This window comes from Streptomyces sp. NPDC002573, assembly GCF_042889625.1.
Lineage (GTDB): Bacteria > Actinomycetota > Actinomycetes > Streptomycetales > Streptomycetaceae > Streptomyces > Streptomyces gibsoniae.
Genome location: NZ_JBIARC010000016.1, coordinates 1 through 57671, shown reverse-complemented (window position 1 = coordinate 57671; position 57671 = coordinate 1). Strand labels below are relative to the sequence as shown.

44 protein-coding genes and 1 pseudogene (1 of these 45 running past the window's edge) are annotated in these 57671 nt (G+C 71.2%); 9 read left to right on the top strand and 36 right to left on the bottom strand.

Annotation, left to right across the window (positions count from 1 at the left end; all coding sequences use genetic code 11):
• Positions 1 to 450 carry the start of an acyl-CoA carboxylase subunit beta gene (locus ACFYX0_RS17435; RefSeq protein WP_388971128.1) on the bottom strand. It extends 1143 nt beyond the left edge of the window, so only the first 450 of its 1593 coding nucleotides appear in the window; the start codon lies at positions 448 to 450; its stop codon lies beyond the left edge, outside the window.
• Positions 451 to 825: 375 nt separating this feature from the next.
• On the opposite strand from ACFYX0_RS17435, the gene ACFYX0_RS17430 reads away from it, so the two are divergent.
• Positions 826 to 1425: a YceI family protein gene (locus ACFYX0_RS17430; RefSeq protein ID WP_311695023.1), complete on the top strand. Its 600-nt coding sequence runs from the start codon at positions 826 to 828 to the stop codon at positions 1423 to 1425.
• A 95-nt stretch (positions 1426 to 1520) separates the two neighbouring features.
• On the opposite strand, the gene ACFYX0_RS17425 is transcribed toward ACFYX0_RS17430, so the two are convergent.
• Entirely contained in the window at positions 1521 to 2408 is an 888-nt protein-coding gene (locus ACFYX0_RS17425) for an FUSC family protein (RefSeq protein WP_388971127.1), read from the bottom strand.
• A gap of 270 nt (positions 2409 to 2678) precedes the next feature.
• Here ACFYX0_RS17425 and ACFYX0_RS17420 point away from each other — a divergent pair, with 270 nt between their 5' ends.
• Complete coding sequence (locus ACFYX0_RS17420) at positions 2679 to 3119, top strand: MarR family transcriptional regulator (RefSeq protein WP_355904814.1); 441 nt, start codon at positions 2679 to 2681, stop codon at positions 3117 to 3119.
• A gap of 21 nt (positions 3120 to 3140) precedes the next feature.
• Here the strand turns inward: ACFYX0_RS17420 and ACFYX0_RS17415 are convergent, their stop codons facing one another.
• Both ACFYX0_RS17415 and ACFYX0_RS17410 read right to left on the bottom strand, forming a co-directional pair.
• Positions 3141 to 4493 carry a hypothetical protein gene (locus ACFYX0_RS17415; protein ID WP_388971125.1) on the bottom strand — a complete coding sequence of 451 codons (1353 nt, stop codon included), beginning with the start codon at positions 4491 to 4493 and terminating at the stop codon, positions 3141 to 3143.
• A 97-nt stretch (positions 4494 to 4590) separates the two neighbouring features.
• A complete protein-coding gene (locus ACFYX0_RS17410; RefSeq protein WP_388971123.1) occupies positions 4591 to 7614 on the bottom strand; it encodes a glycoside hydrolase family 3 N-terminal domain-containing protein in 3024 nt (1007 codons plus the stop codon).
• Positions 7615 to 7861: 247 nt separating this feature from the next.
• On the opposite strand from ACFYX0_RS17410, the gene ACFYX0_RS17405 reads away from it, so the two are divergent.
• Together ACFYX0_RS17405 and ACFYX0_RS17400 are read left to right on the top strand one after the other, a co-directional pair.
• A complete protein-coding gene (locus ACFYX0_RS17405; RefSeq protein WP_388971122.1) occupies positions 7862 to 9730 on the top strand; it encodes a ricin-type beta-trefoil lectin domain protein in 1869 nt (622 codons plus the stop codon).
• Positions 9731 to 9781: 51 nt separating this feature from the next.
• Positions 9782 to 10267 carry a hypothetical protein gene (locus ACFYX0_RS17400; protein ID WP_388971120.1) on the top strand — a complete coding sequence of 162 codons (486 nt, stop codon included), beginning with the start codon at positions 9782 to 9784 and terminating at the stop codon, positions 10265 to 10267.
• A 19-nt stretch (positions 10268 to 10286) separates the two neighbouring features.
• Here the strand turns inward: ACFYX0_RS17400 and cimA are convergent, their stop codons facing one another.
• The 11 genes and pseudogenes from cimA to ACFYX0_RS17345 all read right to left on the bottom strand — a co-directional run bounded on the left by cimA (position 10287) and on the right by ACFYX0_RS17345 (position 21728).
• The gene (cimA, locus tag ACFYX0_RS17395) at positions 10287 to 11891 is read right to left on the bottom strand and encodes a citramalate synthase (protein ID WP_388971118.1); all 1605 of its coding nucleotides are present in this window, start codon (positions 11889 to 11891) and stop codon (positions 10287 to 10289) included.
• 282 nt (positions 11892 to 12173) lie between these two features.
• Positions 12174 to 13223: pseudogene (locus tag ACFYX0_RS17390) on the bottom strand (MFS transporter); the annotation flags it as partial.
• Positions 13214 to 13744 carry a hypothetical protein gene (locus tag ACFYX0_RS17385; RefSeq protein ID WP_388971116.1) on the bottom strand — a complete coding sequence of 177 codons (531 nt, stop codon included), beginning with the start codon at positions 13742 to 13744 and terminating at the stop codon, positions 13214 to 13216. The pseudogene ACFYX0_RS17390 and the gene ACFYX0_RS17385, both read right to left, overlap by 10 nt.
• Before the next feature lie 119 nt (positions 13745 to 13863).
• Positions 13864 to 14412, bottom strand: coding sequence for a TetR/AcrR family transcriptional regulator (locus tag ACFYX0_RS17380; protein WP_388971220.1), 549 nt, complete (start codon positions 14410 to 14412; stop codon positions 13864 to 13866).
• A 125-nt stretch (positions 14413 to 14537) separates the two neighbouring features.
• Positions 14538 to 15596 (bottom strand): agmatine/peptidylarginine deiminase, encoded by a 1059-nt coding sequence (locus ACFYX0_RS17375; RefSeq protein WP_388971115.1) that lies wholly within the window; start codon positions 15594 to 15596, stop codon positions 14538 to 14540.
• A 20-nt stretch (positions 15597 to 15616) separates the two neighbouring features.
• On the bottom strand, positions 15617 to 17299 hold the full coding sequence (locus ACFYX0_RS17370) for an urease subunit alpha (protein WP_388971113.1): 1683 nt from the start codon (positions 17297 to 17299) through the stop codon (positions 15617 to 15619).
• A complete protein-coding gene (ureA, locus tag ACFYX0_RS17365; RefSeq protein WP_388971111.1) occupies positions 17296 to 18000 on the bottom strand; it encodes an urease subunit gamma in 705 nt (234 codons plus the stop codon). The genes ACFYX0_RS17370 and ureA overlap by 4 nt, the downstream gene beginning before the upstream one ends.
• Positions 18001 to 18183: 183 nt before the next feature.
• Positions 18184 to 19272: a branched-chain amino acid aminotransferase gene (locus tag ACFYX0_RS17360; protein ID WP_355904782.1), complete on the bottom strand. Its 1089-nt coding sequence runs from the start codon at positions 19270 to 19272 to the stop codon at positions 18184 to 18186.
• A gap of 300 nt (positions 19273 to 19572) precedes the next feature.
• Positions 19573 to 20616 carry a 3-isopropylmalate dehydrogenase gene (locus ACFYX0_RS17355; RefSeq protein WP_355904780.1) on the bottom strand — a complete coding sequence of 348 codons (1044 nt, stop codon included), beginning with the start codon at positions 20614 to 20616 and terminating at the stop codon, positions 19573 to 19575.
• Between the two features lie 183 nt (positions 20617 to 20799).
• Positions 20800 to 20931, bottom strand: coding sequence for a hypothetical protein (locus ACFYX0_RS17350; RefSeq protein ID WP_103838047.1), 132 nt, complete (start codon positions 20929 to 20931; stop codon positions 20800 to 20802).
• A 257-nt stretch (positions 20932 to 21188) separates the two neighbouring features.
• Positions 21189 to 21728, bottom strand: coding sequence for a GNAT family N-acetyltransferase (locus ACFYX0_RS17345; RefSeq protein WP_388971109.1), 540 nt, complete (start codon positions 21726 to 21728; stop codon positions 21189 to 21191).
• 157 nt (positions 21729 to 21885) lie between these two features.
• On the opposite strand from ACFYX0_RS17345, the gene ACFYX0_RS17340 reads away from it, so the two are divergent.
• Positions 21886 to 23805 (top strand): glycoside hydrolase family 97 catalytic domain-containing protein, encoded by a 1920-nt coding sequence (locus ACFYX0_RS17340; protein WP_388971107.1) that lies wholly within the window; start codon positions 21886 to 21888, stop codon positions 23803 to 23805.
• Between the two features lie 59 nt (positions 23806 to 23864).
• On the opposite strand, the gene pruA is transcribed toward ACFYX0_RS17340, so the two are convergent.
• Positions 23865 to 25496, bottom strand: coding sequence for an L-glutamate gamma-semialdehyde dehydrogenase (pruA, locus tag ACFYX0_RS17335; RefSeq protein WP_355904771.1), 1632 nt, complete (start codon positions 25494 to 25496; stop codon positions 23865 to 23867).
• Positions 25497 to 25530: 34 nt separating this feature from the next.
• Positions 25531 to 26457 (bottom strand): proline dehydrogenase family protein, encoded by a 927-nt coding sequence (locus ACFYX0_RS17330; protein WP_311695048.1) that lies wholly within the window; start codon positions 26455 to 26457, stop codon positions 25531 to 25533.
• Between the two features lie 161 nt (positions 26458 to 26618).
• Here ACFYX0_RS17330 and ACFYX0_RS17325 point away from each other — a divergent pair, with 161 nt between their 5' ends.
• Positions 26619 to 27833, top strand: coding sequence for a PucR family transcriptional regulator (locus ACFYX0_RS17325; RefSeq protein ID WP_388971105.1), 1215 nt, complete (start codon positions 26619 to 26621; stop codon positions 27831 to 27833).
• On the opposite strand, the gene ACFYX0_RS17320 is transcribed toward ACFYX0_RS17325, so the two are convergent.
• Positions 27830 to 28420 carry a TetR/AcrR family transcriptional regulator gene (locus ACFYX0_RS17320; protein ID WP_388971103.1) on the bottom strand — a complete coding sequence of 197 codons (591 nt, stop codon included), beginning with the start codon at positions 28418 to 28420 and terminating at the stop codon, positions 27830 to 27832. The two genes, ACFYX0_RS17325 and ACFYX0_RS17320, sit on opposite strands and share 4 nt — an antisense overlap.
• A 97-nt stretch (positions 28421 to 28517) precedes the next feature.
• Here ACFYX0_RS17320 and ACFYX0_RS17315 point away from each other — a divergent pair, with 97 nt between their 5' ends.
• A complete protein-coding gene (locus tag ACFYX0_RS17315; RefSeq protein WP_388971101.1) occupies positions 28518 to 30050 on the top strand; it encodes an MFS transporter in 1533 nt (510 codons plus the stop codon).
• Between the two features lie 119 nt (positions 30051 to 30169).
• Here ACFYX0_RS17315 and serA read toward each other — a convergent pair whose 3' ends face one another.
• From serA to ACFYX0_RS17285, 6 genes are all read right to left on the bottom strand, one after another.
• Positions 30170 to 31771, bottom strand: a complete 1602-nt coding sequence (serA, locus tag ACFYX0_RS17310) for a phosphoglycerate dehydrogenase (RefSeq protein WP_388971099.1) — start codon at positions 31769 to 31771, stop codon at positions 30170 to 30172.
• Between the two features lie 276 nt (positions 31772 to 32047).
• A complete protein-coding gene (ilvC, locus tag ACFYX0_RS17305) occupies positions 32048 to 33046 on the bottom strand; it encodes a ketol-acid reductoisomerase (RefSeq protein WP_388971097.1) in 999 nt (332 codons plus the stop codon).
• Positions 33047 to 33188: 142 nt separating this feature from the next.
• The gene (gene ilvN, locus ACFYX0_RS17300) at positions 33189 to 33713 is read right to left on the bottom strand and encodes an acetolactate synthase small subunit (protein ID WP_311695055.1); all 525 of its coding nucleotides are present in this window, start codon (positions 33711 to 33713) and stop codon (positions 33189 to 33191) included.
• 20 nt (positions 33714 to 33733) lie between these two features.
• Positions 33734 to 35590 (bottom strand): acetolactate synthase large subunit, encoded by a 1857-nt coding sequence (locus ACFYX0_RS17295; RefSeq protein ID WP_355904752.1) that lies wholly within the window; start codon positions 35588 to 35590, stop codon positions 33734 to 33736.
• Positions 35591 to 35815: 225 nt separating this feature from the next.
• Entirely contained in the window at positions 35816 to 38797 is a 2982-nt protein-coding gene (locus ACFYX0_RS17290; protein ID WP_388971095.1) for a putative bifunctional diguanylate cyclase/phosphodiesterase, read from the bottom strand.
• A gap of 609 nt (positions 38798 to 39406) precedes the next feature.
• Positions 39407 to 40369: a 2-hydroxyacid dehydrogenase gene (locus tag ACFYX0_RS17285; protein WP_388971093.1), complete on the bottom strand. Its 963-nt coding sequence runs from the start codon at positions 40367 to 40369 to the stop codon at positions 39407 to 39409.
• 74 nt (positions 40370 to 40443) lie between these two features.
• Here ACFYX0_RS17285 and ACFYX0_RS17280 point away from each other — a divergent pair, with 74 nt between their 5' ends.
• Both ACFYX0_RS17280 and ACFYX0_RS17275 read left to right on the top strand, forming a co-directional pair.
• The gene (locus tag ACFYX0_RS17280) at positions 40444 to 41442 is read left to right on the top strand and encodes an aldo/keto reductase (protein WP_388971091.1); all 999 of its coding nucleotides are present in this window, start codon (positions 40444 to 40446) and stop codon (positions 41440 to 41442) included.
• 178 nt (positions 41443 to 41620) lie between these two features.
• Positions 41621 to 42754: a PQQ-dependent sugar dehydrogenase gene (locus ACFYX0_RS17275; protein WP_388971218.1), complete on the top strand. Its 1134-nt coding sequence runs from the start codon at positions 41621 to 41623 to the stop codon at positions 42752 to 42754.
• A gap of 21 nt (positions 42755 to 42775) precedes the next feature.
• Here the strand turns inward: ACFYX0_RS17275 and ACFYX0_RS17270 are convergent, their stop codons facing one another.
• The 12 genes from ACFYX0_RS17270 to ACFYX0_RS17215 all read right to left on the bottom strand — a co-directional run bounded on the left by ACFYX0_RS17270 (position 42776) and on the right by ACFYX0_RS17215 (position 57553).
• Positions 42776 to 42964, bottom strand: coding sequence for a DUF6191 domain-containing protein (locus ACFYX0_RS17270; protein ID WP_355905183.1), 189 nt, complete (start codon positions 42962 to 42964; stop codon positions 42776 to 42778).
• Between the two features lie 179 nt (positions 42965 to 43143).
• On the bottom strand, positions 43144 to 43701 hold the full coding sequence (locus ACFYX0_RS17265; protein WP_388971089.1) for a hypothetical protein: 558 nt from the start codon (positions 43699 to 43701) through the stop codon (positions 43144 to 43146).
• 35 nt (positions 43702 to 43736) lie between these two features.
• Positions 43737 to 44303, bottom strand: a complete 567-nt coding sequence (locus tag ACFYX0_RS17260) for a GNAT family N-acetyltransferase (protein WP_388971087.1) — start codon at positions 44301 to 44303, stop codon at positions 43737 to 43739.
• Positions 44281 to 46524, bottom strand: a complete 2244-nt coding sequence (locus ACFYX0_RS17255; RefSeq protein ID WP_388971085.1) for an MMPL family transporter — start codon at positions 46522 to 46524, stop codon at positions 44281 to 44283. Before ACFYX0_RS17255 ends, ACFYX0_RS17260 begins: the two co-directional genes overlap by 23 nt.
• Positions 46525 to 46809: 285 nt before the next feature.
• Positions 46810 to 48324, bottom strand: a complete 1515-nt coding sequence (gene gatB, locus ACFYX0_RS17250) for an Asp-tRNA(Asn)/Glu-tRNA(Gln) amidotransferase subunit GatB (RefSeq protein ID WP_388971083.1) — start codon at positions 48322 to 48324, stop codon at positions 46810 to 46812.
• Between the two features lie 15 nt (positions 48325 to 48339).
• Positions 48340 to 48582: a hypothetical protein gene (locus ACFYX0_RS17245; protein WP_311695072.1), complete on the bottom strand. Its 243-nt coding sequence runs from the start codon at positions 48580 to 48582 to the stop codon at positions 48340 to 48342.
• The gene (gatA, locus tag ACFYX0_RS17240) at positions 48579 to 50081 is read right to left on the bottom strand and encodes an Asp-tRNA(Asn)/Glu-tRNA(Gln) amidotransferase subunit GatA (RefSeq protein ID WP_355904726.1); all 1503 of its coding nucleotides are present in this window, start codon (positions 50079 to 50081) and stop codon (positions 48579 to 48581) included. The genes ACFYX0_RS17245 and gatA overlap by 4 nt, the downstream gene beginning before the upstream one ends.
• Before the next feature lie 6 nt (positions 50082 to 50087).
• Positions 50088 to 50384 (bottom strand): Asp-tRNA(Asn)/Glu-tRNA(Gln) amidotransferase subunit GatC, encoded by a 297-nt coding sequence (gene gatC / locus ACFYX0_RS17235; RefSeq protein ID WP_006130840.1) that lies wholly within the window; start codon positions 50382 to 50384, stop codon positions 50088 to 50090.
• A gap of 626 nt (positions 50385 to 51010) precedes the next feature.
• A complete protein-coding gene (locus tag ACFYX0_RS17230) occupies positions 51011 to 53320 on the bottom strand; it encodes an EAL domain-containing protein (RefSeq protein WP_388971081.1) in 2310 nt (769 codons plus the stop codon).
• Between the two features lie 225 nt (positions 53321 to 53545).
• Positions 53546 to 55741, bottom strand: coding sequence for an NAD-dependent DNA ligase LigA (ligA, locus tag ACFYX0_RS17225; protein WP_355904720.1), 2196 nt, complete (start codon positions 55739 to 55741; stop codon positions 53546 to 53548).
• Positions 55742 to 55756: 15 nt separating this feature from the next.
• Positions 55757 to 56764, bottom strand: coding sequence for a methionine synthase (locus ACFYX0_RS17220; RefSeq protein ID WP_388971079.1), 1008 nt, complete (start codon positions 56762 to 56764; stop codon positions 55757 to 55759).
• A gap of 90 nt (positions 56765 to 56854) precedes the next feature.
• On the bottom strand, positions 56855 to 57553 hold the full coding sequence (locus ACFYX0_RS17215; protein ID WP_355904714.1) for an SDR family oxidoreductase: 699 nt from the start codon (positions 57551 to 57553) through the stop codon (positions 56855 to 56857).
• Positions 57554 to 57671: the final 118 nt, after the last annotated feature.

The following is a 57671-nucleotide window of genomic DNA, read 5'->3' as shown; positions in this document are numbered from 1 at the left end:
CTGGATACGGGCACCGGCACCGTCGTTCAGGGAGACCAGCGGCGCGCCGGCCGCGATGGCCATGTCCATGATCTTGTGGATCTTGGTGGCGTGGGCCTCGCCGAGGGCGCCACCGAAGATCCGGAAGTCATGGGCGTAGACGAAGACCGTACGGCCCTCCACCGTGCCCCATCCGGTGATCACACCGTCGGTGTACGGCTTCTTGGCCTCCAGGCCGAACCCGGTCGCCCGGTGCCGGCGCAGCTGCTCGACCTCCTGGAAGGACCCCGGGTCCAGGAGCAGCTCGATGCGCTCCCGGGCGGTCAGCTTGCCCTTGGCGTGCTGCGCCTCGGTCGCCTTCTCGCTGGGACCGGCGAGGGCCCGCGCACGAATCTCGTGCAGTTCGGCGACGCGCCCGCGCGCGTCGGTGGGCTCGCTCCCGGAATCTACAGCCTCGTCCAAAACGGTCATGTAGCGACCTTACGAAGTCCACCAAGCAAAGCGGCCCGTTGACTCCGTACAGTCTCCGGCCCGTTTTCCTGGTACCCCTGAACAGAACCATGCCCCGATGCAGCCGATCCGACTGCTCCAGGGGGCCGAGCATTGTAGGGCCCGGACAAAGCCGTCACCCGGATGGCGCGGCGGATTCGGCGCCGCACATGCCCTCCCCGGAGTGACAGGGAACCTCGATTGGCGGTGCCCCACCGTACCCGCTCTCCGCAAGGTTGAAAGTTGAACGGAATGGAGTTACCGTCGTCTCCATCCACACTCGTTGAACATTCAACCGTTTCTGAGCCCCGGCCTTCCGCCCGGAAGCCGGGAACCGTCCCCCAGAGGAGCAAGATCATGGGCATCTTCGGCCGCAAGAACACCCCCGCCACCGCCGACGCCGCGGTGAACCCCGACCTCGCCGCGCTGACCGGCGACTACGTCGTGGACCCCGCTCACACCACGATCGGTTTCGTGGCCCGCCACGCCATGGTGACGAACGTCAAGGGCGGCTTCCAGGACTTCGAGGGCACGCTGCACCTCGACGGCTCGGACCCCGCCAGGTCCCGCGCGACGATCGACGTGAAGATGGACAGCATCGACACGGGTTCGGCCGACCGCGACGGCCACCTCAAGAGCGCCGACTTCTTCAAGACCGACGAGCACCCGATGATGACGTTCCGCTCCACCGGGGCGCAGGCACTGGGCGGCGACGACTACCGGATCACCGGCGACCTCACGATCCTCGGCACCACCAAGCCGATCACCATCGACCTGGAGTTCAACGGCGCGGCCAAGGACCCGTTCGGCAACGAGCGCGTCGGTTTCGAGGGCAAGACGGAGCTCCTGCGCTCGGAGTGGGGCCTGACCTGGAACGCGGCCCTGGAGACGGGCGGTGTGCTGGTCTCCGACAAGATCAAGCTGGTCTTCGACATCTCGGCGATCAAGCAGGCCTGACCCTTCCCACCGCGAACACCGCGGGGACACCGCGCCACGCGGCCCGTCCGAGAGAGCCCGCCCTCCGATTCCCTATGGAGAGCGGGCTCTCGGCGTCAGCGGCCGGTGTCCCCGGTGACGGCCGCCGGAAGGCCCTCGGAACGGCGCCACGGCCTGCCGGAACGCGCCGTGGGCCGCCCCCGCCCCGGCAGCAGCCACCAGGCCGCCGCCACCGACAGGACCGCGCCGCCTGCGATGGCCGCCAGGCGGGTCGGCAGCAGGTCCTGGGCGTTCTCGCCGAAGTAGCCGAGCAGCAGGGACAGCGTCGTGGTCATGCCGGCCGCCCAGTACGCGTCGCTGAGCGGGCGCAGCCACAGGGCCACCGCCAGCACGGCGAACATCACGGCCACCGCGGTGCGGCCGGAGATCCCGGCCGCGGCCACGCCGGTGGCGAGCAGCGTGCCCGCCAGCGCGCCGGCGAACCGCTCCAGCCCTTTGCGCAGGACGTCCGTCCGGCCCCGGTTGCCGTTCGCGGTCAGGTAGGCGGTGAGCACCGCCCAGGGCCAGTGGTGGTCGAAGAGGAGCCGGCCGAGGAGGAAGGCGACGGCCACGGCGGCCGCCATCTGCACGGCCATACGGGTGCTGGGGCGGGGGCGAAGCCGGGAGACTCTGCGCGGCACCGCAGGTTCCGGATCCGGGCGCCAGGGGCCGTAACGGTCGCCCAGTTCCTGCACCAGCCAGACACAGCCGCACGCCGACACGGCGATCAGCGCCGACCAGGCCCAGTTCACCAGCCCGCCCTGAGCCCGCGGTGGCAGCGCGGGGCCGGGCACCACCAGCAGCGCCACGAGCGGCAGGGTGATGAGCGTGCCCGCCTTGGCCGCCGCCGGGCCGTAGCGGCGGCGCCAGATGGCCGACCAGATCGCCGCCGTGTAGACGGCGGCGCCCACGGCGTAGTGCTGCGCAAGCAGCCGGCCGAGCAGTTGTGCCGCTCCCGCCGCCACCGGCAGCACCACGAGTGCCGTGAGGCGGCGGCGCGTGTCCGCGGTGCGCTGGGCGGAGGCGAGGGGTGAGGGTCAGCGCGACCGCGAGGACGACGACGTCCGTGTGCAGCCCGGCGGCTCCCTCCAGCCACAGGGCGGCGGCCCAGCAGAGCCGCACGGCGGTCATCGTCAGCCCGGCTTCGTACGCGTTGCGTATGATGTTCGCTGGCATGCTCCCAATATTAAGGAGTCGAGCAGCGACTAACAGTACGCATTGCTTACGATAGAGGCATGGAGCATCTCTCTGAGGCCGCCGCGCTCCGGCGCGGTGTGGTCCGGCTCGGCCGTCGGCTGCGGCAGGAGCGCGGTGAAGGAAGCCTGAGCCCCAATCAGCTGGGGGTGCTCGGTCATCTGCACCGGCACGGCCCCGCGACGCCGGGCGAGATCGCGGCGGCCGAGCGGCAGCGGCCGCAGTCGCTCACCCGGGTCTTCGCCGAGCTGGAGGCGGAGGGGCTGATCGCGCGGGAGCCGGACCCCGTGGACCGGCGTCAGTCCGTGCTGCGGCTCACCGAGGACGGGCGCCGGACGCTGGCGCGGGACATGGCCGAGCGGGACGCCTGGCTGGCCGCCGGGCTCGCCTCGCTCGGGGAGACGGAACGCGGGGTGCTGGCGCTGGCGGCCGCGTTGATGGAGCGGCTCGCGACCACCGGCACGCCCCCCGAGGACGTCTGACGCAAGGGGCGTCGGCCGGCGTCAGAACCCTCCGCCGAAGTCCCCTCCGCCGCCCCCGCCGAAGTCCCCTCCCCCGCCGTCGCCGAAGCCGCCGCCGAAGTCCCCGGGGTCGAAGTCCGCGCCGGACGTGTCGCCGCCGTCGTAGCCGCCGAAGTCGCCGTAGCCCGCGCCGTAGTCCGCCGCGTACGAGGGGGTGGACATCATGCTGCCGAGCAGGGTGCCGACCAGCAGGCCGGGCAGGATGCCACCGCCGAAGTAGCCGCCCGCCCAGGGGCCGTAGGCCGGGCCCGCGTCCCAGTAGGGGCGGCGGCCGTAGTCCGTGTCGACCTCGCGGACCGCGGGGTCGAGGCCGTCGGCCAGCCGGGCCCGGTCCGCCGCGCAGACGGGCACCTCGCGCGGGGCGCCGCCGGCGGGCGTCCAGACCGCGTCGGCGACGGACGGTCCGTGGCGCGGGTCGAAGAAGCACGGCGGCCGGCGCTCGGGCAGGGGGCGGCCCTCCCGGCGGGCGGCGAGCACCGCCAGCGAGAAGCGCCCGTCCTCCAGGGCCTGGGTGACGGCCTTCACGTCCTCCGGGCGCTGCGCCGCGGCCATGGCCGACTTCGCCTGGTCGTAGGCGTTCAGGGCCCGTTCGTAGTCCGCGCGCATCGCGTCGTCCGCGCCCGCCTCCCCGGGGTGGAAGTCGAGGCGGTCCAGTTCCTCGCCGAAGGCGGTGATGTCCTCGTCGACCACGACCCGCAGCTTCTGCAGCGCGGCCTGCTGCTCCTCCTCCCGCCGGCGCCGCCCGCGCCGGACGAGCGCGTAGGCGCCCGCGCCGCCGACCACCAGCACCGCGGCGACCGCGATCAGCGCGGTGGAGGAGACCCCGCCGTTGCCGCCCGTGCCGCCCCAGGTCGACGGGGCGTGGCCCCGGACGCTGCCGAGCGCACGGTCGGTGAAGTCGTTGAGCTGGGTCCTGGCGGACTCGCCCTGCACGCTGGTGACCAGGTTCCGCACGGCCGCGCGGGGCAGCACCGAGGAGTCGGCCCGGGCGTCGAAGCGGTCGCCGAGGCGGATCGCGTACACACCGGTGATGCCGGTGGCCGTGCGGAGGTCGGAGAACAGGTTCTGGGTGGGGTAGCCGGCGGGCAAGACGGCCACGAAGACCGGTTTGCCGGCGTCCTCGATCTTCTTCGCCAGGGCTTTCGCGTCCGGGGCGGGCAGTTGCCCGGAGGCCGCCGGATCGACGTAGACGGGGCTCTTGCGCAGCGCCGCGGCGACGGCCGAGACGTCCGTCGCGGCCTGGGCGCGCGGAGCGCCCGCGTACAGCACCGTCAGGGCCGCCATGAGCAGCGCGACCAGCGGTACGGCGAATCCTCTGACCAGTACGGCCTTCATACCTCGACGCTACCCGAAGGCGATCGGAACGGGGCGGCCTGAAGGGGGTGCGGAAGGGGGCGGTGCCCGGTGGGCACCGCCCCCTGTCCGGCAGCTGTCAGGCCACCGCCCGGTAGGCCTCCGTCAGCTCGGCCACCGCCGCCGCGTACCTGCCCGTCAGCAGCAGATGGTCCGCGTCCGCGAACGGTCCCGCGATCGCCGCCGTGAGCGCGGAGCCCGCCTTCTGCTGGACGAGCAGCCGGGCCCTGGTGACGATCTCACGGCCCGCGCTCGCGGAGCCCGACCCCTCGGCCGCCGCGGCCGCGATCGACAGCGCCTTCAGGGTCGCCGCACCCCCTGCCGGGACCTTGGTGAGCGTGGTCAGTCCCCAGCCGTACGGGAACTGCGGGTCGTACGACGCGTCACCGACGTTGATCGGCAGCTGGGCCTCCGACTTCGGCCAGGTCACCGGGAGCTGTCCGGTGAACGGGCGCCTGCCGTAGAGCACGTCCGCCACGCCGTCGCCCTCAGTGCCCGGCAGCCAGGAGGCCACCAGGGCGTCGATCTTGCCGAGCCGGTCGCCGATCAGCTGCGGACGTCCGGAGACGATCAGCACCGCGCACTTCATGGCGCCGCACACCTTGTCCACGGCGGCCTGGTCGGCGGCGGACAGCTGGAGGCTGTGGCCGTTGCCGACGTCGCCGACGCCCTCGGCGTAGGGGGTCTCGCCGACGACGACCACCCCGACGTCGTAGCCGCTCAGCGGTGCCGAGGCGTCCTTGGAGTAGGTAACGTCTCCCCCGGCCTTGCGCATCGCCTGAAGGATGGTCGTGCCCTGGGTGTGGGTGCCGGAGGCGCCCTGCCAGGTGAGGGTCCAGCCGCCGGTCTGGTTGCCGAGGTCGTCGGCGTTGGATCCGGCGACGTAGACCTTCTGGCTCTTGTTCAGCGGCAGCACGCTGCCCGCGTTCTTCAGCAGCACCTGGGACTCGGCGGCCGCCTGCCGGGCCACGGCCCGGTGCGCGGCGGAGCCGATGTCGGCGGCGCCGCTCGTGTCGGCGTACGGGTGCTCGAAGAGCCCCAGCCGGAACTTCTGCGTGAGGATGCGCGAGACGGCGTCGTCGATCCGCTTCTCGGTGACGCGGCCCGCCTTCACGTCGTCGATCAGCGTCGTACGGAAGTCCTTGTACGTGTACGGCACCATCATCATGTCGACGCCGGCGTCGACCGACGTGCGGATGTGGGAGGCGTAGTCGCCCGGGAGCTGGTCGATGGCGTTCCAGTCGCTGATGACGAACCCGTCGAAGCCCATCCGGCCCTTCAGCACGCCGTTGATCATGTCGGCGCGGGCGTGCATCTTCACCGGGCCCCGGCCGTCGCCGATGATGTCGAGCGAGGAGTACGACGGCATGACCGAGCCGATGCCGCGGTCGACGGCCGTCTGGAACGGAGCCAGATGGACGGCCTCCAGCTCCTGCCGGGTGACCTTGGTGACGCCCTGGTCGATCTTGTACGAGCCCGTGGTCGACGAGCCGTACTCGGTGCCGCCGTCGCCGACGAAGTGCTTGGCGGTGGCGAGGACCTTGTCGTTCCGGCTCAGGTCCCGGCCGTCCGCGCGTCCCTGGAGACCCTGGATGATCGTCTCCATGGACTTCACCAGCGCCGGGTCCTCACCGAAGGACTCGTAGGAGCGGCCCCAGCGCTCGTCGCGCGAGACGCACAGACAGGGCGCGAAGTCCCAGGGGATGCCGGTGGCCCGCACCTCACTGGCCGTCACCGCGCCGGTCCTCTCGGCGAGTCGGGGATCGCGGGTGGCCCCGATGCCGATGTTGTGCGGCATCACCGTGGCACCGGCGAGGTTGTTGTGGCCGTGGACGGCGTCGACCCCGTAGATCAGGGGGATCTGGAACCGGGTCGCCTGCGCCCGCAGCTGGAAGGAGTCGATCATCTGCGCCCACGCCGCGGGGGTGTTGGGCGTCGGGGTCGAGCCGCCGCCGGACAGCAGCGAACCCAGGTCGTAGGACGCGATGTCGCCCTGAGAGGTGAGGCCGGCGCGCTCGGCCTGGGTCATCTGGCCGGCCTTCTCCTCCAGGGACATCCGGGAGAGCAGGTCCGCGACCCGCTTGCGCACCGGCAGCCTGCTGTCCAGGTACGGCAGTCCATGGGCGTCGATGACCACCTGCGGGGTCTCGGCGGGGGCCTTGGCGCCGGTGACGGCCAGCTTGAGCGGGATGGTCTCGGCGGGCTCGGCGGACTTGTCCTTGAGGGTGCGCACCTCGATGGTCCGTGTGCTGCCGGAGGCGGTCCCGGCCGGGAAGGTGAGGGTGCCGCTGACCGGGGTGTAGTCGGTGCCGGAGCCGGCGGTGCCGCCTGTCGTGTCGTAGGCGACGGTGACGGGCTCCTCCAGGGGCGCGGAGCCGGTGGTGGCGACGGTGACCTTCACCCGCGCCGTGCCGCCCTCCCTGACCGGGTAGACGGCGGAGTCCGTGGTGACGGAGGCCCGGCGGGACTGGTCGGCCTTGCCGTACAGCTCGACGTCGTCCATGGCGAAGCGGCCCTTGACGCCGGGCGGGAGCGTGACCGCGTACCCCCACATCTCGGTGAGGCCGAGGACGTGGTCGATGCCGCCGACGGGCTGGTAGTCCGTGCGATAGGTGAAGGCGTCGAACGGGATCTGGATCTGCTTCCAGCCGGTGAAGTCATCGGTGAACGAGGTCGTCCACAGCTCGGAGGCCTCGCCGTTCGCGCCGCCGTCCTTGATCTCGAAGGCGATCTTCCTGCCGTTGTCCTGGCCGTCCCACCAGAAGCGGATGCCCTGGTGGGCGGACCAGTCGTGGGCCGGCCGGCCCGCGGCGAAGTCATGGGTGAAGCCGCCGTAGCCGCTGATGTCGTAAGTGCCGCTGAGGACCTTGGCGCCCTCGGGGGCGTCCGTGCGGTCGGTGAGCTGCAGCGTGGGCGGGTCGTCGGCGTCGCCGCCCCAGGTGAAGATGCCCTCGGCGGGCTGGCTCGCGAAGGGCACCTCGCCCTCGAAGCGGTCCACCGGGACGGGGGCGGGGTCGTCGGCGCCGGACGCGGTGCCGGCGGCGCTGAGCGGGATCAGGCCGGTGAGCAGGGCGGCGGAGGCGATCAGGGCGGTTCTTCGCATGGACCTTCCCTTGGGCTCTCGTAGTCCCCATAGTGGGCTTACGACTTAGATCACGGCGTGAGTTAACTGGCGCACCGCGCCACCGTCAAGACTTCACGTCAGAACAGGTACGGACCCAAGTCCCTGTGGAAGAAGGTGTGTTGTTCCTTCGGGAACTGAACGCGCACCCCCTTGACGCAGCTCCGGCGTCGTCATTTACTCACGCCTCGCACGCCTCCCATCCCCCACTCCAGAAGGGCGGCGCTCCATGAGAAGACCTCTGCGCGCGGCGCGCGTGCTCCTCGCCGGGCTGCTGACCTGTGCCGGGCTGACCGCGGCGGGCACCCTGCCCGCGCACGCGGCCGGCGAGCAGGTCACGGCCTGGCTGACCACGACCGACGACAGCGGCGGACGGCATGTGGTCCGCGGGCTCCAGCCACAGACGCCGTTCGCGTTCCAGCCGGGCACCGGCGGCGCCGGCGAGAACATCACCGTCGACGAGAACACCCGCTACCAGACCTTCACCGGCGGCGGCGCGTCGTTCACGGACACCGCGGCCTGGCTGATGAACAGCAGCGGGGCGCTGTCGCAGGCGACACGGGACGCGACCATGCGGAAGCTGTTCTCGCCGACCGACGGGATCGGGCTGTCGTTCCTGCGCAACCCGATGGGCGCCTCGGACCTGGCCCGCTACGGCTACACGTACGACGACGTGCCGGCCGGGCAGACGGACCCGAGCCTGACGAAGTTCTCGATCGCGCACGACCTGGCCGACGTGGTGCCGCTGACACGGCAGGCGCTCCAGCTCAACCCCTCGCTGACCGTGATGGCCACCCCGTGGACGGCACCCGCCTGGATGAAGGACAGCGGGCAGCTCAACGGCGGCTGGCTGAAGGCGGAGGACTACGGGGCCTACGCGTCGTACTTCGTGAAGTACCTCCAGGCCTACAAGGACCAGGGCGTCCCCGTCTCCTACGTCACCGCCCAGAACGAGCCGACGTGCTGCTCCGGCTATCCGTCGATGAGCTGGAACGCGTCCGGGCTCGCGTACTTCACCAAGTCCGAGCTGCTGCCGAAGCTCCAGGCGGCGGGCCTTGCGGCCAAGGTGCTGGCGCACGACTGGAACTGGGACACCTACGACAACTACGCCGCCCAGACGGTGGACGACGCGGCGGTCCGTTCCCACCCCAACTTCGGCGGGATCGCCTGGCACGGGTACGGCGGCGACGTGACCGAGCAGACCAGCGTCCACAACCAGTACCCGCAGCTGGACGCGTTCGGCACGGAGCACTCGGGCGGCACCTGGATCGCCAACCAGCAGCGCGAGGACATGCTCAACATCGTCGACTACACCCGGAACTGGGCGAAGTCGGTGACGAAGTGGTCGCTCGCGGTCGACCAGAACATGGGCCCGCACAACGGCGGCTGCGGCACCTGCACCGGCCTGATCACGGTCCACAACGGGGACGGGGCGAGCGGGACCGTCGACTACACGATCGAGTACTACACGATGGGCCATCTGACGAAGTTCGTACGGCCGGGGGCGCAGCGCATCGCGTCGACGGCCGACTCGGCGGTGCCGAACGTCGCCTGGCGGAACCCGGACGGCTCCAAGGCCCTGATCGCGTACAACGACGCGTCGTCGGCGAGGACCGTGACCATCGACTGGGGCGGTCAGCACGCGACCTACTCGCTGCCCGGCAAGACGTCGGCGACCTTCACCTGGTCGGGGACCCAGTCGGGCGGCGGCGACCGGTCGGGGGCGTTCGTGGGTCTCGCGGGCAAGTGCCTGGACGTGGCGGGGGCGTCGAACGCCAACGGCACCGCGGTGCAGCTCTACGACTGCAACGGGTCGAGTGCCCAGCAGTGGACGGTGCAGGGCGACGGTTCCGTTCAGGCGCTCGGCAAGTGCCTTGATGTGTCGGGTGGTTCGACCGCGGACGGGGCCAAGGTCCAGTTGTACGACTGCAACGGAACCGGCGCCCAACAGTGGTCGTACAACTCTTCGACGGGTGATGTGGTCAACCTTGCGGCGAACAAGTGCCTCGACGTGACGGACAACTCGTCGGCGAACGGGGCACGGGCGCAGATCTGGTCGTGCACGGGTGCCGCGAACCAGAAGTGGCGACTTCAGTAGCGCAAGAGGTGACGGCAGGCGCCGCCCCCTCGACGGGAGGGGGCGGCGCCCATGCGTCGGACGGTCCGGGCGGTGGCGGGCACGATCGGGGCGGCTGCCCTGCTGAGCGGCTGCGCGGCGGTCGATCTGCCGCTGGCGGCCGTGGGGCCGGGCGCGGACGGCGCGCCGGACGCGCTCATCCGGCCGTGCGGTGACGACGCCTACCGGGGCCCGGCCCTCGACGGCCGCGCCGGCTCCGACGCCGGGGGCCTGGTCACCACCGGCTGGGACACACACGGCGAGCACACCGGAGACGCCGCGTTCCCGCTGTTCACGCCCCCGGCCCGCTGGCACGCCCGCCACCGGGGGGCTCGGCGGCTGCTGCCGGACCACACCTACACGCTGTCCTTCGGCCACTACGTCACCGGCGACTCCTACAACGGCGTCGTGACCTTCTCGGCCGAGGACTTCGCGACGCTGCGCCCCGGCCAGGTCTGGGCCGACGGCCGGGCCATGAGCCGCGGCGAGTTCGAGAAGCTCGCCGCGGACTCCTGCTGAGGCCCGCCGGCCCGGGGCACTACTCCGCGGGCTCCACCCCGGCCCGCAGCAGGCCGTAGGTGTAGGCGTCCTCCAGCGCCTGCCAGGACGCCGCGATCACGTTCTCCGCCACACCGACCGTGGACCACTCGCCCCGGCCGTCGGAGGTGGAGATGAGCACACGGGTCGTGGACTGTGTGCCGTGCTTGCCCTCCAGGATGCGGACCTTGTAGTCGACCAGGTCGAGGGCGGCCAGCTCGGGGTAGATCTTCTCCAGCGCGACCCGCAGCGCCCGGTCCAGGGCGTTGACCGGGCCGTTGCCCTCCGCCGTCGCGACGATGCGTTCGCTCTTCGCCCAGAGCTTCACCGTCGCCTCGTTGGCGTGGGTGCCGTCGGGGCGGTCCTCGACGATGGCCCGCCAGGACTCGGTGCGGAAGTAGCGCAGCGGTTTGCCCGCCACCTCCTCGCGCAGCAGGAGTTCGAAGCTCGCGTCCGCGGCCTCGTAGGTGTAGCCCCTGAGCTCGCGCTCCTTGACCCGGTCCACGACCCGGCCGATCAGCTCCCGGTCGCCGCCCAGGTCGACGCCCAGCTCCTTGCCCTTGAGCTCCACCGAGGCCCGGCCCGCCATGTCGGAGACCAGCATCCGCATGGTGTTGCCCACCAGCTCGGGATCGATGTGCTGGTACAGGTCCGGGTCCACCTTGATCGCGGACGCGTGCAGGCCCGCCTTGTGCGCGAAGGCCGAGACACCCACGTACGGCTGATGGGTGGAGGGCGTCAGATTGACGACCTCGGCGATCGCGTGCGAGATACGGGTCGTCTCGCGGAGCCTGCCCTCGGGCAGCACCTTCTTGCCGTACTTCAGTTCCAGGGCCGCCACGACCGGGAAGAGGTTGGCGTTGCCCACCCGCTCGCCGTAGCCGTTCGCCGTGCACTGCACATGCGTGGCGCCCGCGTCCACCGCCGCGAGGGTGTTCGCGACGGCGCACCCCGTGTCGTCCTGGGCGTGGATGCCGAGCCGGGCGCCCGTGTCCGCGAGGACCGTGGAGACCACCGCGTTGACCTGCGCGGGCAGCATGCCGCCGTTGGTGTCGCAGAGGATGACGACGTCCGCGCCCGCCTCCCACGCCGCGCTGACCACCGCCTTGGCGTACTGCGGGTTCGCCCGGTAGCCGTCGAAGAAGTGCTCGCAGTCGACGAAGACCCGGCGGCCCTCGGCCCGCAGATGCGAGACGGTGTCCCGGATCATCTCCAGGTTCTCGTCGAGCGTGGTGCGCAGGGCCAGCTCGACATGGCGGTCATGGGACTTCGCGACCAGGGTGATCACCGGCGCGCCCGACTCCAGCAGCGCCCTGACCTGCGGGTCCTCGGCCGCCTTGCCGCCCGCCCGGCGGGTGGCGCCGAACGCGACGAGCTGGGCGTGCCGGAAGTCGATCTCCTGCTGGGCGCGGGCGAAGAACTCGGTGTCCCGCGGGTTGGCACCGGGCCAGCCGCCCTCGATGAAGCCCACGCCGAAGTCGTCCAGGTGCCGTGCGATGGCCAGCTTGTCCGCGACGGTGAGGTTGATGCCCTCGCGCTGCGCGCCGTCGCGCAGCGTGGTGTCGAAGACGTGGAACGAATCGTCGAGTTCGCTGGTTGCCGTCATGGTCTCAGGGCTCCTGTATGGGATCTCGGTCTACCGGAATGACCGGCTCCACCGTCCTTCCATGGTCCCGCGCACCTCCGCTCCCGGCTGATGGTGGGCCAGGAAAACGAAAGACCTCTCGCGGGTGCGAGAGGTCTGCGCGCGGGTCGAGGACGACGATGGCCGCCCGTACCTGGTCGTACGAGGCGGTCACTGCGGACCGGCGCGCCTGCTGCCAATAATCATGGCGAACGTAAGCACGGGGGCAGTCTGGCACATTCCGCCCCCGCGCTCACCGCCGTCTCAGGATGCGGTCGTCAGCGTGGACGGCTCGGTGGCGTCCATCCGTGCCAGATCCAGATCCCGGGTCTCCCGCATGGTGAGGTACACCACCAGCGACACGGCGGCGCAGCCCGCCACGTACCAGAAGAAACCGGACTCGATGCCCGCGTTCTTGAACCACAGGGCGACATACTCCGCCGTGCCCCCGAACAGCGCGTTGGCCAGGGCGTACGGGAGGGCGACGCCGAGGGCGCGGATTCCCGTCGGGAACAGCTCCGCCTTCACACACGCGTTGATCGACGTGTATCCGGTGACCACGACCAGGGCCAGGAGCGACAGCCCGAGGGCCGGCCAGAAGCTCCCCGCGTGCTTCAGCAGGGTCATGATCGGCACGGTCAGGAACGTGGAGCCGACCGCGAAGGTGATCAGCAGCGGACGGCGCCCGATCCGGTCGGAGAGCCGGCCGGCGAGCGGCTGGAGGCAGGCGAACACGATCAGCGCGGTGAAGGAGACGAGGGTCGCGGTCTGCTTGGACAGGCCCGCCGAGTTCGACAGGTACTTGGTCAGGTAGGTGGTGTACGTGTAGTACGCGACCGTGCCGCCCATGGTCAGGGCCATCACCAGGAGCGCCTCACGCTTGTGCCGCCACAGCGCGCGCAGCGTGCCACGCTCCTCGCCGCCGGTCTCGTCGGCCTCGTAGACCTCCGTCTCCAGCATGCTGCGCCGCAGATAGAAGATCACCGCCGCGCCGAGGGCGCCCACCACGAACGGGATGCGCCAGCCGTAGCTGTGCAGCGCGTCGTCGGACATCGTGCGCTGCAGGACGATCTGAAGGCCGAGGCCCACGATCTGGCCCGCGGTCATCGACACGTACTGGAAGCTGGAGGCGAAGCCGCGCCGCTTGGGGTCGGACGCCTCGGTGAGATAGGTCGCGCTGGCCGCGTACTCGCCGCCCACCGAGAGGCCCTGCAACAGGCGGGCGACCAGCAGGACGAGCGCGCCGCCGTACCCGGCGACGGCGTAGGTCGGCGCGATCGCGATGAGGATCGCGGAGGCGGACATCAGCGTGACCGGCGGAACCCGCCCGGTTGCCGAGCACATACGCGATGTGGGTGCCGTGCCGGCTGACCGACCACACCTCGCCCAGTTCGGCGTCCGAGGGCGGGGGGCCGGCCAGATCCGCTGGGAGTGCCCGGTCCGGCGGTCGTAGAGGTAGGGGGCGGGCAGGCGGCAGCCGGCCGAGTAGCGGACGGATCTGCCGTCCCGCTGATCGAGGGCGGCCCCCACCAGAAGCCGCCGCCCTCCGTCACGGCGGTCACCGCCCCGGTGGCCAGGTCCTTCACCAGCATGCACGGGAAGGCCTCGGCGCAGCCGAGGTTCTCCGCCCGCGACAGGACGGCCGCGTACCGCCCGTCGTCGCTGATCACGGCGTCGGCCGAGGCGCCGTTCGGCTGTGTCCCGTCGACCGTCGTGCTGATCCGCTCGACGGACGAGGTGCGCGGCGCCGCGGGGGACGCCGGGACGGCTGCCGGGGTGAGCGCGAGCAGCAGCGCCGCAGGCAGGGAGACGCCGGCGGACACCCGTGCGGCCATGGACATGGTTCCCCCCCGAAACCCGCCGCCCCCGGTCCCGCGCCGAGGACTCCCGGGGATGCAGACGCATCACCCGCCCCGGTTCAATGCGCCCGATGACGTACAACCAGGACGGCTGATCAGGCGTCCGCGAGCGTGAGCGACTCGTCCAGGAACTCCCGTACATGGCCGAGCACCTGCTCCCGGCCGGTGCCCCGCAGGCCGATCGCCACGTGGATGGAGAAGCCGTCGAGGAGGGCGCGCAGCCGGGTGGCGAAGCGGTCCGGGTCGACCGGCCGGAACTCGCCCCGCGACACGCCCTCGGCGAGCAGCGCCACCAGGTCGCGGTGCCAGGCGCCCTCGATGGCGGCCTGCCGGTCGCGGGCGTCGTCGTCGGCGTTCTGCGAGCGGTTCCAGACCTCCAGCCACAGGGTCCAGTGCGGATCGCGGTGGCCGTCGGGGACATACAGGTCGACATACGCGTCCAGCCGTTCCCGGGCCGGGGCCCGCCGGCTGAGCAGCCGCGCGCGCTCGGCGCCGAGCCGGCCCTCGCTCCACTCCAGGGCCTGGAGCAGCAGCTCGTCCTTGGAGCGGAAGTAGTAGAGCAGATGGCCGCTGCTCATCCCGACCTCCCGGCCGAGCGCCGCCATGGTGAGCTGCTCCAGACCGCGCTCGGCGATCATGCCCATGGCGGCGGCGAGGACGTCCTCACGCGGCGGGGCGACATTGCGTCTGCGGGTCACTCTCCGGCCTCCGCGGGTTCGGTCGGACGGTGGCCGCACACGGCGCAGGGCACTACATCCACCGGTACGTTCTACCTGACCGTCCCGGTCGCCGGGACCTTCGGCTGCTGCTGGGTGATGCAGTGGATGCCGCCCCCGCCCGCGAAGATCGTCCGGGCGTCCACGAGCGTCACCGTCCGCTCCGGGAACAGCCGGCGGAAGATACCGGCGGCCGTCTCGTCGCGGGGGTCGTCGAAGGCGCACAGCACGACGCCGCCGTTGCACAGGTAGTGGTTGATGTACGAGTAGTCGGCCCAGTGGCCGTCGGTCTCCAGGACGGTCGGCGCGGGCACCTCGACGACCTCCAGCGCGCGGCCCCGGGCGTCGGTGGCGGACCTCAGGATCCCGATGACCTCCTTCGTGACCTCGTGGTCGGGGTGCGCGGGGTCCGGCTGGTGGTGCGCGACGACCACGCCCGGGCGGGCGAAGGCGGCGACGATGTCGACATGGCCGAGGGTGCCGAAGCCGTGCGGGGGGTAGTCGGCGGTCAGACCGCGCGGCAGCCAGATCGCCTTGCGGGTGCCGAGGTGGGCGTGGATCTCCGCCTCGACCTGCTCCCTCGTCCAGTGCGGGTTGCGTTCGGGGCCGAGCTGCACGGTCTCCGTGAGCAGGACGGTCCCCTCGCCGTCGACATGGATCGCGCCGCCCTCGTTGACCAGCTTCGAGGCGTACGTCCGCGCGTCCGCGAGGTCCGCGACATACGCGGCGATCTTCGCGTCGTGCTCCCAGCGGGCCCAGCCCTGGGCGCCCCAGCCGTTGAACGTCCAGTCCACGGCGGCAAGTTCACGCCCGTCGGTGAGGAAGGTGGGGCCGATGTCGCGCATCCAGGCGTCGTCGAGATCGCGCTCGACGGTGTCGATGCCCTCGCCCAGCAGGGCGCGCGCATCGGCGGCCTGGCCGGGGCCGCAGACCACGGTGACCGGTTCGAATCGGCGGACGGCGCGGGCCACCGAGGCCCAGGCCGCGCGGGCGGCGGCCAGGTCACCGGGGTCGTCGAAGGTCGGGTTGGGGCCGGGCCAGGCCATCCAGGTGCGCTCGTGCGGGGCCCACTCGGCGGGCATGCGGAAGCCGTCGGCGGCGGGGGTGCTCATGGCGGGGGTCCTCACGGGGGTCACAGGAAGTACAGGCGGTTGAGGGAGACCGAGTCGGCGGGTTCGGAGCGGACCGGTGCGCCGTCGAGGGTGACCAGGCCGGTGCGCTGGTCGACGTCGACCGCTCCGGTACGGGAGTTGAGGCGCAGATCGGCGGGGCCGATGCCGCGGGTGCCGCGGACCGCGACCCTTCGGCGCCGGGTGGGCATCCGGTCGGAGCCCAGGTCCAGGGCCGCCCGGGCGACGAAGGCGACGGAGAGGTCGGCGGCGGTCGCGCCGTGCGCGCCGAACTGCGGGCCGAGCACGAGGGGTTCACAGGTGTCGGTGGCCGCGTTGGGGTCGCCGACCACACCGTACGCCGGGAAGCCGGACTTGAGCACGAGCTGCGGCTTGGCGCCGAAGTACTCCGGCCGCCACAGCACGATGTCGGCCAGCTTGCCGACCTCCAGGGAGCCCACCTCGTGCGCGAGTCCGTGGGCGATGGCCGGGTTGACGGTCAGCTTGGCGATGTAGCGCAGGACGCGGGCGTTGTCGTCGTCCGGGCCGTCGCCCGCCAGCGGCCCCAGCTCCGCCTTCATCTTCCCGGCCATGGCGAAGGTACGGCGCACGGTCTCCCCCGCGCGCCCCATCCCCTGCGCGTCCGAGGAGGTGATGCCGATGGCGCCCAGATCGTGCAGCACGTCCTCGGCGCCCATGGTCCCGGCGCGGATGCGGTCGCGGGCCATGGCGGCGTCGCCGGGCAGGTCCGGCTTCAGGTCGTGGACCGAGACGATCATGCCGTAGTGCTCGGCGACGGCGTCCCGGCCGAAGGGCAGCGTCGGGTTGGTGGAGGAGCCGATGACGTTCGGCACGCCCGCCATCTTCAGGACGTTCGGCACATGCCCGCCGCCGCAGCCCTCGATGTGGAAGGCATGGATGGTACGGCCGTCGAGGACCCGCAGGGTGTCCTCGACGGACAGGCACTCGTTCAGACCGTCGCTGTGCAGGGCGACCTGGACGTCGTGTTCCTCGGCGACGCGCAGGGCGGTGTCGAGGGCGCGGGTGTGGGCGCCCATGTCCTCGTGCACCTTGAAGCCGGAGGCGCCGCCCTCGGCCAGCGCCTCGATCAGGGGCGCGGGGTCGGACGACGAACCGCGGCCCAGGAAGCCGATGTTGACGGGCCAGGAGTCGAACGCGTTGAACGCGTGGCGCAGCGCCCAGGGCGAGTTGACGCCGACGCCCCACACCGGGCCGAACTCCTGCCCGATGATCGTGGTGACACCGGAGGCCAGCGAGGCCTCCATGATGCGCGGCGACAGCAGATGGACATGGGTGTCGACGGCCCCGGCGGTGGCGATCAGGCCCTCACCGGAGACGATGGAGGTCCCCGTGCCGACCACGACGTCGACGCCGTCGAGCGTGTCGGGATTGCCGGCGCGCCCGATCGCGCAGATCCGTCCCTCGCGGATGCCGATCGACACCTTGCGGATGCCGAGGGCCGCGTCGATGACGACCACGTTGCTGATGACGACGTCGCAGGTCTCGCGCACGGCCGCGGCCTTGAGGTGCAGACCGTCGCGGGCGGTCTTGCCGAAGCCCGCGAGGAACTCGTCGCCGTACTGCTGCGCGTCGGACTCGACGCGGATCACCAGGCCCGAGTCGCCGAGGCGGACGCGGTCGCCCGCGCGGGGGCCGTGGGTGGCGGCGTACTCGTACGGATTCATCGTGCGCCTCCTTCGCGCCCGGCCCCCGAAGCTCCCAGATATCCGCAGGCGGCGGCCCGGCGCAGGGCCTCCTCCTTCGCCCCAGGCGCGTCCAGCGGCCCGTCGACGAGCCCCGCGAAACCGATCGCGATCCGTTCGCCGCCGATCGGCACGAGTCCGACCTCGGCGTGCTCACCGGGCCCGAACCGCACCGACGACCCGGCGGGCACGGCGAGCCGCATGCCGTAGGACCTCTCGCGGTCGAAGTCGAGCCGGGGGTTGGCCTCGAAGAAGTGGAAGTGGGAGGTGACGGAGACGGGCACGGTCGCGGTGTTGGTGACCGCGAGCCGGACGACCGCCTTCGGCTCGGCGTGCTCCGGGCCCGGCAGCAGGGCGCCCGGGGCCTTGTCGCCCAGCCCGCCGCCGATCGGGTCGGAGACCACGGCGAGGCGTGACCCGTCGTCGAAGACGGCCTCGACATGCACCTCGGTGACGACGTCCGCGACGCCCGGCAGCACGTCGTCCGGGCCGAGCACGGACCGGGCCGCCTCGATGGCCTCGGCGAGCCGCCGGCCGTCGCGGGCGGCCTCGCAGACGGTGTCCGCGATCAGCGCGGTCGCCTCCGGCACGTTCAGCCTCAGTCCCCGGGCCCGGCGGGCGCGTGCCAGTTCGGCGGCCCCGAAGAGCAGCAACCGGTCGCGTTCCGTGGGGGTGAGTCTCACGAGGCGGCACCTCCTTGCATCCGAACTTTAGAGCAGCACTCTAAACGCCGGATCCGAGGATGGGAACCATGTACCAGGGGACAACGGTCATGTCACATCGAGCGCCGCTCCAACCTCTCGGCGGGCACAGGAAAGGGCCGCCTCGGACGCGGGGTCCGGGGCGGCCCTGATGGTGCCTGAGGTCTAGCCGAGGGGGTGCATCCAGCCGTGGGTGTCCTCGCGGGTGCCGCGCTGGAGGTCCAGCAGGGCCTCGCGGAGCTTCACGGTGACCTCGCCCGGCTCGCCGCCCGACTGCTTCCACTCGGCGCCCGCGCGCTTGACCGTGCCGACGGGGGTGATGACCGCCGCGGTGCCGCAGGCGAAGACCTCGGTCAGGGTGCCGTTCTCGGAGTCGGCCTGCCACTCGTCGATGGAGACGCGGCGCTCCTCCGCCTCATAGCCGAGGTCGCGGGCGACGGTCAGCAGGGAGTCACGGGTGACGCCCTCCAGGATCGAGCCGGTCAGCGTCGGGGTGACGATCTTGTTGCCGTACACGAAGTACAGGTTCATGCCACCCAGCTCCTCGACCCACTTGTGGTCCACGGCGTCGAGGTAGCAGACCTGGTCGCAGCCCTTGGCCGCCGCCTCGGCCTGCGCGAGCAGGGAGGCCGCGTAGTTGCCGCCGGTCTTGGCGTCGCCCATGCCACCGGGGACGGCACGGACCCGGTCCTCCGAGACCCAGATGGAGACCGGCTTGACGCCGCCCGCGAAGTAGGCGCCGGCCGGGGAGGCGATGACGAGGAACAGGTACTCGTTGGCGGGCTTGACGCCCAGACCGACCTCGGTGGCGATCATGAACGGGCGCAGGTAGAGGGACTCCTCGCCGCCGTGCGCGGGCACCCACGCCTTGTCCTGCTGGACAAGCACGTCACAGGCCTCGATGAAGGTCTCGACCGGCAGCTCGGGCATGGCCAGGCGCCGGGCCGAGCGCTGGAAGCGCTGGGCGTTCATCTCGGGGCGGAAGGTGGCCACCGAGCCGTCGGGCCGGCGGTACGCCTTGAGGCCCTCGAAGATCTCCTGCGCGTAGTGCAGAACGTTGGTGGCGGGGTCGAGAGAGATCGGGGCGTACGGGACGAGCTGGCCGTCGTGCCAGCCACGGCCCTCGGTCCACCGGATGGTCACCATGTGATCGGTGAAGTGGCGGCCGAACCCGGGGCTGGTCAGGATGGCCTCCCGCTCCGCGTCGGAGAGCGGGTTGGCGGAGGGCTTCAACTCGATCGTGGGCGTCGTCATGTGTGGTTGTCCTTCACCGGTTGTGTTGACGGGCCGCGCTCACGCCCGTGCCTCCAGCGGCAGGTGTGAGGACGTCCGAGCATTCCCTCATACCGCGGCTCCTCGTCCGATTATCGCAAGCGGGGGCCCAAAGGGAGTCCCCCCTGCTGGAGCGGAGCTGAAGCCGCGGGTGGAACGGGGTGAATGCGGCCCCGGAAGTGGCCCGGAGTGGGTCGATGGTGACACCCGGCGACGGCATGGCAAAGCCGCCGGGCGCGTCGCGACCCGGCGGCCTTTCTCAGGATGTGAGCGGCGGGCGGGTCAGCCGGCTACTCGTACGGCGAGCGCGTCGCCGATCTCGTCGGTGGTGCGGGCGGGCTTGCCCACGCGCTCGGCGAGGTCGGCGGAGACGGCGTCCTCGATACGGGCGGCCTCGGTCTCGTAGCCGAGGTGGCGCAGCAGGAGGGCGACCGACAGGACGGTGGCCGACGGGTCGGCCTTGCCCTGGCCCGCGATGTCGGGTGCCGAGCCGTGCACGGGCTCGAACATCGACGGGAACGCGCCGGACGGGTTGATGTTGCCGGAGGCGGCGACCCCGATACCGCCGGAGATGGCGGCGGCGAGGTCGGTGATGATGTCGCCGAAGAGGTTGTCGGTGACGATCACGTCGAAGCGCTCGGGCTGGGTGACCAGGTAGATCGTCGCCGCGTCGACGTGCATGTACTCGGTGGTGACCTCGGGGAACTCCTCACCCACCTTGTTGAAGATGTCCGTCCACAGGTGACCGGCGTGCACGAGCACGTTGTTCTTGTGGACGAGGGCCAGCTTCTTGCGGGGGCGGGCCTGTGCGCGGGCGTACGCGTCGCGCACGACGCGCTCGATGCCGAACGCGGTGTTCAGGGAGACCTCGGTGGCGACCGCGTGCGGGGTGCCGGTGCGGATGGTGCCGCCGTTGCCCGTGTACGGGCCCTCGGTGCCCTCGCGGACCACGACGAAGTCGATCTCGGGCTGGCCCGCGAGCGGGGTCTCGACGCCCGGGAGCAGCTTGGAGGGCCGCAGGTTGACGTGGTGGTCGAAGGCGAAGCGGAGCTTGAGCAGGAAGCCGCGCTCCAGGACGCCGGACGGGACCGACGGGTCGCCGATCGCGCCGAGCAGGATCGCGTCGTGCTGCTTGAGCTGCTCCAGGTCGGCGTCGGTGAGGGTCTCGCCGGTGGCGTGGTAGCGCCGGGCGCCGAAGTCGTACTCCTTGGTCTCCAGCTTCACATCCTGCGGGAGGACGGCGGAGAGGATCTTCAGCCCCTGGGCCACGACCTCCTGGCCGATGCCGTCACCGGGAATCACTGCGAGATTGATGCTGCGAGACATGACGGCACCGTACTCCTTGTCCCATGGGATGACACGGGCTGTCCGCGATACGGACATGGTCGCGTCGCCGTGTCCTCCCCGGTCCACCCGTACGGCTCGGTTCGGGGTGCGGCGCGGTGCGTGCGACCGCGCCGCACCCCACGGGCGCGGCTCCCGGCTCGGAACGTGCCGCTCTACGGCGGCTCAGTGGCCCGTCGCGCCGCCGTTGTCCCGGCGGTCGAGGGCGCGCTGGAGCGCGGCGGCGGCGTTCTTGCGGTCGGACTCACTCGTACGGGAAACGTGACGGACTCGGCGGCGGGCGGTCGTCTCGGCCATGGGAAATCGACTCCTTCGAAATCCGGGAGCGCGGAAAGGGGATACGAGACGCCGGAGGGCGGGGAGCGGTGCCGCAGGGGTGACCTGCATCGGGCCCGGCTCACGACCGCCATTCGCTTGATCGAGCGAGACGTTCGGCTCCTACAAAGCTAAGCGAGGACCGGGCGTCTGTCTCCACAATTACTCGGACTTCCTACTATCTGAGACGGCGGACCGGCTCACCCGGCCGTGACCTGCCCTCATGGCACCGCGGGCCGTCAGAGCACGTCACCGTCCCGCCAGTCGAAGACCAGCTTGTGCTTGGGGTCGAGCGGGCCCGCGGCCGCCGGACGCACAAAGGTGCAGTCCTCCTCGTCGCGCAGCCGGACCACACCGCGGGGACCGAGGGCGCCCAGCCGGCCGGACCACAACTGCCACCCCCGGGCGTGGTACAGCGCGGCGCCCTGGTCGCTCGCGGAGAGCGCGCCGAAGTCGTAGGCGCCCTCGATGATCCGCTCGATCTCGGCCATGACCCGTCCGCCGAACCCCTGGCGCTTGACGTCCGGACGCACCCCCACGCCCTCGACGTACCCGACGCGCAGCCAGTGCTTGCGATAGCGGGCGCGCCGCATGATGACGGACCCATGGGCGGCGAGCCCCCGGTCGTCGCTCACCAGGACGTGCAGCCCGCCGAGCCCGTGCTCCCACTCCTCGTCGTCGTAGTCACCGCCGAACGCCTCGTCCAACAGGGTCCGGGCGGCGCGCAGTTCGGCGGGGTCGAGGTCGGCGGTGTGCACGGTGCGCAGACTGATGGCCACCGGACCAGTATGACCTTCCGGGGAGTTCTCCTACGTGACCGAACCTCACGTGTCTGACTGCTAATCCGATGTATGACGCCGTTCGGCGCCTTGACATGCACATATAGCGCCAGCACTCTCACAGTCATCGGATGACTGCGACAGGGAGAGGTTTCCTATGACCGCCCGACCACGGCTCCGCACCATCACCCTGACCCTCTGCTCCGCACTGCTCGTCACCACCGCGTCGGTGCTGCCGGCCCGGGCGGGCACCCCGGCACCGGTCCCGACCTGGGAGGTGAGAGGCCCGGGCGACGCCCCGACCGCCGTCGTCGCGCTCGATCCCGCCGACGGCCACCCCACGCTCGCCGTACGACGCGGCGGCCGCACGGTCCTGGAGCCCTCACCGGTCGGCCTGGTCACCGAACGGGCCGATCTGTCGAAGGGACTCAGCCTGATCGGCCGGAGCGAGCGGCCGGTCCGGGAGCGGTACACGAGCACCACGGGCAAGTCCCGGGTGCGTGTCGTGCGGATGACCGAGGCCCGCTTCCGCTTCCGTACAGCGACGGGCGCCCGCCTCGACCTGGTCGCCCGCGTCGCCCCGGACGGCGTCGCGTACCGCTATGTGCTGCCGCGCAGCCAGGGTGACGTCCTGCGCGAGACCTCCGCCTTCACGCTCCCGGCGGACGCGAGCGCCCTCCTGGGCGCCTATCGCTCCGACAACGAGCTGCCCTTCCGCCGCTACGAGTCGGCCGCGGCGGTGCCGTCGGGCGCGTACATGATGCAGTCCCTCTTTTACACGGACGGCGGCTGGGCGCTGATCGCGGAGTCCGATGTCACCGGCACCTACGCGGGCGCGCATCTGACGCACACGGCGGGCTCGGCGACCTACGGGGTGAGCCTCGCCGACGACGCCCCGGTGCACACCGCGGGAGCCCTGACCACCCCCTGGCGGGCGGTCGTCACCGGCGATCTGGCGACCGTCACCGAGTCGACCCTCGTGGACGACCTCGCCCCCGCCTCCCGCGTCCATGACACCTCCTGGATCAGCCCGGGCCCGGCGCTGTGGACCTGGCTGGCCGGGGGCAAGGCGGCCGGACGGAGTCTCACCGCGCAGGAGAAGTACGTGGACTGCGCGGCCGAACGGGGCTGGCCGTACGAGGTCGTGGACGCCGGCTGGTACTTCGAGCCCGACGCCTGGGACGTCGTCGACCCCGACTGGCGGACGGACAGCTGGATGCCCGAACTGGTGCGGTACGCCGCGGCGAAGGGCGTCGGCATCCATGTGTGGCTGCACTACACCCTGCTCACCGACCCGGCCGAGCGGGAGAAGTGGCTCGGCACGCTGGAGCGCTGGGACGTCAGGGGAGTGAAGATCGACTTCATGAACTCCGAGTCGCAGGAGCGGATGCGCTGGTACGACGACGTCCTGCGGTCGACGGCCCGCCACCACCTCATGGTGAACTTCCACGGCTCGACGATCCCGAAGGGCATCCAGCGCACCTGGCCGCAGGTCATGTCGATGGAGGGCGTCGGCGGCGAGGAGAAGCGCACCAACACCGCCGAGCAGCTGGCCTCCCTGCCGTTCACCCGGAACGTCATCGGCTCCATGGACTTCACCCCGGGCGCCTTCCAGCGCGCCGAGCGGCCGGACGCCGGCTCGGACGCGGGCGAGCTGGGGCTCACGGTCCTGTACGAGTCGGGCGTCCAGAACCTGTCCGGGACCCCGGAGTCCTACGACGCCCGGCCCGAGGCACGCCGCTTCCTGGAGCAGCTCCCGGCGCGCTGGGAGGAGACCCGGCTGCTGACCGGGGACCCGGGCCGTTCGGCCGTGCTCGCGCGGCGCTCCCCCGACCACCGCTGGTTCATCGGCGGCACCTTCGCGGGCGCGGCGCGCACGGCGGACGTGCCGATACGGCTGGACGCGGGCCGCTGGCTGGTGGAGACCCTGACGGACGGTCCGGCCGGTCTGGTGCGCACGGCGCACACGGTGCGCGGCGGTGACACGCTCCAGGTGCCCGTCCGCGCGGACGGCGGCTTCGCGGCGCTCGCCTGCCGCTGGTACGAGGGCCGTACGAGCTGCGAGGGCCGCGCATGACGACCGCCCCCCGCCTCGGATGTCCAGGACCCGGGGCGGGGGGCGGTGTTCAGGGGGCGTCAGCCCATGTGCGGGTAGGCGTAGTCGGTCGGAGCCACCAGCGCCTCCTTGATGGCGCGGGTCAGCGTCCAGCGCAGCAGGTTCTGCGGGGCGCCCGCCTTGTCGTTGGTGCCGGAGGAGCGACCGCCGCCGAAGGGCTGCTGGCCGACCACGGCGCCGGTCGACTTGTCGTTGATGTAGAAGTTGCCGGCCGCGTAGCGCAGCCGCTCGGAGGTGTACGCCGCCGCGGCGCGGTCGTTGGCGATGACCGAGCCCGTGAGGGCGTAGTCGGAGACCGACTCCATCTGGGTCAGCATCTCGTCGTACTTCTCGTCCTCGTAGACGTGCACCGCGAGGATCGGGCCGAAGTACTCGGTCGTGAAGACCTCGTTCTCCGGGTCGGTGCACTCGATGACGGTCGGGCGGACGAAGTAGCCGACCGAGTCGTCGTAGGAGCCGCCCGCGACGATCGTGCAGGTCGGGTCCTCCTTGGCGCGGTCGATGGCGGCCTTGTTCTTCGCGAAGGCACGCTCGTCGATCACGGCGCCGATGAAGTTCGACAGGTCGGTGACGTCACCCATGGTCAGGTAGTCGACCTCGGCCGCGAACTCCTCCTTGAAGCCGGAGTTCCAGATGGAGGCCGGGAGGTACGCGCGCGAGGTCGCCGAGCATTTCTGGCCCTGGTACTCGAAGGCACCGCGGGTGAGCGCCGTCTTGAGGACCGCGCGGTCGGCGCTCGGGTGCGCGACCACGAAGTCCTTGCCGCCGGTCTCGCCGACCAGACGCGGGTAGGAGCGGTACTTCTCGATGTTGGTGCCGACCGTCTTCCACAGGTACTGGAAGGTCTTGGTCGAACCGGTGAAGTGGATGCCCGCGAGGTCGCGGTGCTCCAGGGCGACCTTGGAGACCTCGATGCCGTCGCCGGTGACGAGGTTGATGACGCCCTTGGGCAGACCCGCCTCCTCCAGCAGCTGCATCAGCAGCACGGCGGCGTGCGTCTGGGTCGGGGACGGCTTCCAGACCACCACGTTGCCCATGAGGGCGGGGGCGGTGGGCAGGTTGGCCGCGATCGCCGAGAAGTTGAACGGCGTGATCGCGTAGACGAAGCCCTCCAGCGGGCGGTGGTCGAGGCGGTTCCAGACACCCGGGGAGTTGGCCGGGGGCTGCTCGGCCAGGATCTGGCGGGCGTAGTGGACGTTGAAGCGCCAGAAGTCGACCAGCTCGCAGGGGCTGTCGATCTCCGCCTGCTGGGCCGTCTTCGACTGGCCGAGCATGGTGGAGGCCGCGATGGTCTCGCGCCAGGGGCCGGCCAGCAGCTCGGCGGCACGCAGGATGATCGCGGCGCGGTCGTCGAAGGACAGCGCGCGCCAGGCGGGGGCGGCGGCGAGGGCCGCGTCGATGGCGTCCTGCGCGTCCTGCTGGGTGGCGTGGTGCAGGGTGCCGAGGACCGCCTGGTGGTTGTGCGGCTGCACGACCTGGAACGGCTCGCCGCCGCCCATGCGCTTCTCGCCGCCGATGGTGCACGGCAGGTCGATCGGGTTGTCGGCCAGCTCCTTGAGCTTGGCCTCCAGCCGGGCGCGCTCGGGCGAACCGGGGGCGTAGCCGTGCACCGGCTCGTTGACGGGGGTGGGGACCTGGGTCACAGCGTCCATGGGTTCCGTAACTCCTTTTGCGAGCGGGTGGGGGTCAGCTCTTGGTGAGGATCGAGCGGGCGAAGAAGCGGAGGTTCGCCGGCTTCTCCGCCAGACGGCGCATGAAGTAGCCGTACCAGTCGGTGCCGTAGGCCGTGTAGACGCGCATACGGTGGCCCTCGGCGGCCAGCCGGACATGCTCCTCGCTGCGGATGCCGTACAGCATCTGGAACTCGTACTCGTCGAGCTTGCGCCCGGCGCGCCGGGCGATGTCCTGCGCGATGGCGATGATCCTCGGGTCGTGCGAGCCGATCATCGGGTATCCCTCGCCCTCCATGAGGGTCTTCAGGATGCGGACGTACGCCTTGTCGATCTCGTGCTTGTTCTGGTACGCGACCGACGCGGGCTCCTTGTACGCCCCCTTCACGATACGCACCCGGCTGCCGCTCGCGGCGAGCCGGCGAGCGTCGGCCTCGGTGCGGAAGAGATAGGCCTGGATCACGCAGCCGGTGCCCGGGAAGTCCTTCCGCAGCTCCTCGTGGATGGCGAACATCGAGTCGAGGGTGGTGTGGTCCTCGGCGTCCAGGGTGACCGTGGTGCCGATCGCGGCGGCGGCCTCGACGACCGGGCGCACATTGGCGAGGGCCAGCTCGTGGCCGCCCTCCAGCGCTTGGCCGAACATCGAGAGCTTGACGGACATCTCGGCCTTGGTGCCGAGCCCCAGCTCCTCGAGGTGGCCGATCAGCGCCAGATAGGCGTCGCGTGCGGCCGCAGCCTGCTCGGGGGTCGTGATGTCCTCGCCGACGACGTCCATGGTGACCTCGAGGCCCTTGGCGGCGAGGTCCTCGATGATCGGGACGATCTCGTCGACGGTCTCGCCGGGGATGAAGCGGTCGACGACGGGCTTCGTCACCGGGGCGGCCGAGATCAGCCGGCGCATCCGGTCGCTGCGCGACGCGGCGAGAATCACGGGACCCAGCACAGGGCACCTCCAGAAGGGCAACAGGAGGCCGAATCCCGACCATTCGGGTACGGCACGGAGAACCACCGTGAAACCTATGGATTGCTCAGATCGTCGGCCATCGACAGCTGTCACGCATCCGTGCCCTGGATCTCAGACATCTGTATGAGCAGGGTGGGAAAATGCGGGAGAATGCCCGTGTGGCGGACGTTTTCAAGCCAGGCCGGGGCGACTACCAGGAACTCGTCGACGAGATCTCGGCGCTGCTCGGCGCCCCCGCGACCCTGGAGAACCGGGACTTCGAGCTGATCGCCTTCGCCGCCTACGACAGCGGCGACGGCGAGTTCGACGAGGCGACCCTCGACCCGGTCCGCACCCGCTCGATCCTCACGCGCCGCTCCACGGCGGCGGTGCGCACCTGGTTCGAGGGCTTCGGGATCGCCCGCGCCACCGGCCCCGTGCGCATTCCGCCGACGCCCGAGGCGGGTGTCTACACCGGACGGATCTGTCTGCCGGTACGCCATCGGGGTGTCGTGCTCGGCTATGTGTGGCTGCTCGTGGACGAGCCGGGCCCCTCCGAGGCCCAACTGTCCGCCGCGATGCAGGTCGCCGCCCGCATCGGCGCGCTGCTCGCCGACGAGGCGCAGGCGGGCGCGGATCTGACCCGCGAGCTGCGCGCGGTGCTGACCGCCGAGCCCGGCTGGCACCAGGAGGCGGCGGTGGCCGAACTGCGGACGGCGCTGGGCGCGCGCGGGGAGGGCCTGCACACGGTGGTCTGTGTCGCCCCCTGGCCCTCGGCCGATCCGGACGACGCCCCCTCGGTGCGTACGATCCCGGCCGCGACCGCGCTGTGCACGGTGCCGTGGGGCACCAACGGCCAGAGCCTGGCCCTGCTGTTGCGGCTGCGCTCGGCGGACGTGCCGGCCCCGGCGCTCACGGCGGCCACGCGGCTGCTGCGGGAGGCCGAGGGGCCCCGGGGCGGCGGACGGACGGCGGCCGGGGTGGCCGGCGCCCGGCATGGCCTGGCCGAGCTGGGCACGGCCTGGCAGGAGGCGTCGGCGTCGGCCCGCGCGGCTCTGGCGGAACCCCGGCTCGGCTCGGTCGCGCAGTGGTCGGCGATCGGGCCGTACCGCCTGCTGACGTCCCTCCCGCCCGAGGCGGCCCACGACCCCGCCGTGCGGGTCCTGCTCTCCCCCAGCCACCGCGAACTGGCCCGTACGGCGGAGGTGTTCCTGGACTGCGCGGGCCAGGCGGGCCGCACGGCGGCGGAGCTGGGCATCCACCGCCAGACCCTCTACTACCGCCTCTCCCGCGTCGAACAGCTCACCGGCCTGGACCTGGACGACGGCGAGGACCGGCTGCTGCTCCATATGGCGCTGAAGGGGGCGCGGCTCTAGGAGACCTGGCTGCCGGCTGCTTTCAGCACGCGGCGAAGCCCCTCGGTGAGCTGGTCCGCGCCGGTCGCCGAGTCCGGATCGAAGAGCCACTGCACCATGAGGCCGTTGAGCAGCGTCTGGTAGAAGCGGCCTTCGCTGTCGACGGTCTCCTTGTCGATGTCGGCCTCAAGGACACCACTGAACATGGACACGAGACCCGACCGGCCCTCCTCCTGCGCCTCGGCCAGCAGCTTGCGCACCTCTGGGAGCCGGTCTCCCTGGAAGATGAGCTCGAGGCTCAGCATCCAGATCGCCCGCGACCCGGGCACGGAGCGGATGACGTTCGCCCACACCTCCTGGAAGCGCTCCAGCGATCCCGGAGGCTCCGTGACTTCACCGCCCACACCGGGGTCGAAGCTCGCCCCCACGCCCTCGATCAGTGAGACGTAGGCCTGCACCAGCAGCGCGTCCTTGGAGCCGTAGTGGTATCCGATCGACGCGAGGTTGGTCCCCGACTCCTTGACGATGTCGCGCGCGGTGGTGCGCAGGAAGCCCTTGTCCAGCAGACAGCGCTTCGCGCCTTCGAGCAGATCCTCACGGTGTCCCATGCGGTCCACCCTAGCGCCGAGCCATACACGCGTCCTAGACGCGTGACTTATACAAACGTTCTAGACAAGCGTTTAAGACGTCCGTACATTCACTGTCATGACGAACTCGACGAGCGACACCGCGACTTCGGCCACCCGGGCCGGCCGCCGTGAATGGACCGCCCTCGGCGTCCTGATGCTTCCGCTGCTGCTGGTCTCGATGGACGTCTCGGTCCTCTACTTCGCGATCCCGGCGATCAGCGCGGACCTGGAGCCGAGCGGCACACAGCAGCTGTGGATCTTCGACATCTACGCCTTCGTCCTCGCCGGGCTGCTGATGACGATGGGCTCACTGGGCGACCGCATCGGCCGCCGCAAACTGCTGCTGATCGGCGCCGCCGCCTTCGGGGTCGCCTCGCTGGCGGCGGCCTACGCCGACAGCGCCGAGACCCTGATCGCGGCCCGCGCGGTCCTCGGCATCGGCGGCGCCACCCTCATGCCGTCCACGATGGCGCTGATCCGCACGATGTTCACCGACCCGGCCCAGCGGGCGAAGGCGATCGGGATGTGGTCCGGAGTGATGACGGCCGGCATCGCGCTCGGCTCGGTGCTGAGCGGCGTCCTCGTCCAGTACTTCTGGTGGGGCTCGGTCTTCCTGGTCAACCTGCCGGCGATGGCCCTGCTCCTGGTCCTCGGCCCCTTCCTGCTCCCGGAGTCGAAGGACCCCGCGCCCGGCCGCTTCGACCTGCTCGGCGTCCCGCTGTCGATGGCGGCGGTGCTCCCGGTGATCTACGGCCTGAAGGAGATCCCGTCGGAGGGCTGGCACGTCCGGTACGTCGTCTCGATCACCGTGGGCCTGCTCTTCGCGGCCCTCTTCGTCCACCGCCAGCGCACGGCCGCCTCACCGATGATCTCGCCCACCCTGTTCCGCGGACGGGGCTTCGCCCCCGCCGTGGTGCTGAACCTCGTGTCCTCGTTCGCGATGATGGGCTCGGCGTTCTTCACCACCCAGTACCTCCAGTCGGTGCTCGACAAGAGCGCGATGGAGGCGGCCCTGTGGGCGCTGCTGCCCTGCGTCCCGATCGGCATGGCGGCCCCGATCGCCACCCAGCTGGTCCAGAAGGGCGTCAACCGCGCCTATGTCGTCTGCGCGGGCTTCGCGATCGCCGCGGTCGGCTACGGCATGCTCGCCCTCGCCGGCACGGACTCGCTCTGGCTGGTCCTGGCCGCGTGCGGCGTCCTCGCCTCCGGGATCGTCGTCGCCATCTCCCAGATGACGGACCTGGCGCTGAGCGCGGCCCCGGTCGAACGGGCGGGCTCCGCCTCCTCCCTCCTGGAGACCGGTGCGGAGTTCGGCGGCGCCCTCGGTATGGCGGTCCTCGGCTCGATCGGCACGGCGGTCTACCGCCATGAGATCCCGTCCACGGCGCCGGACCCGGCCCACGAGACGCTGGGCGGCGCGCTGGCCGTCGCCGGCCGGCTTCCGGGCCACGCTGGCGAGGTCCTGGCGGCGGCCGCGCGGGAGGCGTTCACCAGCGGGATGCACGGGGCCGGGATCGCGGGGGCACTGATCCTCGCGGGGGCCTCGGTCTGCGCGGCCGTGACACTGCGCCGCATCCACGTGCGGGAGACGGAGAAGGCCTCCGTCTGAGGACACGCGCAGTGACGAGAACGCCGGACGGGCTGGTCGACCAGCCCGTCCGGCGTTCTCGGACGAGTCCGTTCAGGGCGAACGGGGATCCGGGGGCGAAACCCCGGGGTACGGCGACCTCAGACCAGGTTCACCGAGCGGGCGGAGGTCGCGCCGATCTCCTCGGCCACCTCCGTCAGCACGTTCTGCGGCACCGTGTCGTCGACCGTGAGGACCGCGAGGGCCTCGCCGCCCGCGATGTCACGGGCGACCTGCATACCGGCGATGTTGATGCCGGCCTCGCCGAGGATGCGGCCCAGCGTGCCGACCACACCCGGGCGGTCGGTGTAGCGCAGCACCACCATGTGTTCCGCGAGCGCCAGGTCCACGTCGTAGTCGCCCACCGCCACGATCTTCTGATGGTGCTTCGGGCCGGCCAGCGTGCCGGACACCGACACCTCCTCGCCGCCCGCGAGCGTGCCGCGCACGGTGACCACGTTGCGGTGGTCGGTGGCCTCCGAGCTGGTGGTCAGGCGTACCTCGACACCGCGCTCCTGGGCGAACAGCGGCGCGTTGACGTACGAGACCGTCTCGGCGACGACGTCCTCGAACACGCCCTTGAGCGCGGACAGTTCGAGCACCTTCACATCGTGCTGGGTGATCTCGCCGTAGACCTCGACGTCGAGCCGCACCGCGACCTCGCCCGCGAGCGCGGTGAAGATACGGCCGAGCTTCTCGGCGAGCGGCAGACCCGGCTTGACGTCCTCGGCGATGACACCGCCCTGCACGTTCACCGCGTCCGGGACCAGCTCGCCGGCGAGCGCGAGGCGCACCGACTTGGCGACCGCGATGCCCGCCTTCTCCTGCGCCTCGTCCGTCGAGGCGCCCAGGTGCGGGGTGCACACGACCTGGTCCAGCTCGAACAGCGGCGAGTCCGTGCACGGTTCCTTCGTGTACACGTCCAGGCCGGCACCCGCGACGCGGCCCTCCTTGAGCGCCGAGTACAGCGCCTCCTCGTCGACGATCCCGCCGCGCGCGGCGTTGACGATACGGACGCTCGGCTTCACCTTGTGCAGCGCCTCGTCGCCGATCAGACCGAGGGTCTCGGGGGTCTTCGGCAGGTGGACGGTGATGAAGTCGGAGACCTCCAGCAGCTCGTCCAGCGACAGCACCTTGACGCCCATCTGCGCGGCGCGGGCGGGCTGGACGTAGGGGTCGTAGGCGACGACCTTCATCCCGAAGGCGGACATGCGCTGCGCGACCAGCGCGCCGATCCGGCCGAGGCCGACCACACCGAGGGTCTTCTCGGCCAGCTCGACGCCCGTGTACTTGCTGCGCTTCCACTCGCCGTTCTTCAGCGCGGCGTTGGCCTGCGGGATGTTGCGGGCGGTGGAGATGATCAGACCGCAGGCCAGCTCGGCGGCGGTCACGATGTTCGAGGTGGGGGCGTTGACGACCATCACGCCGGCCTTGGTGGCGGCGGAGACGTCCACGTTGTCCAGGCCGACGCCGGCTCGCGCGACGACCTTCAGCTTCGGCGCGGCGGCGACGGCCTCGGCGTCGACCTTCGTCGCGGAGCGGATCAGGATCGCGTCGACGTCGGTGATCGCCGACAGCAGCTCCGCGCGGTCCGCACCGTTGCAGTGGCGGATCTCGAAGTCGGGGCCGAGTGCGTCGACGGTCGCGGGCGACAGCTCTTCAGCGATGAGTACCGTGGCTTTGCGACTGGAGTACGAGCTCACGTGAGTCCTCACATGTCCAATGCGGACGGCCGTCCCGACGGCCGCAGGCGGTGGAGGGGTGCTATCCGCGTGGAAGACGCACGACGCTGTGGGCCTGAACGCGATTGTTGTGCAGCAGTGTAGTGGCGAAGCATGCGTCTTTTTGCGCCACTGCGGAAGGATCACCCGTCCGTGGCTGGACGGGATGGACAGGGCGGGCGGGGTCTCTTCCCGACGTTACCCCTGGTTCGCCGAAGGGGCCGGAGCAGAGTGCTCCGGCCCCTTCGGCCGTGAGGCTTACGCCTCCTCGTTCACCCAGCTCATGAGCTTGCGCAGCTCCTTGCCGGTGGTCTCCAGCAGGTGCTCGGAGTCCTGCTTCTTGTACTCGTTGTACTTCTTCAGACCGCCGTGGTACTCGTCCATCCAGTTGCGGGCGAACGTGCCGTCCTGGATCTCGGCGAGGACCTTCTTCATCTCGGCCTTGGTGGCGTCCGTGATGATGCGGGGGCCGGTGACGTAGTCGCCCCACTCGGCGGTCTCGGAGACCGACCAGCGCATCTTCTCCAGGCCGCCCTCGTACATCAGGTCGACGATCAGCTTCAGCTCGTGCAGGCACTCGAAGTAGGCGATCTCCGGCTGGTAGCCCGCCTCGACCAGGGTCTCGAAGCCGGCCTTCACCAGGGCGGAGGTGCCACCGCACAGGACGGCCTGCTCGCCGAAGAGGTCGGTCTCGGTCTCCTCGGTGAAGGTCGTCTTGATGACGCCGGCGCGGGTGCCGCCGATGCCCTTGGAGTAGGACAGGGCCAGCGCGAACGCGTCGCCCGAGGCGTCCTGCTCGACGGCCACGATGCAGGGAACGCCGCGGCCCTCCTCGTACTGGCGGCGCACCAGGTGGCCCGGGCCCTTCGGAGCGACCATGCAGACGTCCACGCCGGCCGGGGGCTTGATGAAGCCGAAGCGGATGTTGAAGCCGTGGCCGAAGAACAGCGCGTCGCCGTCCTTCAGGTTCGGGGCGATGGACTCCTCGTAGACCTGGGCCTGGATCGGGTCCGGGACCAGGATCATGATCACGTCGGCCTCGGTGGCGGCCTCGGCCGGGGTCACCACGCGCAGGCCCTGCTCCTCGGCCTTCTGCTTGGACTTGGAGCCCTCGTGCAGACCGACCCGCACGTCGACACCCGAGTCGCGCAGCGACAGCGCGTGGGCGTGCCCCTGGCTGCCGTAGCCGATGACCGCGACCTTGCGGCCCTGGATGATGGACAGGTCGGCGTCAGCGTCGTAGAACAGCTCGGCCACTTTGGGTTCTCTCCTTGGGTACGGGTGGTGCGTCCCACCGTATGACGGCGGGGAGAAGGGAAGTTTCTGGGTCTCGGTATACGGGCGGCCGCCGGGCGGCCGGCCGCCCGTGTCCGGTCGTACGGGAATGATCCCGGAGGTCCTAGGCGGACCGGTCCAGGGCGCGCAGCGACCGGTCGGTGATCGAACGGGCGCCGCGGCCGATCGCGATCGTGCCGGACTGGACCAGTTCCTTGATGCCGTACGGTTCCAGCATCTTCAGCATGGCCGAAAGCTTGTCGGTGCTGCCGGTGGCCTCGATGGTGACGGCCTCCGGGGAGACGTCCACCGTCTTGGCGCGGAACAGCTGCACGATCTCGACGATCTGGGAGCGCGTCTCGTTGTCGGCGCGCACCTTCACCAGAACGAGTTCACGCTGAACGGCCTGGGACGGCTCCAGTTCGACGATCTTCAGGACGTTGACGAGCTTGTTGAGCTGCTTGGTGACCTGTTCGAGCGGCAGGTCCTCGACATTCACCACGATGGTGATGCGGGAGATGTCGGGGTGCTCAGTGACACCGACCGCGAGCGAGTCGATGTTGAAGCCGCGGCGGGAGAACAGGGCGGCGATCCGGGCGAGGATGCCGGGCGTGTTCTCGACGAGGACCGAGAGGGTGTGCTTGGACATGGTTCTCACTCAGCTCTCTCTCAGTCGTCTTCGTTGTCGCCGAAGTCCGGGCGCACGTCCCGGGCGGCCATGATCTCGTCGTTGGAGGTGCCGGCGGCGACCATCGGCCACACCATGGCGTCCTCGTGGACGATGAAGTCGACGACCACGGGGCGGTCGTTGACGGAGTTCGCCTCTTCGATGACCTTGTCCAGGTCCTCCGGGGACTCGCAGCGGATCGCGTAGCAGCCCATGGCCTCCGACAGCTTCACGAAGTCGGGGACGCGGGTGCCGGCGCTCGGCTGCTTGCCGTCCGCCTCGGGGCCGGAGTGCAGCACGGTGTTGGAGTAACGCTGGTTGTAGAAGAGGGTCTGCCACTGGCGGACCATTCCGAGGGCGCCGTTGTTGATGATGGCGACCTTGATCGGGATGTTGTTCAGGGCGCAGGTGGTCAGTTCCTGGTTGGTCATCTGGAAGCAGCCGTCGCCGTCGATCGCCCAGACCGTACGGTCCGGGGCGCCGGCCTTCGCGCCCATCGCGGCCGGGACCGCATAGCCCATCGTCCCGGCGCCGCCGGAGTTCAGCCAGGTGGCGGGGGTGTCGTACTGGACGAAGTGCGCGGCCCACATCTGGTGCTGGCCGACGCCCGCCGCGAAGATCGTGCCCTCGGGCGCGAGCTGCCCGATGCGCTCGATGACCTGCTGCGGGGACAGCGAGCCGTCCTCCGGCAGGTCGTAGCCGAGCGGGTAGGTCTCGCGCCAGCGGTTGAGGTCCTTCCACCAGGCGGTGTAGTCGCCCTTGTGGCCCTCGCTGTGCTCCTTCTGGACGGCCTGGACGAGGTCGGCGATGACCTCCCGGGCGTCACCGACGATCGGCACGTCGGCGGCGCGGTTCTTGCCGATCTCCGCCGGGTCGATGTCGGCGTGGACGATCTTGGCGTACGGGGCGAAGCTGTCCAGCTTGCCGGTCACGCGGTCGTCGAAGCGGGCTCCGAGGGCGACGATCAGGTCGGCCTTCTGCAGCGCGGTGACGGCGGTGACCGCACCGTGCATGCCCGGCATGCCCACGTGCAGCGGGTGGCTGTCAGGGAATGCGCCGAGCGCCATCAGGGTGGTGGTGACGGGCGCTCCGGTGAGTTCCGCGAGGACCTTCAGCTCGGCGGTGGCCTTGGCCTTCAGCACGCCGCCGCCGACATAGAGGACGGGCCGCTTGGCGGCGGTGATCAGCTTGGCGGCCTCGCGGATCTGCTTGGCGTGCGGCTTGGTCACCGGGCGGTAGCCGGGCAGGTCCGTGACGGGCGGCCAGCTGAAGGTGGTCCGCGCCTGGAGGGCGTCCTTGGCGATGTCGACGAGGACCGGGCCCGGGCGGCCGGTGGAGGCGATGTGGAAGGCCTCCGCGATCGTCCGGGGGATCTCCTCGGCCTTGGTCACGAGGAAGTTGTGCTTGGTGATCGGCATCGTGATGCCGACGATGTCCGCCTCCTGGAAGGCGTCGGTGCCGATCGACTTGGAGGCGACCTGGCCGGTGATCGCGACCAGCGGCACGGAGTCCATATGGGCGTCCGCGATGGGGGTGACCAGGTTGGTGGCGCCGGGTCCCGAGGTCGCCATGCAGACGCCGACCTTGCCGGTGGCCTGGGCGTAGCCGGTGGCCGCGTGGCCCGCGCCCTGCTCGTGACGCACCAGCACGTGCCGCACCCGCTGGGAGTCCATCAGCGGGTCGTAGGCGGGAAGGATCGCACCACCGGGAATGCCGAATACCGTGTCGGCGCCGACCTCCTCGAGAGAGCGGATGAGGGACTGCGCACCCGTGACGTGCTCGGGCGCGGACTGGTGTCCTCCGGATCGGGGCCGCGGCTGCGGGTGATGGGCCCCGGTGGCCTGCTCGGTCATCGGCATTCTCTTCTCGATGCTGAGGGTTTTTGCGAGGTTCGGGCGTTGTTCGACTGGTGCGTGTGCAACAAAAAACCCCTCGTGCCGGTAGGCAAGCGAGGGGAGCGCGCCGGGAGTGGTCGCTGGGGTTCCGGTTCATTTCCGGTGGGTCCCAGCTCAGCCGACGCGCTGTCCAAGTACGAGAATTCGGGTGCGCATGGCACTGACCCTCCCCCCGGCACGCCATCACTGTCAAGTGGGTGGGACGGGAGTCTCATTATGTGAGCGTAGGGCGCTTCCACCGCCCAAAACCGCAGGCACACCGCTGGTGAACAGCGCGGCTCCACCGACCGCGAACGCCGGGGTCGGCTGCACCGTGCCGTGCGGCACGGCGCAGTGGCCGGACGTGAGCGCCCGGCGCAGCCGGTACTCGTCCAGCGGTCCCGAGAATGCCATGCCCTGCCCGTGCGTACACCCCATGGCACGCAGGGCGACGACCTGTTCGGGCAGGTCCACTCCGTCGGCGACCGACTGCAGACCGAGGTCCGTGGCGATGCGCAGCAGCCCGCTGGTGATCTTGTGCAGTCGCGCGGACTCCACGACCCCCTCGACCAGGCCCCGGTCGAGCTTCAGTACGTCGACGGGGAGCCGGCGCAGCGCCGTGATGGCCGCGTAGCCGCTGCCCAGGCCGTCCAGGGCGACCCGGACGCCGATTCTGCGAAGTGCGCCGAGTCTGCGCTCCAGTTCGTCCAGGGCGACCCTCGGGTCGATGTCGGACAGCTCGATGATCAGCGCGCCCGAGACCAGGCCGTGCCGGGTGAGCAGGGCCTCCACGGAGCCGAGGGGCAGCGAGCGGTCGAGCAGACGGCGGGCGCTCATCCGTACGACGACGGGCACCGCGAGCCCGGTCGCGGTGCGTTCGGCGGCCTGCTCCACGGCCTCCTCCAGCAGCCAGCGGCCCAGCTCGGCGGCCTTGTCGCTGTCCTCGGAGACCCGCAGGAACTCCGAGGGGGTGAAGAGCACGCCCTGGGAGGAGCGCCAGCGCGCCTGGGCGCTGACGGAGGTGATCCGGCCGTCCTCCAGTGAGACGACGGGCTGGTGCAGCAGGGTGAACTCGCCGTCGTGCAGCGCGGCCCGCAGCCGGGTGGCCAGCTCGGTCTTCCGTACGACGTCCTGCTGCATCTGGGGCGCGTACAGCTCGACGCGGCCCTTGCCCGCGGCCTTGGCCCGGTACATCGCCAGGTCGGCGTTGCGCAGCAGCTCGCCCGCGCCAAGGCCCGGCTCCGCGAAGGCCACCCCGATGGACGCGGCCACCCGGACATCGTTGCCGTCGATGTCGTACGGCTGCGAGAGGGTCACCCGCAGCCGGTCCGCGAGCTCCAGGATGTGCCTCTCGTGGGCGGTGCGGTCGCGGGTGCCGTCGCCGACGATGAGGGCCGCGAACTCGTCGCCGCCGAGGCGGGAGGCGGTGTCCCCCTGCCGTACGGAGTCCTGGAGTCTGCGGGCGGCCTGGACCAGCAGCTCGTCCCCGGCCTGGTGCCCGATGGTGTCGTTGACCGCCTTGAAGCCGTCGAGGTCGATGAAGAGGACCGCGGTGTTCCGCAGCGCGGGGCCCCGGTCGGAGGCGCGGCGGCCGGACAGCGCCTGCTGGACGCGCTTGGTGAACAGGGAGCGGTTGGGCAGGTCGGTGAGCGGGTCGTGCTCGGCGTTGTGCTGCAGCTGTGCCTGAAGACGCACCCGTTCCGTCACGTCCCGGCTGTTGAAGATCAGGCCGCCCTCGTGGCGGTTGACGGTGGACTCGACGTTGAGCCAGCCGCCGTAGCCGGACCGGAAGCGGCACTCGATGCGGGTGGTGGGTTCCTCCAGATGGCTGGCGGCGAGGAAGCGGCGCACCTCGTGCACCACACAGCCCAGGTCCTCCGGGTGGATGAGCGCGGCGAGCTCGGTTCCGACCAGGTCTTCGGCGGGGCGGCCGTAGACGCCCGCGGCGGCCGGGGAGACATACCTGAGGATGCCGGTGGGTGCGGCGATCATGATGACGTCGCTGGAGCCCTGCACCAGCGAGCGGAAGTGGTTCTCCTGCTGCGCGAGTTCCTGGGTGAGGGTGATGTTGTCGAGCAGCATGATGCCCTGGCGGACGACTAGCGCGAGCACCACAGCTCCCGCGGTGATGAGCACCACGTGGTCGACGCTGTGGCCGTTGAGGACGTTGTAGAGGATCCCCAGAGTGCAGACGCCGGCGGCCAGATAGGGCGTGAGCGCGGCCAGCGATCCGGAGATCGGGCGGGCGGCGGGGTAGCGGCCGCGATCGGATCCCTGGGGGACGCCGGCCGGGTACCGGTCCTGGCCCGGCGGCCGGGTCTGCGCGCGGCCCGTCTGCTGCGGGAGCACGGGCGCGGGCCCTTGCCGCCGGTCCCCGCGCCCGGGCTCCGGCTGTCGCCGGCCCGGTACGTGTTCGTGCACCACGCGCGCGTGGGCGTGGTCGCGCGGCAGTCCCCGCCGGACGCCGACCCACGGGGCGTACGCGAGGAGCAGCGAGCCGGAGAACCAGCCGGCGTCGAGCAACTGGCCCGAGTGGTAGCTGTTGTGCAGCAGCGGCGAGGTGAACAGGGCGTCGCACATCACGGTCAGGGCGAGCGCGCCGATGGCGGTGTTGACCGCCGACCGGTTGACCGCCGAGCGCCGGAAGTGCAGGGCGACCACCATGCTGATCAGGGCGATGTCCAGCAGGGGGTACGCGAGCGACAGGGCGGTGTGCGCGACGCTCGGGCCGTCGAACTTCGCCGCCTGGGCGAGCGCGAGGCTCCACGACAGGGTGAGCAGCGAGCCGCCGATGAGCCACGCGTCCAGCGCGAGGCATACCCAACCCGCCTTGGTGACGGGCCTTTTGGCGAGCACGAGCAGTCCTACGATGGCGGGAGGAGCGAAGCAGAGGAAGAAGAAGTCGGCGCAGCTGGGCGAGGGGACGGGGCGGTCGAGGACGACCTCGTACCAGCCCCAGACGCCGTTGCCCAGCGCGGCCATGGCCGAGGAGAGCGCGAACAGCAGCCACGCGGGTCGAAAGCGGCTGCGGCTGCGGCGCGCGTAGACGAAACAGGAGACCGAGGCGGTGCCCGCCGCGACGCTCAGCCCGAAGTCACCCATGACGAGCGCGACGCTCCGGCAGCCCCAGTCGAGCGCGGAACCGACGGCGTATCCCGCGCACACCAGGGCCAGGACCAGTTGCGAGACCATGCGCGTCCGGCCTCCCGGGGCCGGACAGCGGGCCGGCAGTGCTCCGGGGGAGCTCACCGGATCCTCCCGGTCCGGGGCGCCGCCGGGTCCTGCCGGTCCCGGTGCGCCGGGTGCGCATGCCTCTTGCGGCCGCTGGGCCGGCGGTGGTGGGGAGGATGACCGCCGTGACTGCTCTGGCCGCTGTGGCCGACGTGACCACCGTGCCCGCAGTGGCCGCGTCTGCGCGTGGCCGCTCGCCAGGGTCGCAGCCCGCGACCCCGCCGCGTCGGATCGTTCGTCCATAGGCCGTGCATCGCCCGTCGCCCCCCTCGCATGTCTGAAAGTTCCTTCCCCGGCGCCGAACGGTGCACGGCGCAGCCCCTGTCGGGGACGATACACCAGTCTCGTCACTCAGGGACATAGCTTCTCTACGCTCAGTGACGACCAGCGAGGATGTGCGTACTTACTGCGCACGAGGGACTGCGGAGCGTACTGGAAGCGGACGGGGAGCTAACGGGGAGCGGCACGCGCGCCGGTGGTGCGCCCCGGTGGAAGGCCCGCGCACGGGCGGTGGGACTGGCTTGAAACATACGTCGGCGGGGCCGTCCCCCACCGGTCGCCGGCGCCCGTTCAGCCCTGGCGCACCCCCGGTGCGTCACCGGTCGTCAGCATCACGTTCGCCATCGGTTCCCCCTGCGCGAAACGGTTCAGCTGAGCGATCAGCAGACGTCTGGCGCGGGGCCAGAACGCCGAGGTGGGACCGCCGACATGAGGACTGATCAGCACGCCCGGCGCATGCCACAGAGGATGGCCCGCGGGCAGCGGCTCGGGGTCTGTGACGTCGAGGGCGGCCGTGATGCGACCCTTCTCCAGCTCCGCCAGCAGCGCCCCGGTGTCGACGACGCCGCCCCGCGCGACGTTGACGAGCAGCGCCCCGTCCTTCATCCGGGCCAGGAAGTCCCCGTCGACCAGGCCTTTCGTCTCCTCCGTGAGGGGCGTGACCAGCACCACCACATCGGCGTCGGGAAGGAGTTCCGGCAATCGGGAGAGGGGATGCACGAGGCCGCGCGCCGACTCGCGTTCTCGGCGCGCGACGCGCGCCACCCGCGCGAGCTCGAACGGAGTGAGCCGGTCCTCGATGGCGGCGCCCACGGATCCGTATCCGACGATGAGCACGGACTTGTCGGCGAGCGCGGGACGGAAGCCGGAGCGCCACTCCTCGCGGTCCTGCCCTCGGACGAAGTCGGGGATGCCGCGCAGCGAGGCGAGGATGAGGGTCAGCGCGAGTTCGGCGGTGCTGGCGTCGTGCACCCCGCGCGCATTGCACAACTGCACCCCCTCGGGCAGCAGGTGCAGGCCCGGTTCGACATTGTCCACTCCGGCGGAGAGCGTCTGCACGACCCGGACGGACGTCAGGGCGGCCATCGGGCGCACCGCGATCTCACTGCCCTTCATGTAGGGCACCACGTAGAACACGCAGTCGGCGGGATCCGCGGGAAACTCCCGGCCGCCGTCCCAGTACCGGTATCGCAGGCCCTCGGGGAGGTCGCCGATCTCCTCGGCGCGGAACGGAAGCCATACATCGTCAGTCATGTCAGGAGGCTAAGCGAAGGATCCCGTACCGCATTGGTTAGTTTGGGGAGCCAGGAAAGGGAGGGCACGGCCAGGTGGAGCGCAGGACGATCGGCGCGGCAACGCTCGATGTGGGGGCCGTCGGACTCGGGTGCATGCCCATGAGCTGGGCGTACTCGGGTTCGCGTCAGCGGGGCGACGAGTCGCTGCGAACGGTGCACCGGGCGCTGGATCTGGGGGTCACCCTGCTCGACACCGCCGACATGTACGGGCCGTTCACCAATGAGCTGCTGGTGGGCCGGGCGCTCAAGGAGCGGCGTGCCGAGGCGTTCGTGTCGACCAAGGTCGGCCTGCTGGTGGGCGAGCAGCACATCGTGGCCAACGGGCGCCCCGGCTATGTGAGACGGGCCTGCGACGCCTCGCTGCGGCGGCTGCAGACGGACGTCATCGACCTGTACCAGCTGCACCGTTCGGACCCCGAGGTACCGATCGAGGAGACCTGGGGCGCCATGGCGGAGCTGGTGCGGGCGGGCAAGGTACGCGCGCTCGGACTGTGCGCGGTGGGGGTGCGGGGCGGGCGGCGGACCGGGGCTCGGCTGTACGACGCCACGCTCCGGCAGCTGGAGCGGGTGCAGCAGGTGTTCCCGGTGAGCGCGGTGGAGGCCGAGCTGTCGGTGTGGTCGGCGGAGTCCCTGGACGCCCTGGTGCCCTGGTGCACGGCGCGCGGGGTCGGCTTTCTCGCGGCGATGCCGCTCGGCAACGGTTTCCTGACCGGCACGCTGACGCCGGGCGAGGGCTTCGAGCCGGACGACCTGAGGGCTCGTCACCCTCGGTTCACCGCCGAGGTGATGGCGGCCAACCAGCCGATCGTGGCCGGTCTGCGGCGGGTGGCGCGCCGCCACGGTGAAGAGGTCACGCCCGCTCAGGTGGCCCTGGCCTGGGTGCTGGCACAGGGCAGGCACGTGGTCCCGGTGCCGGGCGCGAAACAGGAGCGCTGGGTCGCGGAGAACGCGGGCGCGCCCGGTCTGCGGCTGACCCCGCAGGATCTGGCGGAGCTCGCGGACCTGCCGGCGGCGCAGAGGTCGTGGGACTGAGCGGCCGGGTGGGGAGACGACAGACGGCAGACGACAGACGGCAGACGGCACTCGTGGGACTGACCCGATCGGTGGATTCTCCCTCGCCCGCGGAACACCAGGGGGTCGCGCCACGTAGGTAGGGAAGAACCCCCGCGCCGAAGGGACCTGGATCGTGCGACGTCGAGCTGTGCCGACCGTGTCGGCCGTGGCCGCACTTGTGCTGGCGGCGGGTTGCGCCGCCGGCTCCGGGAACACGCCCGGCAGCACCCCCTCGTCGAGCGGTACGGCACCGGGGGCGTCGGCCCCCGGGCAGACGGGCGAGCACGCACCGCCCGCGAGGGGATCGGTCCGTGTGGTGCGGACGGTCGCCGACCACCTCAAGACCCCCTGGGGCCTGGCCCCGTTGCCCGACGGCGCGCTGCTGGTCTCCTCCCGGGACGACGGGACGATCACGCGGATCGACGAGAAGACCGGCAAGAAGACCGAGCTGGGCACGGTGCCCGGGGTCTCGGCCGCCGGCGAGGGCGGCCTGCTGGGCATCGCCCTCTCCCCCGGCTACGCCTCGGACCACCTGGTCTACGCCTGTCTGACGACCGACTCCGACAACCGCATCGTGCGCATGCTGTACGACCCGCGGAAGCCGGCCGGTGAGCAGCTGGGCGCGCCGGACACGGTCTTCAAGGGCATCCCGAAGGGCATGATCCACAACGGCGGCAGGATCGCGTTCGGCCCGGACGGCATGCTGTATGCGGGCACGGGCGAGTCCGGCGACCGGGGTCTGGCACAGGACCGGGCCTCCCTGGGCGGCAAGATCCTGCGGATGACGCCGGACGGCGAGCCCGCCCCCGGCAATCCCTTCGGGAACTCGGCGGTCTACTCCCTGGGCCACCGCAACGTCCAGGGCCTGGCCTGGGACGACAAGCAGCGCCTGTTCGCCTCGGAGTTCGGCCAGGACACCTGGGACGAGGTGAACGCGATCAGACCGGGCGACAACGGCGGCTGGCCGATCACCGAGGGGAAGTCGGCCGACCCCAGATTCCACGGCCCGCTCGCCCAGTGGCACACCGACCTGGCCTCCCCCAGCGGCCTCGCCTACGCCGAGGGCTCGCTGTGGATGGCGGGCCTGCGCGGGCAGCGGCTGTGGCGGGTGCCGCTGCGCGGAACCGAGACGTCGGCACCCCCGCAGGCGTTCCTGATCGGCGCCTACGGCCGGCTGCGGACCGTGGTGGCGGCCGGCGGCAACAGGCTGTGGCTGACGACGAGCAACACGGACGGGCGGGGCGAGCCCGCGAAGACCGACGACCGGATCATGGAGATCGAGGTGAAGTAGGGGGCGCCCCCGCGTCCCCCTTCAGGCCGTGCGGGTCTCCGGATCGTCCGCGGGGGCCTGCCCCGGGACCCGTATGACCACCTTGCCCGAGGCCAGGTCGATCGGGCCCCTTCCCGGGTCGCCGTCCGTCACGTCGAGCCGGGTCAGTTCCAGGCGCCGGTTCTCGTCATGGGTGTGCTTACGGCCCGGTGCGAACAGTTCCTCGAACATGTTGAACACAGTGCCTCCTGGTACCCGGCGCTCCGGGGCGGATGCTCGGCCCGCGGTCCAGGATGACCCTTGTCTCCGTCCGGGCGCGACCCCCTGGACATGCGAAGGGACCCCGGGGCTTCCATGAACCGCGTGGATGCGGTGGAAGGCCCGGGGCCCCTGGCACAAGGCGCGTCGGCTCAGCTCGCGGACGGGAGTCCGAGCAGGATGTCGGTGTACTTGAGGACGGCCAGGAACAGCCCGATGATCCCCAGGGCGACACCGCCCCAGGCGACCGACTTGACCCACGGAGCCTGCGGCTTCCCGGGCGCCCCGAACGCCGGGCGGGCCAGCACGACGACGCCGGCGATCAGCGCGGCCAGCGCGAACAGGCCGCCCCAGAGCGCGGTGGCGTGCCAGGCGTCGCCGTACACCTCTTTGATCTGCTTGGAGACGCTCGCCTGCGACGAGGTCTGCAGCTGGCCCACCAGGGTCTCCCGCGCGGAGGCCACCGTGGAGACCCAGCTGCCGGTGAGGGAGACGATGCCGAGTCCGGCCGCGACGACCGCGCCCGCCCCCTGCCCGACCCCGGACGGCCCCTCGGGCGCCGTCTCCTCGGAGGCCGCCTCCTCGGGGAGGTCCTCCTCCCGGACCTTCCCGGCCGCCTCCTCGCCCTCGATGGGCTGCACGTTCTGCTCGTCGTTGGTCGCCTGGGCGCCCGTCTCGGCCCCGGCCTCGTCAGCTGTCTTCGTTCCCATGCCTCGCACCGTACGGACGCTGTCTGAGAGGTCTCTTAATGATCGTCACGGGCCCGTGCCGCCCGCCACTCGGGCGCGAGCACCGACCACACCTCGGTGTCCTGGCGCACACCGCGGTACAGGTAGCTCTCGCGCAGTACGCCGTCCCTGCTCATGCCCAGCCGTCGCGCCACGTTGACGCTCGGTGTGTTGGCGGACGACGCGCACCACTCCACACGGTGGATCCCCCGCTCGTCAATCGCCCAATCGATGAGCACCCGCATGCCACGGGTGACGAGCCCCCGTCCGGTGGCGGCGGGCTCCAGCCAGCAGCCGACCTCGCAGGTGCCGCCGACGGCGTCGAAGACCCGGAACAGCAGCCCCCCGACCAGCTTCCCGTCCAGCCACAGCCCGTGCAGGCTGCCGCTGTCGGCGGCGCGTTTGTCGGCGTACGACCGCAGGAGGGCCCGGGCCGAGGCGGCGTCCGTGGCGTTCACCCCGAACGGGATGTGCTGGTTGACGAACTCGCGCCCGCGGTCCAGATGGGCCAGGAACTCCTCGGCGTGCCACGGCTCCAGCGGTCGTAGTTCGGCCCCGTCGTCACCCAGGGATATCGCGTACATCCGGCTGCCGCTCCTTCACCAGTTCGTCCACCAGCGCGTCCGCATCGATGCGCTGCCCCGGCATCGTTGCACGGCAGTGCGGCGGCTCGATGCAGATGCGCGGCAGCCGGCGGTTCAGCCAGCACGGCATCCACCAGTTGGCACCGCCGAGCAGATGCATCAGGGCGGGGACGAGAAGGGTGCGCAGGACGAACGCGTCGAGGGCGACGGCCACTGCCAGTCCGATGCCGAACATGGCGATCACCCGGTCACCGGCGGCGACGAAGGCGAGGAAGACGGAGATCATGATGACGGCCGCCGAGTTGATCACCCGGCTGGTCTCGGCGAGGCCGACGCGTACGGCCCGCCGGTTGTCTCCGGTCTCCAGCCACTCCTCGTACATCCGGCTGACCAGGAACACCTGGTAGTCCATGGAGAGGCCGAAGAGCACCGACACCATGATCACAGGGAGGAAGGGCTCGATCGGGCCGGCCCGGCCGAGGCCCAGGAACTCGCTGCCCCAGCCCCACTGGAAGATCGCGACGACCACGCCGAACGCGGAGGCGACGGCGGCGAGGTTCATCGCGGCGGCCTTCAGCGGAATGCCGAAGGACCGGAAGGCGAGCAGCAGCAGCACACAGCCCAGGCTGATCACCACGCCCACGAACAGCGGCAGCTTGCCGACGATCACGCCCGCGAAGTCGTCGTAGGCCGCCGTCACACCGCCCACGGACAGATCCAGCGTGGTGCCCTGCTCGGCGCGCGGCAGCACCTCCGCGCGCAGCCTGTGCACCAGGTCGGTGGTCTGCTGGGACTGCGGGGAGGACTGCGGCACGACGGTGAGATAGGCGGTGTCGCCGCCGCTGTTGTACGTCACCGGGGTGACCGAGGCCACGCCCTTGGTGGCCGCGAGGGTGCCGTTGAGGTTGTCGAGCGCCAGCTTGTCCTCGGCGCCGTTGACATGGGTGACCAGGGTCAGCGGGCCGTTGACGCCCGGTCCGAAGCCGTCGGCGAGCATGTCGTACGCCTGCCGGGTGGTCGACGACCTCGCGTCGTTGCCCTGGTCGGAGGTGCCGAGGTGCAGGGAGAGGGTGGGCAGCGCGAGCAGGGCCATCACGGCCAGCGCGAGCACGCCGAGCTTCTTGGGGTGCCGCTCGACGAACGCGGACCAGCGGGCGGCCAGACCGGTCGGCACCTCCGGTTCGGGACCGTGCTCGTACAGCCTGCGCCGCTCGCGCCTGCTCAGGGCGCGCGGCCCGATGAAGGACAGCAGGGCGGGCAGCAGGGTCACGGAGGCCGCGACGGTGAGCAGGACGGTCAGGCACGCGGCGAACGCGACACCGTTGAGGAAGCTGAGCCGCAGGATCAGCATGCCGAGCAGCGCGATGCACACGGTGGCGCCCGCGAACACGACGGCCCGTCCGGTGGTGGAGACGGCGCCGACGGCGGCCTCCTCGACCGAGGTGCCCCGCTTCAGCGACTTGCGGTGCCGGGTGACGATGAACAGCGCGTAGTCGATGCCGACGCCGAGCCCGATCAGCAGGCCGAGCATGGGCGCGAAGTCGGCGACGGTCATGGCGTGGCCGAGCAGGCCGATGCCCGAGTAGGCGGTGCCGACGCCGATCAGCGCGGTGGCGATGGGCAGCAGGGATGCGGCGAGCGAGCCGAAGGCCAGGAAGAGGACCACGGCGGCCACACCGACGCCGACGGCCTCGGCGACATGCCCGCTCTTCGGCTGGGTGAGCGCGACGGCGCTGCCGCCCAGTTCCACCTTCAGACCGCCGTTCTCGGCGGCTTTGGCGGTGTCGACGACGGCCTTGGCCTGGCCCTTGCCGATGTTCTCGCTCGGCTGGTCGAAGGTGATCGTGGCGTACGCGGTGCGGCTGTCCCCGCTGATCTGGGCGCTGTGGCTGCCCTCGTAGGGGTTGGTGACGGAGGCGATGCCCGGCAGGGTCGAGATGCGGTCCAGGGTGCGGGTCATCGTCTGCTCGACGTCGGCGGAGCGCACTCCGCCGGGGCCGGTGCTGCGCCAGACGACGCTGTCGCTGTCGCCGCCGAGGCCGGGGAAGCCGTGCTGGAGCATCTGGGTGGCGCGGCCGGCCTCGGTGCCGGGAGCGTCGTAGTGGTTCGAGTACGCAGAACCCGCGACGGTTGCACCGGCCGTGACACCGGCGAAGGCGATGAGCCAAAGCAGAACGGTGACGAGGCGATGGCGTACACACCAGCGGGCAAGGGCTGCCACGAACGTGCTCCCTGAGGATTGATTTCGTTGATCTTTGACCGGGAACAGCCGCATGTGGAACTGAACAACCCGCAAAGAACGTATGAGCAATCCCCAACACTGTCGCAGCCAGAAGAGATCGTTTGCCGCTTCCGTGGGGTTAGTCACAGGACTGCGATCCAATTCACAATCATTTCCCGTGACACTGTCGCCCGAAATAAGATTTTCGTTAAACAAAATAAACAAATAAAAGGGGCGGTATATCGCTTCGATATACCGCCCCTTCGGGTGTTTTCGCGGTGATGCTCAGCCCTCGCTGACGCCGAGCTTCTCCAGGATCAGCTCCTTGACGCGAGCCGCGTCGGCCTGGCCGCGGGTGGCCTTCATGACGGCGCCGACCAGGGCGCCGGCCGCGGCCACCTTGCCACCGCGGATCTTGTCCGCGACGCCGGGGTTGCCGGCGATGGCCTCCTCGACTGCCGTGGTCAGCGCGCCCTCGTCGGAGACGACCTTCAGACCGCGCTTCTCGACGACCTCGTCCGGGGTGCCCCCGCCCGCGAGAACGCCCTCGATGACCTGGCGGGCCAGCTTGTCGTTCAGGTCGCCGGCGGCGACCAGCTCGGTGACCCGGGCGACCTGCTCCGGCGTGATCGACACGTCGTCCAGGGCCTTGCCGGACTCGTTCGCATGGCGGGCCAGCTCGCCCATCCACCACTTGCGGGCGGAGGCCGCGTCGGCGCCCGCCTCGATGGTGGCGACGATCAGGTCCAGGGCGCCCGCGTTGAGGATCGCCTGCATGTCGGTGGCGGAGATCCCCCACTCCTCCAGCAGCCGGGTGCGGCGCACGAGGGGCAGCTCCGGCAGCGTCGCGCGCAGTTCCTCGACCCACTCGCGCGAGGGCGCGACGGGCACCAGGTCCGGCTCGGGGAAGTACCGGTAGTCCTCCGCCTCCTCCTTGGTGCGGCCCGAGGTCGTCGAGCCGGTGTCCTCGTGGAAGTGGCGGGTCTCCTGGATCACCTTGGCGCCGCTGTCGAGGACGGCGGCGTGCCGCTGGACCTCGTAGCGGGCCGCGCGCTCGACCGAGCGCAGCGAGTTGACGTTCTTCGTCTCCGAGCGGGTGCCGAACTTCTCGGAGCCCTTCGGCATCAGCGACAGGTTCACGTCACAGCGCATCTGGCCCATCTCCATCCGGGCCTCGGAGACGCCGAGCGCCCGGATCAGCTCGCGCAGCTCGCGGACGTACGCCTTCGCCACCTCGGGCGCACGCTCGCCCGCGCCGACGATCGGCTTGGTGACGATCTCGATCAGCGGGATGCCGGCGCGGTTGTAGTCCAGGAGGGAGTGGTCGGCGCCGTGGATGCGGCCGGTGGCACCGCCGACGTGCGTCGACTTGCCGGTGTCCTCCTCCATGTGGGCGCGCTCGATCTCCACGCGGAAGGTCTCGCCGTCCTCCAGCTGTACGTCGAGATAGCCGTTGAAGGCGATCGGCTCGTCGTACTGAGAGGTCTGGAAGTTCTTCGGCATGTCCGGATAGAAGTAGTTCTTCCGGGCGAAGCGGCACCACTCGGCGATCTCGCAGTTCAGCGCGAGACCGATCCGGATCGCGGACTCCACGCCGATCGAGTTGACGACGGGGAGCGCGCCGGGCAGGCCGAGGCAGGTGGGGCAGGTCTGCGCGTTCGGCTCGGCGCCGAGCGCCGTGGAGCAGCCGCAGAACATCTTGGTCTTGGTGCCGAGTTCGACATGGACCTCGAGGCCCATGACGGGGTCGTACGACGCCAGCGCGTCCTCGTACGGCACCAGGTCGGTCGTGGTGGTCACGGTGAAACTTCCCTCTCAGCCCAGCAGGACGTCGTCGTCGCCCAGCCGCTTCAGCTCGCGGTAGAGGATCGCGAGGCCGGTGACGATGGCGGCGGCGGACACGGCCGCGTCGATCAGGCGCAGCGTGTCGTTCTCGAGGCGGGCCTTCTTGGCCTGCTTCGCGACACCGATCGCGCCGAACGCGGTGGTGGCCATGGACAGGTACATACCGGACTTGGACTGCTTGAAGCCCTTGGCCTTGGACAGTGCCTTACTCACAGCGACGGAGCCTCCTCGAGAAGCGGGTGCCCCCACTTTTCCACGAAGGCGGCCTCGACGGCGGCGCCTACCTTGTAGAGCCGGTCGTCCTTGAGCGCCGGCGCGATGATCTGCAGTCCGACCGGAAGGTTGTCCTCCGGAGCAAGACCGCAGGGCAGCGACATGGCGGCGTTGCCGGCCAGGTTGACCGGGATGGTGCAAAGGTCCGCCAGGTACATCGCCATCGGGTCGTCGGCGCGCTCGCCGATCGGGAAGGCGGTGGTGGGGGTCGTCGGCGAGACGATCACATCCACCTGCTCGAACGACTTCTCGAAGTCGCGGGTGATGAGCGTGCGGACCTTCTGGGCGGAGCCGTAGTACGCGTCGTAGTAGCCGGAGCTCAGGGCGTACGTGCCGAGCATGATGCGGCGCTTGACCTCGGCGCCGAAGCCCGCCTCACGGGTGAGCGAGGTGACCTCCTCGGCCGAGTGCGTGCCGTCGTCGCCGACGCGCGCGCCGTAGCGCAGACCGTCGAAGCGGGCGAGGTTGCTGGAGCACTCGCTCGGGGCGATCAGGTAGTACGCGGCCAGCGCCAGGTCGAAGGACGGGCAGTCCAGCTCGACGATCTCGGCACCCAGCTCCTTGAGCAGGGCGACGGCCTCGTCGAAGCGCTGCACGACACCGGCCTGGTAGCCCTCGCCGCGGAACTGCTTGACGACGCCGATGCGCATGCCCGCCACGCTGCCGTTGCGCGCGGCCTCGACGACCGGCGGGACCGGGGCGTCGATGGAGGTCGAGTCCAGCGGGTCGTGGCCGCCGATGACCTCGTGCAGAAGAGCGGCGTCCAGGACCGTACGGGCGCAGGGGCCGCCCTGGTCGAGGGAGCTGGAGAAGGCGACCATGCCGTAGCGGGAGACACCGCCGTACGTCGGCTTGACGCCGACCGTGCCGGTGACGGACGCGGGCTGGCGGATGGAGCCGCCGGTGTCCGTGCCGATGGCGAGCGGGGCCTGGAAGGAGGCGAGCGCGGCGCTCGACCCACCGCCGGAGCCACCCGGGATACGGGTGAGGTCCCAGGGGTTGCCGGTGGGGCCGTAGGCGCTGTTCTCGGTGCTGGACCCCATGGCGAACTCGTCCATGTTGGTCTTGCCGAGGATGACGACGTCGGCTTCCTTGAGCTTCCTGGTCAGGGTCGCGTCGTACGGCGGGATCCAGCCCTCGAGGATCTTGGACCCCACGGTGGTGGGCACGCCCTTGGTGGTGAAGATGTCCTTGAGCGCGAGCGGCACGCCGGCGAGCGGGCCGAGCTTCTCACCCCGCTCCCGCTTCTCGTCGACGGCGCGGGCCTGCGCGAGCGCGCCCTCGCGGTCGACGTGCAGGAAGGCGTGCACCTTCTCGTCCACGGCCTCGATACGGGCGAGGTGGGCCTCGGTGACCTCGACGGCGGTCAGCTCGCCGGAGGCGATCTTCTCCGCGGTCTGGGCGGCGGTGAGCCGGATGATGCTGTTCTTGTCCGTCATGACGGGCTACTCCTCCCCCAGGATCTGCGGCACCTTGAAACGCTGCTGCTCCTGGGCAGGGGCGCCGGACAGCGCCTGCTCGGGGGTGAGCGACGGACGGACCTCGTCCGCGCGCATGACATTGGTCAGCGGCAGCGGGTGGGAGGTCGGCGGTACGTCTTGGTCGGCGACCTCGCTGACGCGGGCGACCGCGCCGATGATGTCGTCGAGCTGGCCCGCGAAGTGGTCAAGCTCTTCGGGCTTCAGCTCCAGACGCGCCAGCCGGGCGAGGTGGGCGACCTCCTCGCGCGTGATGCCAGGCATGCAGCGATCCTCTGGGGTGAGTGTGTGTGGTTTGGGCCCAATCCTATGGCGCGAGCACGGGTGCCCGCGCATGGGTTTGCCCGCGCCCGGTGCGGCGGCGGGTGGTTGGGGGGTGGGGGCGGGGCACGGGACGGGGGTCGGTGGGGCACGGGACGGGGGTCGGTGGGGGCTGTTCGGCGGGGGCGGGGCGATCGGCGGGCGCGGGGCATCCGCCGAGCACGGACCGAACAACGGACGCGGGGTGTTCCTCGGGCGCAGAGCGATGGCGGCCCCGAGTCTCTCGCCGGTCGCGCGTCCAGGTGTGCGTGGACCCGTGCGGCCGTGGGCCGCGATGGCCGCGTGTCATCCAGCCTCCGGCGCCGGGGCGGCGGGTCACTCGTCCGGCGCCGCCGGGAGGCCGGCTGCCGGTCGCGGGCCGATGACGGGGTACGGGACGGTCGTCGGTCGGGCGTGTTCGGCGGGCGCGAGCCGATCGGCGGGCGCAGGCCGAATGTCGGTCCCGAGCTCCTCGTCAACAGCGAACCCGGGTGTCCGCCCGTCCAGGTGTCCGTACGACCGAGCACGCCCTATCCATACGCCCCGACCTCCGCAAACCCGGCCCCTACGTCGTCAAGGCGGCGGCCGAGCTACTCGTCCGTCGCCGCCGCCGGGAGTGCGGCCCTCGGGCGTTGCCAGCCGCGGGCGCCCCGTGCGCGCAGCCACGCCGTCGTCTCCTCCGGCGGCATCGCGGCCGCGACCAGCCAGCCCTGGACCGCGTCGCACCGCAGGTCACGCAACCGCTCCCATGTCTCGTCGTCCTCGACCCCCTCCGCGACGACGAGCAGTCCCAGCGAATGCGCCAGGTCCACCGTGCAGCGCACGATCTCCGCGTCCTCCGCGTCCACCGCGAGCCGCGCCACGAACGAACGGTCGATCTTCAGCTCGCTCACCGGCAGCCGCCGCAGATGGACCAGCGAGGAGTACCCCGTCCCGAAGTCGTCCAGCGACATCTTCACGCCGTGCCCCGCCAGCGCGGCCAGCGTGTCGGCGGCCCGCTGCGGGTCCTCCAGGAGCACATGCTCCGTGATCTCCAGCTGCAACGCCCCCGCGGGCACCCCGTGCCGGGCCAGCCGCGCGGCCACCGAGCCGGCGAAACCGGGGGTGTGCACATCGCGGGGCGAGACGTTCACAGCCACCGGGACCCGCAGCCCCTGCGCCCGCCAGCGCGCCACCTGCCCGAGCGCCGTCTCCAGTACGTACTCCGTCAGATGCGGCATCAGCCCGGAGGACTCGGCGATCGCGATGAACTCGTCCGGCGGCACCTTCCCGCGCTCGGGGTGCACCCACCGCATGAGCGCCTCCAGCCCGGCGACCTGCCCGTCGAAGCGCACCTTGGGCTGGTAGTGCAGCTCCACCTCGTGCGCGTCCAGCGCGCGTCGCAGATCACCGAGCAGTCCGAGCCGGTCGGGGGTGTTCGAGTCCCGCTTGGACTCGTAGACCTCCACCCCCGTACGGTCCCGCTTCGCCTGGTACATCGCGACGTCCGCCCGCTGCAGCAGCCCCTCCGCGTCGAGTGCGTGCTCGGGGAAGACGGCGACCCCCGCGCTGGCCTCCAGGACCAGCGTGAGTCCGTCGAGATCGAGCGGGGAGCTGAGCGCCGCGACCAGATTGCGGGCCGCCCGCGACGCGGAGGTCGTGGAGTCCGCGACGGGCAGTAACACGGCGAACTCGTCCCCGCCGAGCCGCGCCGCCTCCGCCCCGCGCGGCAGCGCGAGCCGCAGCCGCTCGGCGATCTGGAGAAGCAGCCGGTCGCCGGCGAGATGGCCGAGCGTGTCGTTCACCGACCGGAAGCGATCGAGGTCGATCAGCATCAGGGCGGCCCGTGCGCCGATCCGCTCGGCGTCGTCGAGCGCCGTCCAGGTGCGCTCCAGCAGCCACTGCCGGTTGGGCAGGCCGGTCAGCGGGTCGCGCAGCTGTTCCTCGGCGCGGGCCCGGGCTATCCACAGGGTGGAGTCCAGAGCGACGAGCGGGACGGCGAACAAGGGCAGCAGGATCGGAAGCGTGACGGCGACGACACAGATCAGCGGGGCGATGCCGAGCAGGGCGACGGCGACGAGTCCCTGCCGGACGAGGGCGGAACGGGCGACCGTGGGCAGCTTTCCGGCGCGCACCGCGTGGAGATACCACAGCAGCAGCCGGGTCACCGCGAGGTAGGCGCCGGCGACGAGGACGACCTGGGGCGCGGTGTAGGGGGTCCAACTCTGGGGATTCCAGGGCGCCTCGACGGTCGGGACGCGTCCGAAGACGGCCAGGACGAGCGCCGCGGCGCCGATGCCGAGGATGTCGACCGCGCCGTGCAGCACGCCCTGCCGCCAGCGGCCGAGCCGGGCCGTCACGACCAGGACGACGACGGTGAGGCTGACCATTCCGGCGGGCACCCAGCCGTACAGCAGCAGGACGGCGAGGGTCAGGGCCGCGCCGGAGCCCGTGCCGCCCCAGGAGCGGACGCGGCCGAGGGCGACCAGATGGCCGACGATGACGCCCGTGAGCACGGCCAGGGACCAGCCGGCGGTGCCGGACGGGAAGAGCGCGTGGTGGCCGCCGAACGCACGGAGGAGACCGGCGCCGAGGACGCACGCCGCCGCCGCCACGACCGCCGCGGGCAGCGCGAGCCGGACCCCGTGCCGTCCGGCGTCCGGAGCGGGCGGGCCGGACGGCACGGCGGGGAGCGGCACGGCACCGGGGGCGGTGGCCTGGGCAGGGAGGAGGGCGGGGAGGTTCCTCGGCGGCACTCCGGTGACATGGACGGGGCCCGCCGCGGGTGGCACGCCGGGCACGGCGCCCGGCCCGTTCCTGCGTATCGGTGCCCGCGTGGTGCGGCGGCAGAGCCGCCAGGCGCCGGACACCCGGCGCAGGCGCAGCCGTGAGTCCGAGGTGGCGCTCTCGGTCGGTTCCATTCCCGTCCCTCTCACAGCCGGCGGTGCCCACGCCACGCGGCCTGCTGCCCGACGACCCGTCAACGGCATCGCGTCTGAGACCCACCACGCGTGCGGGCACGGCAGGCGCACATCTCAACAGTAGGCCGCAAAAGGCTTTCACGGGCAGCGGTCGTCGGCGGTTGCCCGAATACGACCCGGCCGCCCTATGCATCTGGTATGCGCGGAACGGGCGGCCTTCAACCACTACTCCCCGGTCGGAAGGGCCACTTCCGCCGCCGCCTCCGGCCCCTGTTCCAACAGGACCGTGAAACCGTCCTCGTTGAGCACCGGGACCTTCAATTGCATGGCCTTGTCGTACTTCGATCCCGGGTTCTCACCGACGACCACAAAAGACGTCTTCTTTGAGACAGAACCGGTCACTTTCGCTCCACGGCTCTGCAGGGCCTCCTTGGCCCCGTCACGGGTGAACCGCTCCAGCGTGCCGGTGACCACGACGGTGAGCCCCTCCAGCGGACGCGGGCCCTCGTCCTCGCCCGAGCCCTCCTCCTCCAGCCGCACACCTGCGGCCTTCCACTTGCGGAGGATCTCGCGGTGCCAGTCCTCGGCGAACCACTCCTTGACGGAGCGCGCGACGATCTCCCCCACGCCGTCCGTGTTCCGGAGCTCCTCCTCGGTGGCCTGATCGATGCGGTCGACGGAGCGGAAGGCACGGGCCAGCGCCTCGGCGGCGACCGGGCCGACATGACGGATCGACAGCCCGGTCAGCACGCGCGCGAGCGGGCGCTCCTTGGCGGCGGCGATGTTCTCCAGCATCGCGACCGCGTTCTTCCTGGGCTCGCCCTGCTGGTTGGCGAAGACCGTGGCGATCTTCTCCTCGCCGGTCTTCGGGTCGCGCTTGGGCAGACCGCTGTCCTGGTCCAGGACGTACGCCGTGATGGGCAGCAACCGCTCGACGGTGAGGTCGAACAGATCGCCCTCGTCCCGCAGCGCGGGCTCCGCCGGCTCCAGCGGCTTGGTGAGGGCCGCGGCGGCCACATAGCCGAAGTGCTCGATGTCCAGCGCCTTGCGGCCGGCGAGATAGAACAGCCGCTCCCGCAGCTGGGCCGGGCAGGTCCGCGCGTTCGGGCAGCGGAGGTCGACGTCCCCCTCCTTCATGGGCCGCAGCGGCGTCCCGCACTCGGGGCACTCGGCCGGCATCACGAACTCCCGCTCGGTGCCGTCCCGCAGGTCGACGACCGGGCCGAGGATCTCCGGGATGACGTCACCGGCCTTGCGCAGCACCACCGTGTCGCCGATGAGCACGCCCTTGGCCTTGACCACGTCCTGGTTGTGCAGGGTGGCGAACTCGACCTCCGAGCCCGCGACCGTGACCGGCTCGACCTGCGCGTACGGGGTGACCCGGCCCGTACGGCCCACGCCCACGCGGATGTTGACGAGCTTGGTGTTGACCTCCTCGGGCGCGTACTTGTACGCGATCGCCCAGCGCGGGGCGCGCGAGGTGGAGCCCAGCCGCCCCTGGAGGGGGATCTCGTCGAGCTTGACGACGACCCCGTCGATCTCGTGTTCCACGGAGTGTCGGTGCTCGCCGTAGTACGCGATGAACTCCCGTACGCCGTCGAGGTCGTCGACCACCTTGTTGTGCCGGGCGGTGGGCAGGCCCCAGGTGTGCAGCAGGTCGTACGCCTCGGAGAGGCGGGTCAGGCCGTCCTCGAAGCCCCTGAGGGCGCCGATGCCGTGCACCACCATGTGCAGCGGGCGGGTGGCCGTGACGCGCGGGTCCTTCTGCCGCAGCGAACCCGCCGCCGCGTTGCGCGGGTTGGCGAAGGGCTTGTCGCCGCCCTCGACCAGCCGGGCGTTGAGCTCCTCGAACTTCTCCATCGGGAAGAAGACCTCGCCCCGGATCTCCACGAGGTCGGGCACCCGGTCGCCGTGGAGGCGGTCCGGGATCTCCGCGATCGTCCGCACGTTCGGCGTGATGTCCTCGCCCATGCGGCCGTCTCCGCGGGTCGCCGCGCGGGTCAGGCGGCCGTGCTCATAGGTCAGGTTGACCGCGAGGCCGTCGACCTTCAGCTCGCACAGGAAGTGGTACGCGGAGGTGCCGACCTCCTTGGCGACGCGGTCGGCCCAGGCGGCCAGTTCCACGTCGTCGAAGGCGTTGTCGAGGGAGAGCATGCGCTCGCGGTGCTCGACGGCCGTGAACTCCGTCTCGTAGGCCCCCGCGACCTTCTGGGTGGGCGAGTCGGGGGTGCGCAGCTCGGGGTACTCCTCCTCCAGCGCCTCCAGGGAGCGCAGGAGCCGGTCGAACTCCGCGTCACTGACGACGGGAGCGTCCTTCACGTAGTACCGGAAGCGGTGCTCCTCGATCTGCTCAGCGAGCTGCGCGTGCTGCTCCCGTGCCTCGGCGGGCACCGTCGTCTCCGCTTGCTTGTCGCCGGCCACCGTGTGGTCCTCCCGTTACTCTGGGTTGTCCGCGAGGGATCTCGCCGCCCGGACGCAGTGGGCGAGCGCCCGGCGGGCGTAGTCCGGAGAGGCGCCCGCGAGCCCGCACGCCGGCGTGACCGTGACCGCCTCCGCGAGAAGCCCCGGACGCAGCCCCAGCCTGCGCCACAGCGTCCTGACACCCATGACGCTACCGGCAGGGTCCGACAATGGGCCGTCGATGCCCGGCACGACGCCGGTGAAGAGCCGGGTGCCCGCTTCCACCGCCTCCCCGATCGCCTCGTCGTCACGCTCGGTGAGGAGCGAGAAGTCGAAGGAGACGGCGGCGGCGCCCGCCCGGCGCAGCAGGGCGAAGGGCACGTCCGGTGCGCACGAGTGCACGACGACCGGGCCGTCCGTATGCACCTGGACGACCTCCCGCAGCGTGGCCTCGACGACCTGCCGGTCTACGGCCCGGTGGGTCCGGTAGCCGCTGGCGGTCCTCACCTGGCCGCGCAGGACGGAGGTGAGCGAGGGCTCGTCGAGCTGGAGGACGAGCCGGGCTCCCGGGATGCGGCGCCGTACCTCGTCGAGGTGGAGCCGGAGCCCCTCCGTGAGGGAGCCGGCGAGGTCGCGGCAGGCTCCGGGGTCGGAGAGCGCGGCCTCGCCGTTCCTCAGCTCCAGGGCGGCGGCGAGCGTCCAGGGACCCACCGCCTGCACCTTCAGCGGTCCCTCGTAGTCCTGGGTGAACTCCTCCAGGGCGTCCAGGTCCTCGCCCAGCCAGGAGCGGGCCCGCCGGGTGTCCCGCCCGGGCCGGTCCCCGAACCGCCAGCCGCTGGGCTCCACGCGCGCGTACAGGTCGACGAGCATCCCGGCGGTCCGCCCGATCATGTCCGCGCCGGGCCCCCGCGAGGGCAGCTCGGCGAGGAAGGGGAAGTCCTCGAAACTTCCCGTGACGGTCTTGGCGGCCTCCCGGGCGTCGCCGCCCGGCATGGACCCGATCCCGGTGGCGGCACCGGACCTGAACTGGCTGTCTTCACTCACCCGTGCAGCGTAGGCCCTCCGGCGGTGCGGCCGTCCCCGGTGCCGGGGTCGCCGAGGGGCGCCCGGTGACGGGGGCGCCGTCCTGTTCGGCTACGCCCCCGGCCGCACCGTGAGGTCGTTGACCTCCGCGTCCCTCGGCAGATCCAGGCACATCACGAGGGCCGTGGCCACCGACTCGGGGTCGATCCAGCCGGACGGGTCGTACGGCTTGCCCTCCTGCTGGTGGACCTTGGCCTGCATCGGGGTCGCCGTGCGGCCGGGGTAGACCGAGGTGACCCGGACGCCGTTGCCGTGCTCCTCCTGGCGCAGGGAGTCCGCGAGGGCCTTCAGGCCGTGCTTGGAGGCGGCGTACGCCGACCAGTCCGCATGCGCGTTCAGGCCCGCGCCGGAGTTCACGAACACGACGTGGCCGCGCGCGGCGCGGAGCTGGGGCAGGAAGTGACGGGTCAGTTCCGCGGGGGCGATCAGGTTGACGTTCAGCTGGTGGCGCCAGGACTTGGGGGTCAGCTCGCCCACCGGGCCGAGGTCGACCACGCCCGCGATGTGCAGCAGGGAGTCCACCCGGTCCGGCAGGGACTGGTGCGAGAACGCCCAGGACAGCTTGTCCGGGTCGGCGAGGTCGCCCACCAGGGTCGTCGCCCCGGGGAACTCGGCCGTCAGTTCCTTCGCCCTGCCCGCGTCGCGCGCGTGGAGCACGAGAGCGTCCCCGCGCGCGTGGAGACGGCGGGCCACCGCCGCGCCGATGCCGGAACCCGCCCCGGTGATCACATGAGTTGCCATGCCCGCCATGCTCGCATCCGGGGCTAGAAGACTCATGAAGATCTTGCTGAGGGGCTGCCCGGCCGTGGGCCGGGTGGCCCCTCGGTCTATGCGGTGGCTGGGTTGATCGTCCATGTGCCGCCCGTGC

Excerpts from the sequence above, each read along its gene's own strand:
- ACFYX0_RS17415 (WP_388971125.1), bottom strand. The coding sequence starts at position 4,493 with ATGAAGGCCGTACTGGTCAGAGGATTCGCCGTACCGCTGGTCGCGCTG.
- cimA (WP_388971118.1), bottom strand. The coding sequence starts at position 11,891 with ATGACGGCAACCAGCGAACTCGACGATTCGTTCCACGTCTTCGACACC.
- ACFYX0_RS17380 (WP_388971220.1), bottom strand. The coding sequence starts at position 14,412 with ATGGGCATGATCGCCGAGCGCGGTCTGGAGCAGCTCACCATGGCGGCG.
- ACFYX0_RS17290 (WP_388971095.1), bottom strand. The coding sequence starts at position 38,797 with ATGGTCTCGCAACTGGTCCTGGCCCTGGTGTGCGCGGGATACGCCGTC.
- ACFYX0_RS17285 (WP_388971093.1), bottom strand. The coding sequence starts at position 40,369 with ATGACTGACGATGTATGGCTTCCGTTCCGCGCCGAGGAGATCGGCGAC.
- ACFYX0_RS17260 (WP_388971087.1), bottom strand. The coding sequence starts at position 44,303 with ATGTACGCGATATCCCTGGGTGACGACGGGGCCGAACTACGACCGCTG.
- ACFYX0_RS17405 (WP_388971122.1), top strand. The coding sequence starts at position 7,862 with ATGAGAAGACCTCTGCGCGCGGCGCGCGTGCTCCTCGCCGGGCTGCTG.
- ACFYX0_RS17215 (WP_355904714.1), bottom strand. The coding sequence starts at position 57,553 with ATGGCGGGCATGGCAACTCATGTGATCACCGGGGCGGGTTCCGGCATC.
- ACFYX0_RS17295 (WP_355904752.1), bottom strand. The coding sequence starts at position 35,590 with ATGCCGATGACCGAGCAGGCCACCGGGGCCCATCACCCGCAGCCGCGG.
- ACFYX0_RS17320 (WP_388971103.1), bottom strand. The coding sequence starts at position 28,420 with ATGGGACACCGTGAGGATCTGCTCGAAGGCGCGAAGCGCTGTCTGCTG.
- ACFYX0_RS17370 (WP_388971113.1), bottom strand. The coding sequence starts at position 17,299 with ATGAATCCGTACGAGTACGCCGCCACCCACGGCCCCCGCGCGGGCGAC.
- ACFYX0_RS17230 (WP_388971081.1), bottom strand. The coding sequence starts at position 53,320 with ATGGAACCGACCGAGAGCGCCACCTCGGACTCACGGCTGCGCCTGCGC.
- gatA (WP_355904726.1), bottom strand. The coding sequence starts at position 50,081 with ATGACGGACAAGAACAGCATCATCCGGCTCACCGCCGCCCAGACCGCG.
- ACFYX0_RS17325 (WP_388971105.1), top strand. The coding sequence starts at position 26,619 with ATGCGGGAGAATGCCCGTGTGGCGGACGTTTTCAAGCCAGGCCGGGGC.
- ACFYX0_RS17270 (WP_355905183.1), bottom strand. The coding sequence starts at position 42,964 with ATGTTCGAGGAACTGTTCGCACCGGGCCGTAAGCACACCCATGACGAG.
- ACFYX0_RS17375 (WP_388971115.1), bottom strand. The coding sequence starts at position 15,596 with ATGAGCACCCCCGCCGCCGACGGCTTCCGCATGCCCGCCGAGTGGGCC.
- ACFYX0_RS17420 (WP_355904814.1), top strand. The coding sequence starts at position 2,679 with ATGGAGCATCTCTCTGAGGCCGCCGCGCTCCGGCGCGGTGTGGTCCGG.
- ACFYX0_RS17410 (WP_388971123.1), bottom strand. The coding sequence starts at position 7,614 with ATGCGAAGAACCGCCCTGATCGCCTCCGCCGCCCTGCTCACCGGCCTG.
- ACFYX0_RS17360 (WP_355904782.1), bottom strand. The coding sequence starts at position 19,272 with ATGACGACGCCCACGATCGAGTTGAAGCCCTCCGCCAACCCGCTCTCC.
- pruA (WP_355904771.1), bottom strand. The coding sequence starts at position 25,496 with ATGGACGCTGTGACCCAGGTCCCCACCCCCGTCAACGAGCCGGTGCAC.
- gatC (WP_006130840.1), bottom strand. The coding sequence starts at position 50,384 with ATGCCTGGCATCACGCGCGAGGAGGTCGCCCACCTCGCCCGGCTGGCG.
- ACFYX0_RS17385 (WP_388971116.1), bottom strand. The coding sequence starts at position 13,744 with ATGGCCGCACGGGTGTCCGCCGGCGTCTCCCTGCCTGCGGCGCTGCTG.
- ACFYX0_RS17315 (WP_388971101.1), top strand. The coding sequence starts at position 28,518 with ATGACGAACTCGACGAGCGACACCGCGACTTCGGCCACCCGGGCCGGC.
- ACFYX0_RS17400 (WP_388971120.1), top strand. The coding sequence starts at position 9,782 with ATGCGTCGGACGGTCCGGGCGGTGGCGGGCACGATCGGGGCGGCTGCC.
- ACFYX0_RS17355 (WP_355904780.1), bottom strand. The coding sequence starts at position 20,616 with ATGTCTCGCAGCATCAATCTCGCAGTGATTCCCGGTGACGGCATCGGC.
- ACFYX0_RS17430 (WP_311695023.1), top strand. The coding sequence starts at position 826 with ATGGGCATCTTCGGCCGCAAGAACACCCCCGCCACCGCCGACGCCGCG.
- ilvN (WP_311695055.1), bottom strand. The coding sequence starts at position 33,713 with ATGTCCAAGCACACCCTCTCGGTCCTCGTCGAGAACACGCCCGGCATC.
- ACFYX0_RS17265 (WP_388971089.1), bottom strand. The coding sequence starts at position 43,701 with ATGGGAACGAAGACAGCTGACGAGGCCGGGGCCGAGACGGGCGCCCAG.
- ACFYX0_RS17340 (WP_388971107.1), top strand. The coding sequence starts at position 21,886 with ATGACCGCCCGACCACGGCTCCGCACCATCACCCTGACCCTCTGCTCC.
- ACFYX0_RS17350 (WP_103838047.1), bottom strand. The coding sequence starts at position 20,931 with ATGGCCGAGACGACCGCCCGCCGCCGAGTCCGTCACGTTTCCCGTACG.